Origin of the sequence: Pseudomonas sp. NFACC08-1, assembly GCF_900106735.1 — a bacterium.
Lineage (GTDB): Bacteria > Pseudomonadota > Gammaproteobacteria > Pseudomonadales > Pseudomonadaceae > Aquipseudomonas > Aquipseudomonas fluorescens_Q.
In genome coordinates, this window is record NZ_FNNL01000002.1 from 1 (window position 1) to 57,671 (window position 57,671).

Below are 57,671 nucleotides of genomic sequence, written 5' to 3' on the forward strand. Positions count from 1 at the left end.
CAACACGGCGACCGATACCCTGCGTTTCGGTGCGGGCATCCTCGCCAGCGACATCACTACCCGCAGAATCAATTCTGACTTGGTATTCCTGCACAGCAATGGCACGGATCAGGTCACATTTAAAGGTTGGTTTGATGGGGCAACCTCCAGCGCAGGAGTCGTTACTTACAACATAATTGAACGTGTGGAATTCGCCGATGGCACGTTCTGGACATGGGCGGATATGGTTGCCACGGGCCTGACTCAGGTCGGTACAGCAACTGGCGAAACCCTGTTCGGCTGGTCTGGCAATGACATCATTCACGGTGGAGGCGGTGCCGACTCTCTGTCAGGGGGGGCGGGGGCTAACCAGCTTTACGGCGATGCTGGGGATGACACACTCATGGTCGCGACCGGCTCGAAGGGTAATACGCTGGTCGGCGGCACCGGTAATGACACCGTGACCGGTGGCTACTTTGCGGACACCTATGTATTCAATCTAGGGGACGGTAAAGATGTCATTACCGACTACGACGCTGGCAATCTGGCGGTCGATACCCTGCGTTTTGGTTCGGGCATCCTCGCCAGTGACATCACTGCCCGCAGGGTCAACTCTGATTTGGTGTTTCTACACAACAACGGCACGGACCAGGTGACGGTTAAGAGCTGGTTCGATGGGGCAACTTCCGGCGCTAGTGCTTTGATTAACAACATCATTGAGCGGGTGGAGTTCGCCGATGGTACGTTCTGGACGTGGGCGGGTATGGCCGCTACAGGGTTGAATCAAGTCGGTACGGCGGCTACCGAAACTCTGACAGGCTGGTCTGGCAACGACATCATCCATGGTGGGGATGGCAACGATACCCTGTCAGGGGGTGAGGGGGCTAACCAGCTCTACGGCGATGGCGGCGATGACACAGTCATTGTGGCTACCGGCGCGAAAGGGAACACGCTGGTCGGCGGCACCGGTAATGACACCTTGACCGGTAGCTATTTCACTGACACCTACGTGTTCAACCTGGGGGACGGTAAAGACGTCATTACGGATTATGACGCCGGCAATCAGGGAACCGATACTTTACGTTTCGGTGCAGGCATCCTCGCCAGTGATATTCAGGTCCACAAATCCGGCGCTGATGTAGTGTTCATGCATCGCAACGGCATCGATCAGATAACAATTAAGGGGTGGTTCGATGGCACAACTTCCGGGGCGGGTGTAGCGATTAATAGTATCCTCGAACGCGTGGAGTTTGCGGATGGTACGTTCTGGATTTCAAAGGACATCGCCGCAGCAGGGCTAAGTCAAGTCGGTACCGAAGGGACTGAAACCCTAGTTGGTTGGTCTGGCAATGACATCATCCACGGTAGAGGCGGCAACGACACTCTCTTAGGAGGTGCAGGGGCAAACCAGCTCTACGGTGATGCTGGTGATGACACCATCACGGTTGCTGCCGCCTCGAAGGGAAACACCTTAGTCGGCGGTACCGGTAATGACACTTTGACCGGTGGTAACTACGCCGACAGCTATGTGTTCAACCGGGGGGACGGTAAAGACGTCGTTACAGACTACGACGGCGGCTATGTCGCGACTGATGCTCTTGAATTCGGAGCAGATATAAGCCCTCAAGACTTGTGGTTCAGGCGTAGCGGTTCCGATCTGGAAATCAGTGTCGTTGGGGCGACTGAGAAATTGACGGTCAGCAATTGGTACCAATCCAGTGCGTACCATATTGAAGCTTTCAAAACGGCTGATGGGAAGGGGCTATTGGATAGTCAGGTACAAAACTTGGTCGACAAAATGTCCTCTTTTGGAGTACCGGCAGGAGCTGAAACCAGCCTCAGTACAGACCAACGAACTCAACTAGATGCAGTGTTGGCTGCGAACTGGAAATAGCGTAATCCGGAGCGCTCGTGTAACCGTGTTCAACGGTTGCATTAGAAAGGTGTCCCATCCTGAACAGATGTGTTTGGTAGGGGGCACCAAAGCTCTAGATGCCCTAGGCTTTGGGGAAACATCGGTTTTATAGGCCTTCAGAGAGAGTCAAACCATTCAAAAGAAGCTTCGGCCTCTTTTTTTGTCCCCTGCATTCGTTGATCTGGCTCTTGCCTTAGGGAGCCTTTCGTCGCTCGGTGTTTATCAATGAGGACTCCAATCAGCCAGAGCCAACGCGCTGTATGCGATACTGGCTCTGTAGTGGCACGGTTTGGTGCCTGGATTAGGATCGGTACAAGGGCTTAACTCGCATGGCATGGATGAAGACAGCATCTGCTTCGCGGTGCTGGTATCGCGGGAAGAATCAATGACCCAGGGCGCTTTTCTTAGTTTTCGCTTGGCGAAATGGTTGGGCTCCACCTGTGCATCGTTGGATCTTGCATCCAACGGGTTGATTGCCGTCGACTGGACAGGGCAGGCGTCGAAGGTCTTGGTGACCCACATGTCTAAGCCTCCTCGTCTCGATAGGTGGTTGGGTGTCTCTTGTTTAACGCTGACGGTGCCATCTGGCCAATTAAGAGCCATCGGATGGGGTGTTCGGCGCCCCTATGACATCTGGCGCGCAGCGTTGCGTGAGTGGTATGGCGAGCGTGTATTAGCCATCGCCCAAATCCTAAATGCCTTCTATAAAAATCTCCAGACTCGTGGTTATTGCCGTCGCTCGCAATGGACCTTCCTGCATGCTCGTTTGGTCCAGCTAGCAAAGCAATGGCCAGCGCTACCTGCCAGGGGCTTGGGTGTTCTGTCGGGACCCGAACGCAAGATCCTGACCCGGGCCTGGTCGTGGGTTCATGACGGTGAGAAATGCTTACGGCGTTGGCGTAAGCACTATGTGAGGACCAGTCTCGCCAAGCATACTGATCTGTTCGACACGATCGAGTCCATGCCCCTGACGCTTAATCAGCGTCTGGCCTGCATTGTGGATGAGGACAACAATCTGGTACTGGCCGGGGCCGGTACTGGCAAGACCAGTACAACGATGGGACGCGTCGCCTTCTTGGTGCGCAGCGGGCAAGCGCGGCCTGAGGACATCTTGTTGCTGGCCTATGGCAGAGATGCTGCCAAGGAGATGCGTGAGCGGCTGGAGGCGCGTGTTGGCATAAAGGGTATCAAGGCCTCGACCTTCCACTCTCTTGGTCAAGACCTGCTGGGTCAACCGTCTCTGAGTCCAATGGCTGACGATGAAGCTGCTCGTAAACGGTTCGTCCAATTGGCTTTTGAAGACTTTCAGTCAGAGCCGGGCTATCGCAAGCGACTTTTGCAGTACTTCGAGAACTACTTGTTCCCGATCAAGAATCCCTTCGAGTTTGCTTCTCTGGGTGAGTACTTCGCCTACCTGGCAACGCATGAGGTCAGATCGCTTAAAGGGGAATTGGTCAAAAGCATGGCTGAGTGTCGCATTGCCAATTTCCTGTTCAAGATGGGTGTGGAATACCAATACGAGCCGCGCTATAAAGTGTCCACTCGAACGGCTGAGCGCCGGGACTACCATCCGGATTTTTATCTACCGACGTTTGATGTTTACATTGAGCATTTCGGCACGGACCGCCACGGCAACACGGCGCCCTATGTTGACCGCAAGGCCTATCATCAAGATATGGTCTGGAAACGCGACCTACATAAGCAACACCAGACTCGTTTGATCGAAACGTTCCATTTCGAGCAGCAGGAGGGTCAATTACTTCCTTTGCTGGAAAAGCGCTTGCAGTCTGCTGGGGTAACCTTCAATCCTCTGCCTGATGAGGCGATGCTGGAGACGCTTCGTGAGTTCGGTGTCGTCACTGAGTTCGCCGAGCTGCTGGAAAAGCTCCTTACTTGTTACAAGGCTGCGGATCTGGCCAGGATTGATCTGGAGGCTCGTATCAATGCAGCACCGTCTCCTGATCAGATGCGGGCAGCGCTCGAGCTGCTGATGCCGATCTACGGTCGTTATCAGGGTGATCTAGAGGGTAAGGGGCAGATCGATTATGACGACATGATTGTGAAGGCGGTGCACCTGGCGGAGCAGGGCGACTTCAAGGCTCCGTGGCGCTTTGTGCTGGTAGATGAGTACCAGGACATCTCTGAGCCGCGGGCGCGCTTGGTCAAAGCGCTCCGACGTTCACAACCCGATGGTTCGCTGTTTTGTGTGGGGGATGATTGGCAGTCGATTTATCGATTCGCCGGCAGTGATATTCGTTTGACCTCACAGTTTGAGGCGTTCTTTGGTGCGACCGCTATCAGTGCACTGGATAAGACCTTTCGCTTTAACGATCGAATCAATGCGGTGGCCAGTCGGTTTGTGATGCGCAATCCGGTGCAACTGAAAAAGAACATTCACACCCATACGTTGGAGGAATCGCCAGCGGTTTCGCTGCTTAGGACTGAGTTGGAAGACGATGAGGCTTTGCCCCATGTCTTGGCACGTATTGCCGTGCGGGCCAAGCCGGGGTCGGTTGTGTACATCTTGGCTCGGTTCAACTTTCTGCTGCCCGATCCGGCGGGGCTCAAGCAGCTCAATGGCAATCATCCGAATTTGACGATCAAGACCTACAGCATCCATACCTCCAAAGGGCAGGAGGCTGACTATATTGTGGTGCTCGGCAATAAAACCGGTAAGTTTGGAATGCCTCCTCAGAAAACAAGCCATCCACTGTTGGAAGCACTCTTGCCCCCACGTGAAGCGTTCGTTCATGCTGAGGAGCGACGTCTGTTTTATGTGGCGCTGACGAGAGCCAAACGGCGCGTTTACCTGGTGGTGGGGAAGGGGAAGGCTTCTAGCTTCATCAAGGAGTTGCTTGATGATCAGTACGACGTAGAGATCAATGAGTTTGGGGAGCCGGGGGAGGTGGCTGCTCAAGCGCCGGCTTGCCCTGCTTGTCAGGAAGGGGAGTTGACACTACGCACGAGGAAGAACGGTCTTGAGTCGTTTTTCTTTTGTTCGCTTTCCCCGCGCTGCGGACATACCGAAACGGCCTGTCCTGATTGTCAGTCTCAGATGCACAAAGAAGGACGTTACCTGATCTGCAACGAGAACTGTGGCGGCTGGGTTGCGTTGTGTCCGTTGACTGGGGGCCGAATGGTGCCACGGGGGGCTGGTAAGAAATTTTGGGGGTGTTCTGATTATCGTCGGGATGACGCAGACTCCTGCTCTCATACCGAGACGAGGATTTCGCTGCCAGTAGGTTGCAAGGCTCGGATATTGGCTCATTAGTCTCGCTGGTTTGGGGTCACAAAGGAGTTTTTCATGTTCGAAGATCTGCGCGAACAACTCAAGCCAACGTCCACGATGCGTGTGTACGACGCTGTGTCTGAGGCGGGCATTGATGTTAATGATTGGCACAACGTTTCTTCCAGTAGAACACCTGCTCAAAATCCAAAATACTGCTATCGCTGGGCGTTTGAAGGTGGTGGTCGGGTGTTGTTGTGTCTATGGCATAGCGACCTCAGTTTCCTAGAGGATGGGGTGGAGTACCATGGCAATGCTAGGGACGAGCAACGGGTTAACGAAGAACGTTCGAATGACCAGCGAGATCCCTCGCTCAAGCAACGATTCAAGAAGTGGGCTACTAGCGCCTATCAAATGGACGAAATCGTCAAAATTGCCCACCGCGAGAGCCGGTTGGTACGCGTTGCTTTGGTAGCCAGTAGGAACCTCGCCTTGCAGGACGATGAGCGTGCGGCAGCGGACTTTCGGTTGCTTGATGCGCAGCCTTGGCAACTGATGCGTTATGACATGCAAACTGGGGCTTTTCTGCTGCGGCGTGGATTAGGTTCCTTGCACGTCAATGGCCAAAGTGGCGTCGGAACCGGGCTCGGAGATTCTGGGACCTTAGCTCAACCGTTACCTGCTATCACCGCTGAGTCCTACGGCGTGGGAGTGGTGGATCAGTTCGTTGGGAACGAGCAGCCTGAACGCTGTGCCATATCCACGTTTGCTTGGCAGCGCAGCGCGCAAGTACGTCAGATTGTGTTGGCTCGGTCCAAGGGAGTCTGTGAGTTTTGCGGGCATCGTGGTTTTTTGAAAGGTAACGGAGATATCTATCTTGAAACTCATCATGTTGTCTCGCTTAGCGAAGGCGGAGGAGACACTCCTGATAATGTTATTGCTCTCTGTCCGGACCATCATCGGGAAGCGCATTATGGTGCAAACAGCAATGTGCTTCGGGCGCTTTTTCAACAAATTCTTGCGGCAGAGCCATTGTTAAATGGCTAGTGTTTTAATGACTGAGATATCAACGTAATTAGATTGACTGGCTCGTAGAAAAAACTCGTTGTGCACTTCAATGTTGTTTTCAGGATTTTTGAGGTTGGTGCGGACTTTTGGATTGCGTGACTGATTCAGTCTTGTCTGGTGCGAATGATTTAAGAACTAAAATCTAATTGGTTTTGCTAGGAGCGTTAATTGAAACCATTAAAAAGTGTATTTCTAACGGTCAATTCAGAGGTTCGTGAGTTCTCGTCGAAAGAAGAGGTTTTTAAATATTTTGACTCCGAAGAGCTTGATTGGAAGTGGTTGGCTGAGTTGCCCTCACTCTATCGAGATGCTGGCGTTGAAATTTTCTCAGGTTTCTTCAAGAATGCGCTAGACATTGCGCGAAAAAACTTGCTGGAGGGAAGTAAAAAAGTATATTTAGGCTCTTCTGGAGTATATGTGGAATCTAGTGGCAGCGAGGGGATTTTGATACGAAGGTTTCGGGAGCAATATGGGGATGTTGCTGCTGCGCTGGCATTGATATATCTTAATGAAAGCACTCGCAAAGCAATAGGTAACAGCCCAATAATAAAAAAATTCGTAGATAATCCTAGTTTGGCATTCGAGCGCGCTGCGGCCATACAGATAGGTTTGTCGTTGCAAGACTTTATTGCTATGGCATGGGACGCGAGATCATCGAATCTAAGGAATCAGCTTGAACGGTTTTCTGAGCATACCGCCTTGGCGCGCAACGCTGTAAATGGCTATGCAGCTGACTTAACAGAGGAAATCATTGCTTCCAAAACGAAGGTCGATTCGCTTGGGCGAGCGCTGGGTAAGTCTTATATACGTCGAAGGAAAATATACTCTCAGTACGCCGCTAAAGCGCGCCAAGAAGCTAAAGCAAGCGTTCTAGAAGCCAAGGCGGCGCTGGAGTCGGCGAAAGCGGCCTATCATGATCAAGTGGACTTGGATGCCTCAGTTCAATATTGGACGGCTCGAAGAAAAACACACTCTTTTTTCAAGTTCACATGGTTCCTTGCGATAATATTAAGTATGTCAGTGACATTTTTATCGATGTTGGCTTATTACGGGTATGGAGGTGCTGCAGGATTATCTCATTTACTACGTGAGCAGGGCCCCGCAGAGGCTGCTGTGCAATTGGCTGCTGCATCAGAGTCCGCTCCAAAAGTTTTGCTTGGTAGAAGCTCATCCGAATTGTCGGCGGCGGTCGCCGATTTGGCAGGTGCGGCTCTACTCATAACTTTGCTCGGTGTGCTAATAAAAATTACTCTTCGTCAGTTTAATACTCACTCTCATCTTTCTTTAGAGGCGGCTGAGCGAATAACGTTTACAAAAACCTATTTGGCTTTGTTGAATGAGGGCAAGCTTAAGTCTGATGAGGATAGAAAGTTGATATTGGAAAGTTTGTTCAGGTCTACGCAGTCAGGATCTGTTGCCGAGATTCCATTCTCGAGTCCCATTGAGCTAATCTTGAAAACATTAGGGGAGAAGAAAGTGGCTTAGTGTGGTCAGGGGAAGTATTTAGGGGAGGACGAAATGAATTACAGCCAAGGTTTCCAAGGGGGCGATTTTTGAGCCCTAATTGAGGCAGTTTTGTTGAGTGTATGCCAGCTTAGATCTCGTGCCCTAGTCGCCTCAATCCATTTCTAGAACGTACGACTGTGGTCACAGAGCCTTATCGCATAGCGTTCCTCATCGTCATACGACGTGGTGCCACACTGTATGCACTGTGGAGGTTTCAAGGGAGTGCGAGCCCCCTGACTATAAAAGGCCAGTTAGGTTTACCGTCCGTTTATAAAAGTACTGCGAAGCGAGCCCTTTAAATCTACCGAATGGCAATGTTCAGGGTTACGGTAGATAGGGTAGGGGCAGATAACCTAAATAGCCCGGCAGGGGGATTTCCATGAGCGTCGTTTTAGACCAATCGGGCGTTTCCACTTTGGTCGGCACGCCCAAAGAGGTACGGGCCCGCCTGAGCCGCTCGCATGCGGATCGAGTGCTGGTCGTGTCTTTCGATCACATCAAACCCAACGTTTTTGAAGCATTGGCTGAGAATTTCGCAAATGTGGCGTTCTCAATGTACGAGGTTTTGCAGGAGCGCCAAGACTTGAATTCCCTGGAACGATTGGCCGAAGTCTTTGTTTCGCGTAAGCCGCCTTCGCCCCGTTTGCTCAAGGAGGCGGCGATGCTGGTCCAAGCTCGCAAGGCGGTCTTGGGGAGTGGCGACTGGCTAACTGCAGCCGACATCGCACAAGTGGCGCAGTTAAGTACCCGAAACCCCAGCGCCCAGCCCAACAAGTGGAAAAAGCAAGGTCAGATCTTCGCTATCAATCATGGTGGGGTCGACTATTTCCCCGGCTACGGTCTGGACCCGGATGCAAACTACCGGCCGTTGAAGGCGCTGGCCAAAGTCATTGAGGTTTTCGAGGGGCACAAGGACAGCTGGGGTATGGCTTACTGGTTCCGTTCAGACAACAGCTTTTTGGGTGGCAAAAAGCCCCAAGACCTATTGGCATCGGCGCCTGACCGAGTGATAGGTGCTGCACAAGATGAGAACCGAGGAATCGCCCATGGATAAGCGCGATGCCTTGGGATGTAGAACTGGCTAATCGGCATCCTTTTTCTTGAGTCGAGCTAAGCCCTGTTTGATGAAACCGGCATTTTCCTCGATGGTTTGCAAAGCCCCGCGGATGTTGTCTCCGACCTCCTTTGAACCCTGCTTTTCGATATGAAGTGTTAGCTCCATTACAGCTGCCTCCAGCGCGACTTGGTTTCGGTAGATTCTTTCCAGTACATCCGTCAGCGAATATTTCCCAGACATTTGCTTTCGCTTCCTCTGAAAATTTCAAGCGTAGCATTCAGAGACAGAGACATGAGAGCGCCACTAATAGCGGGTCCGCAGCTTCCCTGGGCCGAGTTTTTGACGAGGGTGGGCATCAATCACGAAGAACAGCCCTGGATCTAACGATGATTTTTGAGTGATGCCCTTAATAACTCTCGCCGGACGGGAGGGTTTGACTGGCATAGGGCTATCACCTACGATGCCTCGGCATTTTTATGCCAGGGAGATACGGCTGTGTCGGATTCCAAGGTTGGTGGTTTTTTCAAGGCCGTGGTGATGTGGCTGTTCTTCGTTTTATTCCTAGTCATAGGGCTGGCGGCGATGTTTACCAGCTTTCTGTCGGGGCTGATCATGCTCCTAGCCGCTTGCATCTTCGTCCCGCAGATCAATAGGGCAATCAAAGAAAAAGTAAACATTATTGTGACCCCAGGCGCGCGTGCCGTGGTCGCTCTCGTTTGCTTCGGCCTATTTTTCTATTCCAGCAACGAAGCTCTGGACACCTCTCGCATCCAGCGTCAGGCCCAGGAAGCCTTGGTTAATCAGCAGAAGGCCGAACAGGCCCAAAAAGAAAAGTACGAGTACGTTGCTGCGAACCAAGACGCAATCTTGGCAGAGATGAACGCGATGATCGCAAAGAAAGACTACTCCGGGGCCACTGCCCTAGGCGGTAAGTACAGCAATGCAGGCAGCTTCGAAATTGACCAGGCTCTTTCGAAGGTGTCTGCCCAGAAGGCAGACGCTGACAAGCAGCAACGCAAAGCGACTCTCCTCACGTCTCTGAGCAACATCAAGCAAGATGATTATAAAGGCCTAGCCTCTACGTACTCACAGCTTGCTTCTATTGACCAGACATACCGAGCCAATGCTGACAAATTCTCCAAGCTCGCTGAACAGCATGCCCAGGAGCAGAAGGCCCGTGAGCAAGCTGCTTCTGATAAGGCACGCCGGCAAAGCTTGGGCCTTACTTGGAACTACGCAGACGGTGAAGACAAGATGTCCGGCAAGCCTGTGCGCCAGGCCTACGTGTCATCCATCAACACTGTTGATTTCAAATTTCCATACGGTGGGGTCCAGCGGGCAACGCTCACTATCCGTAAGCACCCACGGTGGGGTACTTCGGCGTATGTGGCCATTGAAAAGGGACAGTTCGTCTGCGGGTACGATGACTGCGATGTCCGAGTGAGATTCTCTAACGGCAACGCCCAGCGCATGTCAGCAAGTGAGCCCGACGACCACAGCTCCAACCTGCTTTTCATCAGCAATGCTGCATCGTTCATTGCCCGAGCTCGGAGGTCCGACAAAGTCTTCGTCGAGGCCGACTTTTACCAAGAGGGCAGCAGGGTCTTTGAGTTCGACGTCTCAGACCTAGAGTGGAAATGATTCGAATCCCAGTAGCATGGAAGGTTTTAGATGGAGGCCGCAGGAGTTCCCCTCGGACACAGCTAATCCTCCTGTGAATCTTTTCCATCAATCTACTCGACGATGTTTGACTGAAGCCCGGTAAGCGTCATCGTCAATGCAACACGCCTTCCTTCCCATCGCCTTTTGCGTCAGGGCAACCCATTCTGACCTCCGCCTGTCAGATCGTTCCTATACACATTGACCCAAAAACTTGTACAAGATTAACTGTATATTCGTACAGGTTTTTCGGAAGTCGTGCGTCATGAGCTTTTCAATTCTCGGTCCTATCGCCGTGGGTGGCTTGAAGCTGCCCTTGTGTTCGTTTCGTGTACCAGCCGGGTTTCCATCCCCTGCGGCGGATCACATCGAAGCGCATATCTCATTGGATGAGGTTCTGAATATCCGTGCCCCACATGTGTACCTGGTCTCGATTGCGGGGGAGAGCATGCAAGGTGCTGGAATCTTTGAAGGAGATCTGGCGGTAGTGGACCGGGCGTTGGAGCCGGTGCATGGCCATATCGTCGTGGCGCTGTTGAACAACGAGCCCGTCTGTAAACGACTGTGCATTCGCGGCAAGGAGGTGATTCTCCATTCGGAGAACCCAAAGTACCCACCGAGGTACGTGCTTGAGGGCGATGAGCTGCTTATCTGGGGCGTTGTCACATGCAGTGTGCGCAGCCATGTCTAAAGTCCAGCCGGTTTTCGCCCTGATTGATTGCAACAGCTTCTACGCCAGTTGCGAACGGGTGTTCCGTCCGGACCTGGCCCGGGTGCCGATCGTAGTGTTAAGCAACAACGACGGTTGTGTGATCGCTCGCAGCTATGACGCCAAGCCCTACGTGAAGATGGGCGCGCCGTACTTTCAGATCAAGGACACGCTGCGTCAGCATGGGATTGTCCCGTTCTCTTCAAACTACGCGCTCTACGGCGATATGAGTGAGCGTGTGATGACGCTCATTGAATCGATGGTGCCCGCGGTTGAGGTTTACAGCATTGATGAGGCTTTTGCGGACCTGACGGGCATTGAGGGGCTGGATGCTCTCGGCCGTAAGATCCGCAGCCATGTGCTGCGCTGCACCGGCATTCCGGTTGGGGTTGGCATTGCTCGTACCAAGACCTTGGCAAAGCTGGCTAATCACACGGCCAAGCGTTTGCAGGGGCAGACGGGTGGGGTGGTCGATATCTGCGATCCGTTCAAGCGCGACTGGGTGCTGCGTAATACCGATGTGTCTGAAGTGTGGGGTGTGGGCCGCAAGATGAAGCTGCACCTGGAGGAGATGGGCATCAAGACGGCAATGGATTTAGCCAAAGCTGATCCATGGACGTTGCGTAAGAAATTCAGTGTGGTGATCGAGAAGACGGCTCGTGAGCTGGCGGGGACGCCGTGTCTGGAACTGGATGAGCCGGATCCGCCCAAGCAGGAAATCTGCTGTAGTCGGATGTTCGGCAAGCGTCTCACCGAGCTGGCGCCTATCAAGGAGGCGGTAGCCACCTACATGATGCGGGCTTCGGAAAAGCTCAGGGCGCAGAAGTCGCTTTGCAAGAAGGTTCGGGTCAGCATCCGTACCGGCATGTTCAACCCGGAGGAGGCGAAGTATGCCAACGGGGTGCTGGTTGAGCTGCTGTATCCGACTGACGACGTGCGTCTTTTGACGAAAGCGGCAGTGGAGGCGCTGGATCGGGTTTTTCGGCCTGGCTTCAAATACAGTAAAGCTGAGGTGTTGCTGATGAATCTCTGCCAGGCGGGGGAGTACACCGATGATCTGTTTGCCACGTCGCAGCCTGCTGACGCGACGAAGTTGATGGCTGTGTTGGACCAGATCAATGGGCGATGGGGCAGGGGGACGCTGCGCTCTGCGAGCGTGCCTGACGACCCTGATTGGGGGATGCGGCGGGAGATGATGAGTCAGAGCTATACCACCAAGTTGGATCAGCTATGGCGGGTTCATTGCCATTAAATCGGTCTGGGAGGGGACCGCTTTGGTCCAGTTTATAGCCTGATTACAGTCGGCAGTCGGCCAATAGCAGACATTGCGTCGGTAATTGCCTTGCGCTTCAGCCAAGGCTGGTCTTTAGTGATGGCTAATGGCCTTTTTCCGGTGCCGCTAGGCCTTACTCGACTACATTGTGGTTACCTACCAAAAGGAGTTGATGGGAATGAGCAAGCTGCACTATCCAATTTTTCTCTCTTTTCTTGCTGCACTCAGTACAGGATGCACAAGTAATATATCCAGCAAGCACGCAACCGCGGTTGCCAAAGTCAACATCGAGCCTGGATATCAATACCGCCTTCCTAAAACATCATTTGATGTTACCGCTGATTTTGAAGCCACTGGTTGCACCATAGATCCGTCTAACAACACGCTCTCAATCTTATATGCGGCGAAGGTCAAAATAGAAAAAATCGAGTCTGGGGATCCAGACGCATCGTATATATTGGACTACGAGGCACTAGATGCACTAACGAAGCTTACAAGAATGGAGCTCGCAACAACACCAACGGGACTGCTCACTAGCGCCGGGGCGAAAGCTACCGACTTATCTGGCCCGCTTATAGTGGATAGTGTCAAAACAGTAGCAAGTGTTGCAACAGCCATAGCCCTTCCACAGGCGCAAGTAACGAGTTTGGTAAGCAGTACTATTAGCGCACTCAACACCAAACAGGTCAGGGCATTTAACCTAAATATAGCCAATATGGAAGATTTCCAAGCTTTCTTAAATAAAGAAGGATTCTCCAAAATACAGCAGCAGCAAATTGATAAAGCGAAGCAAGTTGATCCTTGCACTCCCATGAAAGAGAAGCTCGCGGAAATTGAAAGCATAAAAGGCGAGCTACATCAAGCTAAGGCAGATGCTGGCAAGATAGAAAAATTAAGACAAGAAATTTTAGCTCAAAAATCAGATGCGGCATGGCTGAAGTCTGAAATAGAGTTCCATAATAAATATAAGAACACTGATCAACAAAAATACTACAATGATAAGCTGAAAGACGTGGATTCAGAAATCTCTAAAAATAATGCAAGCTTGGCTTCTATTCAGAAATCCGCCAGCAGGCTGCCAGCGTTACAGTCGAAGCTAGACTCGGAGTATTCAAAGCTGCGATTCACAAAAAAGTCTAACATCCAGCCAGGGGCGGATAAGCTGATAGCAAAAACAATTAGCGTAGATCAAAGTTCTATTGGCGCCTTGATAAACTTTGGAGTGACTGGAAGTAAGACGCTGAGCTGTCCTGCCGGCAGTGGTTTCCAGTGCATAAGAAATTATCCAGAAGTTCAAGTTAAACTTGAGAATCTTTCGTTCACTGAGTACAACGTGGGCGGAAAGGGTAGAGAGGTGTCTGGGAAAGATGGGCGTAATGGTGTTTTTTATAGAATTCCAGGTGAAGCTAGACTAATTATATGTGAGGGGCTGTGCAGTAGTGCAAATTCAAGGAGTGAGTTGACCAACCAAATAGTTTCAGTATCTCAGTATGGGACTGTTGGAAATATCACTTTGAGAAATGGGATGTTTGCCGACAATCAAATAGATCTAGTATTTCATGAGAATGGAACACCTAAAACATTGGCCTTTGACTCGAAAGCCAGATCCGAGGCTGCTCGTCAGGCCGCGGTCCAAAGCGCTGAGACAGTCCTGAAGTATGTCGATGACAGAAATGCCGGCATAAGAAAAAGTAACAAAGGAGCTCAGGAAGACAGCCTGGCTCAAGTCAGGTATGAGAAGGACTTAGCTACCGAACGGGAAGCGATTACCCAGATCCTAAACGACTCACCAGCCAACTCTATTGATGCAAAAATAAAGTCCTATGAGAAACAAATCGAGCTTCTGCGCGTTCAGCGTCGACTTGAAGAAGAGCGAAAACTTCTAGATCGTGCAACTGAAACTGGTCAATGAGTAGGCTTAGCACGGAGCGCAACACAACAATTAGGGTGCGCGGTAGAGACGCTGGTTACCCTCCGAGAAACAATTGGGGACAGACCACGATATTGATGCTCCTGCATCAACAGCTACTGGCCTGTTCATCCCTGTTGCGAGCGTCTGCTTTCCCAGATTTTTGCTCTCTACCTTCGTCTTTAAACCTAGGCGAGCTCAGAGATCTCGCAGCATCAACCGCTGCTCCTTGCCCCAGGCCTGAAAAAATTCCTGCACCTGCCATCCACGCTTGGAGTAGTAGTCGCTGCGATCATGGGTGTGCAGGTACAGCCGTGTGGTGCCGTTGGCCTTTGCGGCGGCGCAGATGCCTTCTATTAGCTGTTCCGCCAAGCCTCTCTTCCTTGCCTGCGGGGCGATAAAGACGCAGGCGAGCCAGGGACCCAACTCCGGGCGCTCGGGCAGGTCGTTGGCTGCGAGTGCAGCACCACCAAGTAGCTGGTCATTCTCTAGTGCGATCAGGCATTGCCAACCACCGTTGCCCTGGCCCTCCGCGAATTCGGCCAAGGGCTGCTCGATAAACTCGTATGCGAACTGCTGATGCAGCCACTGCGCCAGGGTGTCGCTGTGTTGCATATGGTCGCGCAGCCAGACCAGGCGGGGCATGTGGGGATCTTCCTTGTTTTTTGATCAGTACGCGCATGTAGCCGTAAGGAGGGAATAGGGTCAAGCGCAACGGTGAAAAGTGGAGAGACTATTTCTCCTCCGGAATGACCGCTCCTGGCCGACTGCTGCCCTTACCCTAAGGCCGCTATCGGCCGATAGCAGTTATCCTGGGGTAAAGGTGACAAACTTAATTTCTCGCAAAGTAACTATTAACTGCCCCCCCCTTTAGGCACCGTATTAGTGTCTAAGTATCACACCATGCACATGTAAGTTTTTGCAGTCCCCGCCGGCGCGCCTGAATCATAAACGTCCACTTGGTAGCTACATCCAACAGTACTCAATGCCTTTCCGGCTCCGACTTCGTATACGGTTGCCCCTGAAGAGTCGGCGTGGATCACGTAGCCTCCCCTTTTTGCAGCAACCGCCGCAGGATTCACTTCAATACTGGCAGATATCAATACATGGAAATCCAAGCCACCGCCTGAAAACATAAGCGCAGGTTTGCAAGCATGCTCAGCGCATATTTCCAACCCCAGCCTCAAACCTTCCTTGAGCGGAATTGGCGCGCTGGTTCCCGGAACGAAAATAAGGTCGGTCCAATCGGACTGATTATCCGGTTCTTCCAGACCATAGAGCCCGATGTTTTCAAAGCGTTTATGCTGGGTTACGACCTGATCCCCCATACAAACAAATGCAGTGTTGCGCGCCATATGCCGTTCTGGAGAAGGGTCCTCTAAGGTCCATTGGTCAATGGCATTGAACACCTGATTTCGGTACTTCTGGTACTGCCGCTGTGCTGATTGCGGAGCAAACCTCAGCCCAAAATCTGTTGGCTCACGGTGCTTTGAGAAATCCCGCGGAGTGGTCTTCTCCTCCTCAGTACCGCGTCTAAACTTACGACCTTCGGGTCTAATCATGGACTTTGCCCACAGCACAGTGCCAGGGATCAAAATCAATTTGCTGTTGGAGCTCGCCAAAGCGGTACTACAGGCTCGGACTATTTCCTTGTCCATCTCATTGATGTAGGGGCGTGGAGCCGATTTAGCGAACAAATACTCGGGCGCAACAAAGAGGTGTAGATCGAAATCTGCAGGAGACAGACCAGCTTGGTTTGGTAAGGATTCAAGCCAACTATGGTATGACGGCCATGTCTTCTCGGCCTGACCAATCATTCCTTCAATACAGGCCATCCGATTTTGAATTTTTACCTGCAGCGTCTGGTCATCAGAAAGCCGACACTGCGTTTCTTTCGTATTGCGCTCCCAAATTGTCACCAAGACGTTTTTCGCCATCACCGATTCCCCCCATACGCCGTTAACGATCGAATGCGCCGCCATACAGGTGTAGTGTCCGTGCGGATATTGCGAGTGGAATGGCGATGCATACGTGCAGAGATCAGCGTAGATCAATACGCTGCCAACTCAAGAAATTCTGCGGGCCTTTTATTGAGTTCTGTTCGTCTGGTAACGATGCTTTGGAGGAGAGTGCAATCTGAACTGTCCATTTCTTTTTGAAGCCCAATCAGCAATGCGCCGCATTAGGTCTTTACTCAACCAACTCGAAAAAGGCGACGTATTTATTTAAAGGCCAGACCGTCCGCTTCTGGCCGATTGCTGCCGTTGGCGACCGACTGCTTTCGGCCCAAAGTGGACGTAGGTAGCTGGGGCTTCCCGGTTTTAATCACCCGGTTCGCCTGGTCTATGTTTTTTCATATTGCGATAGCAAGCTCTTCGACGTTGTCGCTTCCAAACAGGTTGTTTATCGCTTCGAGGGCGGTTCCCGGCATGGTTTGCGTGGCAAGCACTGCGAGCCGAGTCATGGGGCGGGATATAGAGACATAGAAGAGGTTGCGGGCACGATAAAAGCCCTTCGTATTCTTGCTACTCAGCGCTTTTGTCTTAACAAGCTCTAGTAGCTGAGGCCAGTTGTAGTGATTCCAGCCCCCTCCCAGCACGACCAAAACATTCTCAAACTCGGCGCCCTTGACGCTATGCTGTGTGGCAAAGGAGGTCTGTTTCTCAATGAATTTGACCACCTCGATAACCTCTCTGTAAGGTATTTTCCGCAGATTGCTGTACCGCTGAAGTGCGGAGGCATCGTCAGGTATGGCGTCGCCATTTAGGGCTCTGAGCTCTTCCTCGCGCCGGAGCAGACGATCCGGTGGCGATGGGCGTTTCGTTGCTTTTAGGTGGTCGATGACCTGTCCAATCGTGCCATCTGCACGCAGCATCTGGAGGGTATCCATGTCGCGACGCCAACAGGATTTGTCTTCATGCTTGGTGATCGTAGGACCGGAGCCGAACACCCTGAACATATCGCCGAAGCGAGATGCATCATAGGCCGCACACATGGGTTCGACTACTTCTACAAAGAACTTGATCGCCGGGTCTTCCTTCTTTACGAATTGTTCGGTGCGACCGCTAAATACCTCTGCGAGGTTGGGATAACCCTGTTCAGCGGCCAGGACGTTGTGGGTGAGCATCAGTACCTTCGTCTTGCTCAGGTCCCAGCCCTCGGCTTGCAGTCGCTGCATCAAGTCTTCTCGAGTGCGTCGCGCTAGGTCGGGTGGAAGATCCTCTTTGGAGTGCCTGTCATTGGTCCGTTGACCTTTGTAGGCGTTGGTGTGAAAGAACCGTGCCTCGCCCTTCGCCTCGGGTTCATGGACGGCCTGCTTCAGTTCAGGGCGCAGTTTGTTCAGCACATCGACAATTGCAGGTACTGATCGAAAGTTGGAGCCTTTGGGAATTTCTTTTATCGGGTACTCTGCGAGCTCGTGTTCACTGCGATAAATGGTCTGCCAGTGGTCCCCAAATAGACCAATGAGCGGACCTGTGGCGGGTCTCAAGAAGTGCTCGGTAATTGCCTCCATAAACTGGGGATGGGTATCTTGATACTCGTCGATGAAGATCACTGGAAACTGTTGGCTCAAGAGACGTCGAAACTTTTCCTTCTGCAGGAGATTGGCCATCATCTCGGGAATGTCGTCGTGGCTCAGCGTGATTCTGTCGGTATCGACGCTAAAGTATCCCAAGTTGTAATCCACAGACTTTGATCCGATTCCTCCGCCTTGTTCGATCTTTTCTTTCCGGTCATCCATTTCACCCACGAGGTCACGCAGCGCTTTTTGAAACTGGTGCAGGAACGCCCAGGAAAATCCGTGGATGGTATTGACCAATATGGCGGGGTGATCCTCAATCTCCTGGGCAATTTCGTTACGGGCAACCTCGGTATAGGTGATGCAAGCTACCTTTTGCCCCGCTTGAACCAAGGCTGGGCCTCGCTCTGTAATCAATCGCTTAAGCGCGGCGACCAGGGAATACGTCTTGCCTGCGCCTGCGCCGGCTTCAAGGCGAAAGCTATAACCAGCATCAAGAGCCTCATCGATCTTTCTTTGGGCCTCTTGTGCAGCAACGAGTGCGGGATTTTCAGTAGGCTCCGTCATACCGCCTCCTCCTTAACTGGTACTTCCACGTTCTTCGCGCGAGCAGGCGGGGCGGAAAGCCATCCTAGGCCTTCCTGGATGTAGCGGGGCACCGTCCATTCCTTTTCGCGAATGGCAAACCGCAAAGCCGTATCCGCTTTCGCGAGCCCCTTGGCGATCTCCCATGCCTCAGATGCCTCGTCCTGTTCCTTAGGCCATTTAAATCGATCGGGGTTTGCTAGGACGAGTGCATCTTCATAGCTGCGGGCACAAATGTTAGTGCCAGGCTTCTCTGCAATCTGATAGGCAATGCGACGGTAACCGCTTTGCTTCTCTTCAGCAGTCTTGGCAACAAGCTCTGCCGGAGTGATCTGCCAGCCATCCTTATCCGCGGTGTCATCGGGACGAAACCAATCCTTGATTGCTGCATTCGATGTCCGCTCGCCTTCAGCCACGGGGCACTTGTCCCAAGTCGTAATATTTTTCCCATGCTTGTTCTGCTTTTCCACCGGCTTGGTTGAATCTAGGTCGGTGACGACCAAGGTCTTGAGCTCGAGGAAGTCGAGGAGTGGATAAAAGATGTGCGCATGTGCTCCGCCGACCTCGACGCAGGTCACATACTGTCTGGCTAGCTTGTGCTTGTCCTCGAGCGACTTATCAACCAATTCGCACAGACGGGGCATCAGTAGCCTCTCCGTTGTCCCCTCAACCATGATGGCCTTGTCCGCAAAGTACAGGTCACACTTGGTTAACGTCATGTACTGATGCAGGAAGTCTTGGTCGTCGGGAGAAATGCTGCTCAAGCCCTTCTTGAAGTCTTTGACCTTGGTCTGACGAGCATTTTCTGGGGCTGGCGACTCATTTAGGAAATACCGCACTGCTTCAAACGAAGCGGTATTTGCCACATGCGGAGAATGCGTCGTGATGACGAACTGAACGTTCCACGCAGCCTCTTCAGGGTAGCTCGTCGACAGTTTTCCAATGGCGGCATTCAGCTGGTTGATAAAAACTTCTTGCATCTGCGGATGCAAGTGAGCTTCAGGCTCTTCGATGAATATTAGGTGAGTTGCTGGACGGGTTGTCTTGGCTCGATAGGCCTTGTGGTAACTCTCGAGCTGCAACAGCATGTAGATCAGGTTGCGAGTGCCGAGGCCATTATAGCCCTCCGGGAGATGTACCCCGTCTGTGCCTGTGTAAACCACCTTTGTGTGGTCCGACAGCAGGGCCTCAACGTTCAATGAGGTCTCGGGTCGAAGCTCGGTATCGTTGAGGCTCGGAAAGCCCAGTACCTCCATGGCTGGCAAAAGCTTTTTCAGCATCTCGTCGAAGTCGCCTTGAACATTGCGCTCGATGTCTTCGACGGATGCCTTCAGCTTCGCCGCCAACTCCTGATCTGCAGCCGCAGCAGTTGGTGCGGAGGCAGTTTTGAATAACGCGCTGAGCAATTTCCCAATGACATCGGCATCGCCATGCTTCGCATGGTCGAGAGTTCTTTGTGCCCGAACGAAATTACACTGCAGCAAAGCCGTTAGCGCGACTGTGCCCTCAAAATCACGGCGATTGGTAGCGTCGGTGGGGTCGATGGCGAACATATGAATGCTGTATGCCTTGGGCACCGTGTCGCGCAATGAGCGGAAGAAGTGTGTTCTTGGTTCGACACCTTCTGGTGCGGAAGGGGTATCGAGCAGTGTATGGAGGGTTGCCAGTGTCGCTCGGTATTCGAGGCGCACAATGGCAGTGGTGGAGTCTAGATCCAAGTCAATGACGAAAGGCGAAAGAGGTCCTAAATTCGGGGCGGTACTGTCGTAGCGGAAGGTGAGCGTAAGAGCATGCGTCGGGAGTGCCGCGAGTACGTCCTCCGGCTTTGTCGCTTGTTCTCTAAGCATCTTTGCAGCGAAGAATCGCTCGCGCTGTGCGGGGGAGAAGTCTTCAAGGCGAAACCTTGCCCCGGTCTCTCCAGTGAAGCGATCAAAAATGTCGGTAAACGATGTCTTTCCGCTGTTGTTGCGTCCCACGATCACTGTGGAATTTTCTTCCAGCATGATCTCAACATCCTGAAGCAGTCGAAATCCCTCGACTCTAACCTTCTCGATTCGCATTCTAGCTCCCCCGATTGGCTTTCCTAAGCGGCGTCTTATTCGCCGGAAATGTATATTTTTGTTCTTACTTGGTGAACGGTATGTGTGGCGCCTTGCTAACAAAACGTTACCGTCAAATACCACTTCTAGCCGAGCCAGCCCTTACTGTCTCACTGTTCCACAAGCCTACGCAGTTCGCATTGCTATAAATCATCCATATTAGCGTGAGGTCAGCGAAGGCTCGTAAGTCGAGTAGTAACTTGGCATGCAACTGACGTCTTTGCAGCAGGTCAGTTGTCCTTTGATGAGCACTGAGGGGGCGCTTTTGGCCGAACGCAGCCTGTGACTAAGGGCAGCTCCTGGCCGACAGCAGACCGTCGCGATGAACTGCACTACGCAACGAACCACTGGGCGACTGTTCAAGATAAAAACTGGTATAAAGTTGCCGCAATTCATCAAGTTAACTGAGCGCCACACCACCTAAATCGGAAGTTCGCGCTCAAGCGGTGGGATGGCGCTTTGAAGACCAGTCTGTACCACATCTAGGCTTTGATCATCGCTTGTCGAGCACCTCGATCAAGCGCTGGAAGCGCTCCAGAAGGTCATCGTAAGTGAGAATCTTGATATCTGACTTTGCGTTATGGATCATCAAGGTGTCTTTCTGCTCCTGCGTCAAATCCTTAGAGCGCCCGATCACCACCATACCTTCTGCGGCATAGTTGCCCGCCAGCCACTGTGGCAGGTTACTCGCGTTGTTATGGATCTCCCTGATCCAGTCCTGCACCTGCTGCGCTGCGTGGGTCACCTTGTGCCGCTGGCTATTGCGCTTGGTGAATATCTGCGCGCTGTGGGGTTCGAGCTCCACCAGCACAACACGCTTGTCCGATTGGCGGTATTGCAGCACCAGGTCTGCACGGTATTTGCCGATGCGAACTTCGCTGTAGACCGCTGCCACATGGGAGTCCAGTACTTGGGTGTGCTGCTTGAGGAAACGGTGCAGGTCTTTTTCACGCGTGCCGACCCGGCCCAATAGCTGGCACAACTCAATGAAGTTGCGCTCAAACCTTGCCGACTGAGAGACCTTTGGCCCCAGCGCTGTTACCTTGCGTTGCAGCAAATGTTGCTTGTCGACGCTGCCCCGGCGCGAGCGATTGTCCCGGCGAGTGACGCCTATGGGCGGTATTAGCTCGCGCCCCCCTACCTCCATTACCTCGGCAAGCGGCTGGTCGAAGGCACCTACAATCACTGCTTTCACCCGCGTCAGACCAAGCGCCCTGCATGCCATATAGACGATATAGTCGTCGTCCATGACCAGCGCGCCGTTCTCTTCGTACAAAAGGATATCGGTGGTTCTAGCATGGGTGATGAACCGGCTAATGTCCTCATCCGGGATACGCAGTGCATAGTCAATGTCCCGAGGCTGCACAATGGCAAGGTCTACCCTGACCCGCGTGCACGCCACCTTACCATGGTAAGCACGGGTGATGAGCTGCACCAGGTACGGGTTGTCGCGGGGGCGGTCCTTGCGGTTATCGACGATCGAATTCAGCGGCAGTACCGGATAAAGGTATTTCTTGTATTGATACAGGCATTGCAGAAGGAAGATTATGTGCGCCACCTGCACGGCGTACTCGCGCTCGAACCGGACCCAGCCTTCTTCCGTGCACATGGAAATGAATGGCTCCGGTCGAGTGCTCGATAGCTGCAGGTTCAATTGCCCCACCTTGCCAGACAACCCTTCGCGCCCAAAAACCGTAATTTCGAACAGAACTCCGCCATCCACCATTTCCGAGCGCCTAAATAGGACGCCACAGGGCCGGCCCTCGAAGGTGGAGGAGACAAAGAACTCGCGATCCAGCTTTAACTTTTCTAGGCGATGAAGATCGCGCAGTACTTCGTCGGGGGTAGGCAACTCCGAATCGGCCACCACCAAATCTTCGTTGATCACGAACATCGCACGGGCTATATCGCCGATTAAGGGATTCTTGCGATAACAGTTACGCACCCAACTGACGATCTCATTGACATCGGGCGTACGATGCTCGCCTTGCACGATTTCACGCAGGGTGCCTTGGCGGACCTGCTGCAGCATGGGTTCGGTACCAGGTGGAAGGTCGTTTTCGCTAAGCGATAGCCTGGTATCCGTTGCCAGCGAACCGTCCATGTAATGTGCTTCCAGCTCTTGCATCCGGGCTTTCCTTAGGTGTTGAACGCAGGGTGCGAACGCCATTAAGGTATCACTTCTGCCACCGCCTGCTACATTGCCGACTATCCTTCGCGCTAGGGTCGTAGTTCGGTGAGAGGATAATTCTGAAAAATAGCCGAACCAGCATACAACAGGGGGCGCATCCTCTTTTGGCCGGTCGCCGTCGTTCATCAACGGCGGCGACCGGCCAGAAGCAGACGCTGGTCTGAGCCTGGTTTAGCAATACAAGCTGCTACCAATACTGCTGAGCCTAGATCGCCAATACGATTAATAACGCTCTGGATTCCACGGGATGTTTTGCAAAAAAGAGCTGCGAGCATCTAACTCATTAAGCTCGCAACGCAATGCAGCAAGACTTATCCAGGCACTGGCTCCTTCCGATACCCCGCCATAGAAACTGCAATGCTCGTGCACATACGTTTTCCATGAGGCATGTTCTTGCTCGAACTGCTGCCGAGTGGCGCGTACGTCATCCGAGCTTTCAGGAGCTTTTGCCAAAGAATCCGCGTACAGATGCTCGACGGCAGCACGCTTTTGAACGGCGAGGTGCTCCATGCATTGCGTGACCTGCAAAATACCGTTGCCGGCGGCATCACATGCCTTTTGCTCAATAGCGGCGCCCCATGCATGGGAAATCGAGACGGTCAGTAACATAAAAAGGCGTGATTTCATTGGGTGAATGCCAAGGTCGTATGGATTGAAATGCTCCAACGACCCGCATTGATCAGGTGTGATCATCTACCGCGCGGAATACAACAGAGACTTAGAAATCGGATCGTGGCGAAAGACAGACATTTTCTAAAGACGAGGACTGAACGCCGTTAGTAAAAAGTTCACAAGACTTCTCGATTGCAGAAGAAACCAGCCCGAGGCAACGTCCGCTTCTGGCCCAGAGCGTGTAAAAACGCTTTGTCAAAAATGAAGTGCGCGCGTCTACGTGAAATCTGAAATTTATCGGCACGTCATCAGATGTGGATTTCGCCCAGATTCGCGATTTCCAGTCCTGTGTTGTGTACCTGTCGCGCTCGAAAATATTTTTACACAGCCTCGGCCGAACGCAGTCGTCTGCGCATCTGCTCCTCGTTGATCTCTGCCTATAAAGGATTGCATAGTCGCCTAAATCCGGTACTGGCCCCAGCTTTGTTAACCCGTCCGGCTAGGTGGGGATGCAAAAAATGTGGCGTTTGTGATCTGCTTAATGCATGACCGTGGATGAACCCGGGCAGGGGCACCTTAGCTCATAATGTCGGAAGCCCGGGGCATGTGTCGGAAAACGGGCAATGATTTTCTAATACATGCTTTGAAAGGCTACAGGAGTGGTTTCGCTGAAAACTGAGCCTTATGCTCACGGGCCATTTTTCAGGAAACGGTCTCAATGCAAGGAATGCAAAACATAAAACTGATCTCACTCCTCATCTTCCCACTGATAGCTGCCTGCACCACCCCTGGACCAACAGACGCTCCTGACACACCCAAGCGGCTCCTGACCCAGCCAACAACCATCGACAACTGCGCAGTCGGCTGCCCATCCGGTGGAAGCGATGTTACGCTCAACCGGCAGGCCTATACGCTAAACAACAACGGCTCTACGAAGTTCGCGAACTGGGTCGCTTACAAAATTACCAAGGAAACCCCAGCCAGCGGGCGTCCGCGAAACTGGAAAACCGACCCAGACGTTCCAGCTGACCAAACACTGAACCCAGTCGATTACAACGGAGCCAGCGTAGCCCTAAAAATAGACAGGGGCCACCAAGCGAACCTTGCTTCCATGGGGGCGGTATCGGATTGGCAAACGCTGAACTATCTCACCAACATCACGCCTCAAAAAATGGACCTGAACCGAGGCGCATGGGCACGCTTGGAGGATCAAGAGCGCAGCCTTAGCAAGGCACCTGATGTTGATGCCGTTTATGTGACCACCGGCCCTCTGTACGAAAGGAACATTGGCTCGCTACCAGGCACAAACAAAGTCCACACGATCCCAAGCGGGTACTGGAAGGTCATCTTCACTGGTAGCACGCCCGAAAATGGACTGTACGCAGCATTCATCATGGAGCAGAGCACACCGCGCTCCGCCAATTTCTGCGACTTCCGGGTAACGGTGTATGAGATCGAGGAGCGCTCGGGATTAACGTTCTGGAGTGCATTACCTCAGGACATCCAGACAGAGCTGAAAGCGAAGAAAGGGCAGTTGTCTCAGAAAATCGGCTGCAATGCGACAGCAGAGCTATCCAACAGCTAAAGCCGCATAGAAAACCACCTGTCATGAACAGGTGGTTTTCAGTACGTCTAAGGTGATCGAAAGATCAGTGAAGAAATTTCATAGCCGTGAGAATAATGCCAACAGCAGCGGACGTGATGACACCCATGCGGATTGTCAGCCTCACGTCGGCTTTTGCAATCTCAGCCGTTAACCGGTGTTCGAGATTAGCGAGATCACTTTTGGTTGCGAGAAGGGTATGCATGTCAGACTCCATTGCTTCGATCACGGCATGGGCTTTCTGCTCAGGGACGTTGATCGACATCAACGCTTGGTACAGAGCTAGGTCCATTTTCATTAAGGCCTCCAAAAAAATAGGGCCTTGTCCCACGACGGGAAAAGGCCCGTCGTGGGTGAGAAATACTGTGTTTCCGAATCGACCGTTAAGTCGACCTAACCGCACTGCAGGAAACGAAGCGGTCATTGGGAGGGATCCTACGGATAATCTCCGTAGCGCCGTCTGAAAGATCCTGGCGGCTGGGCATGTAGCTGACTTTGTCAGCAAAACGCGTACATAAATTGCTTCCCTGGCGGCCGGCTGTCAACCCAAAAACCGGTTACCGAGTGTTTCCTAAAGTTGGAGTTTTGCGTTTCCTTGGCATCGAATCCAGCAGCTTGAGGTACGGGTTGTTCAGCGCCAGGTCGTTCATGAGTCCTTCGTGCGACTTGAGTAGGTATCCGTACAGTCTTCGGGTTTTGCGGGCACCACTGACTTCACAGATCCAGATGTTCAGGTCGTTGGGTTGCTTCCGATGCAGCTTCAATTCCTCGAACCGCTTTTGAATCCACTCCCAATCCAAAAGTTTTTCTTTCTTGGCAATGCGTGCCAGATGGGGATGTTCTTGGGCATAGCGTAGGAAGACACCTGGGGTCACCAAATAGAGAGTGTCGCTGACTGTATGCACCAAGGCGTTGGCGTCGTTCATGATGATTCGGTGAGATCGCAGCCCATTGGTCAGCCACTCCATGAAATGGGCGCCGGACAGCTCAACGGATTTGCTGTCCCGGAGAGACGCATCAGATGGCGAATAGTCAGCCTCTTCAAATGGCGGGGCGAAACTCTCGGGTATTGCCGGAGGCCCACCAAAAAGGTCCATGAATGAATCGAGTGAATTCGGTGCTGATGAATCCATCGCGATTGAGTTTGATGGTGGGGAAGGGGGCATGTGCGACCCAGCCGACGATTCCCTGGCTGAGGGAGGAGCTTGATGGTGGGTAGAAGCGTCGTCGGAGAGTGTTGTGGGGCTCTCTAGCGGTATGACCGCCACCGAGCCTGTGAATACGTCTGGACGCTCTTCACGGTCCCAGATCATGGCTGGGGACAGCTTTAGGAACGTAAAACTATGGGACCATCCTGTTTCGCTGGTGACGGTCGCTTTCCAGATGGCTTTGCCATTGGTGTTGGGGAGGGCAATGCCGTGCTCCTGGAGCACATTGAAAATGGCGATGTTTTGCTCCGGAATCCCATCAACACCTTGCGAAAGCAGATGAGCGCGTAGTTTGTCTGAGACGGTTTTACTGACCAGCCAGAGGGCTTCTTGAGTAAGCCAGCCATCTGAAGCTTGAGGCTGATTGAGCTTGAGTTCTTCGCTTAGCAAATAGCGCAGACCTTCCAACAACTTACGTTGCAGAGCATGTTTGGGGGCTGCCATGGCCTTGGTAGGGTCACCGCCGAGTGCTTGAGCAACTGAGGCCTGGTCCGCTTTTGAGATCAGGATACCGAGCTCGCCCGCATGTTCGTTTTGTCCTGCACAGTTGAACATCAAAGCTGTCCATAGCTCAGGGAAGGTGCTGAGCCAATCCATTATTTCGCTGTTCAGAATCTTATGGATGAGCACTCCGCCTACAATGCCGTGGAGTCGGTATTGGCGGTTTTTTTTATAGAGCGCACGGTAGGGGGCTGAGAGTGGACCCTGCCAGGGGTGCCAGATACGGCCGTCACCATACTCGACATGCACGTCTACAGCGACCTTGCCCAGGTCATGGCCCAGGGCCGCGTATACGAGGGCGGCAGTCCAGGCCTCAGCCTGGATGATTTGTACTTCAGGCTGAGCACCAGAGGGAAGCAGGTAAGATTGCCTTAGCTTCAACGCGTAGATAACGACTTCAAGCCCATGATCAAGCATGCCGCCGGGGTATGCGTGATGATGACTTTCAGAGGCGGGAAGGAGCTGAACCAGTTCGGCGTAGCGGCTGATCGGGTCGAGGTAGATCTCGTTGAATTGTGGGCGGGAGACGGCGGTGTGCTGCCATATTAGCCTCAGCAGTTTTTCCCGGCGCGGTGTGGCCAAGAGAGACTTTGCTGACTGAGGACGTGTCAGTCCTGCAGGTGCCGTTGGCTCGGTTGGATCGATGTGTTTTGGAGCGGGTCGTGACTTGCGATGAAACAGCGAGAGCATGATTGATCCTTTCGACTGGGTTTGCAGGAAGGCCTTTTCTGCTTTTCGGGTAGGGCCTTTCCCCTTCTGCTCCATTCCCTTGGTTTACCCCTTTTTCCCATTTACCTTTTGAGGGAACGGTAGGCTATGGAGCTGCCATTTGATCCCTTTGCACAGCAGGGGGCACCACGGGCAAAGGAGATGTTGATGAGCGAGCAGGAGCAATCTTCGGGCGCAGAAAAATTCGGCAATTACCTCGGACGATGCTGGAAGGGGTACTCGCGGATTCTGGATAGGTTCTCGCGTTGCCTACAACGCGCGGGCGTCCCCTTTGTTCTGTGTCGGATGATTGGGGTGAGTTTGCAGGCCGTTGTCTTGGTTGCTCTGCTGTGCGTTGCATTTTGGATAACCATAATTGGCATGTTTGTTTTATTAGGAGCTAGCGGCCTATTCAGCCCTCGCGGCACAGACGATTTGAATGCCGATTGGAAGAATGGACCATCAGGCTTCGGCATTTATGATCAATCTGGCGTGCGAATAGATCCTCATGATCCAGATGATGTGTCGTAGTTATGATTTGATTTTGTTCCAAGCGATGTTTGCACCTTTTGCACCTTGTGATTTCGCATCTGAAGAGCCCTGGGCAAGACCTTGAACCAACCCGCCTGCGCGAATACCTATCCACGAAAGTGCAGTTATCCAAAATGTCGGCAACATTATGAACAACGCTCCCATCACATAATTCAGCAGCATGTCTCCGAAGGAGTTGTTCGCGCCTAGGAGTACGTTGAAATTGCTGTGGGGTGAGTTCCAGCCGTAGAGGGCGTCGAGGATTGTGCTGTCGAGCCAGCGTGCGAGCTGGAACCAGAAGTCGACGAAGAATAGGGCGAATTGCACGCAGCTGATGGTGAGCAGTGCTTTGAGCTCGTAGGTGCCGATGACCAGGATCAGTGGGATGCTGATGGTCAGCGCCATCTTCAGAAAGGACAGCACCATGGGCAGGGCTTGGCGTACGACATCCATCGCGGGGAAGTACGCCGTTGCACCTACGGTCAGGCCCAGATCTGAGGCTAAGCGTGCGGTCAGGTTGGAGGCACTCATGTCGATCTGACCTGCGTAGCTGGAGTAGACCTGGCCCTGGTTCAGTGTCTGCTGACGTGGTGACGCCACGGATCGAACAACGGCGTCCTCGGCTTGGGCCATGCTGAGGAAGCGTGCCCACTGGGTAAGTCGAAACAGTAGATTGGGATCGACCTGCCGCAGCAGCCTGCCCCGTAGTCCGTGACCGACATCTGACCACCACTGCTTGCAACTCGGATAGCCGCCACCGCCCGGAACCTGCAAGAGGCCTGCATCACGTGCGCTGTTGTAGGGCCAGCGGCTGCGAGGTGTTTTCGAGCGGTACGCGTCGTAGTAACCGTGGGTCTCGAGCAGGTATTTTGAGCCAATCCAGTTGATGTCATCCATCAACGCTTCGCTCAACGTAGGCCGGTTCATGAACAGCTTGGCCCGGGCTGGGCCGTAGCAGTCTTGGCTAAAGTCAGCCACTTCCTGAGCCAGGAGAGGGTCGTCGATGCGCGCTGCATCGATGTCGATGCGTATCTGTCGCAGATCCGTCCCACAAGGAATAGCCGCAGTGGCTCCCCCCGTCAGTGCTTTGGACAACGAGTGCATGAAGAACCACCACACAGGTACCTTCGCACTTTGGTTGTTGAGCGTGGTGAACGTGTTAGACCAGCGCGTGTCCTGAGGTGTAGCGATGCTGACCTGGCATTGTGTAGACCGTGTGTCATCAAACTCGATGGTGTTCAAGTCCACATCAATGAACGGCACGCCCGCGAACATGATCACGACGATGGCGACCCAAACCCGATTTTCGATACGCAGCGAGGAGAGCACCCCTTTGTTGCCTTCGTCAGCACCTTCACTACGGGCCCTGAGCCACTCCTGAACGATGATCGCCAGGAAAGGCAGGGTGAAGACTCCGCTGGCGACCAGCATCTCCCATATCCCGTTGTTGACGATCCATCCGACCAGGGTGAGGTAATACTCCAGATAATCGTTCGTGTAGAGCGTCATGGGCGTGTCCAAGGCCGGCTTTCGTCGGTGACGGCTAACAGCTCAAGCAGGGCGAGGACTCCAATGGCGGCGACCTCGGCGCACAGCAGGCGTCGATGCTGTTCGGCTGTGAGCCCGCGACGGGTCAGGCGCCGACGCATTCGGTACCACGCCACCGCAGTTGCGCCGTATAGGGTCAGCCGCCAGATCAGCAGAGCTGTTTTGTTCCTGTCCAGCCAGGAGTACCAACCGTTCAAATCGTTGGCCGCTTCCAGGGTTAGCAATCCGACGACGATGAATGCCAGGCCAAGGATGACGCCCCATAGAACCAGGTGACCGATTACAAGCCGTGTCTTTGATGGACGCATCATCGAGATTGCCCCTCCGGTACCGTCTGCTGGATCAGATCCAGGCGGTTGCGGACGGGGTCCCCCTGATAAACACCGCGAGAGGCAGCGGCGCGTTCACTCTGACGCTGGATCAGCATCATGGGTGAGTTGCTCGCCAGGGTGCGACGCAGCTCGAGTTCGGTTTTGAGGTTGTTGATTTCCTGAGTCAGGGATTCGCTTTCGGTGTTGATAGCTTGCTGAGCCAGTTGGTTGGCCGCCACGTTGGGCTCTTTGCGTCCGGTGAATAAGGTTCGTTGCAGCAGCAGAGCTTTTTCCAGGACGCTGGAGAGGGCTATTTCTGAGGCAAGACGTTTTGCCAGCAAGTCTTGATCAGGTTCATCGCGCAGTGCTTCGATGACGCCGCGGGTGATGGGCAATGATTGGCTGCCCGCTGCCATGAGGTGTTCGGCGGAGGTGGGCTTGCTGCCTTTGATCAAGGCCTCAAGGACTTGCAGCTTGGCTTCGTATTCCTCCTGGATGAGTGGAGTGAGGCCTACGCCAGGTTTGGTTTGAGTTTTGGTGCAGTTGTCGCAAGTCTGGTGTTCTCGTTCCCCCAGGACACGGGTTGCCCAGGCTTCGGCCTCCTGGGGTGACGACCAGGTCTGGCAGCTTAGGCGGTTGCCGCAGCTGTTTTTGGGGATAGGGGTACGGTTGCCGGCGTCACGGCCATTAAGCAAATTGAAACCGGCGCGGGTGACGTCGGAGACGACTTTGATGGGCGGCTGTCGTCTGCCTCCAGCCGACTGACCTCCAATCCAGGGGACGCCGTTGTTGCCTCGATTTGCCTCGGCCTGCTCAACCGCCGCAACGGCGTCGTGGTTTTTGACGGTATGACTCAGCGCCATCCCTTCGGCCAACTGCCCCCAACCGAGCTGGCCACCGGCGATATCGGCCATCCGTTCAGCGACAGCTCGGCACGTCGATTTGGATCGGTCAAAGTCCAGCCGTGCTTGGAGAATGCCGTTGGTGAGCAGATTGTAGAGACCGGGGTCAGCACGCTGGATGATCAAGGCAGGGAGAGAGGCGACTGCGCTGGTAGCGTTCTGGATGATGTTGCCCATAATGGATTTGAAGCCGCGTGTGGCACCGTTGAGTTGGTTCTGCAGCGTGGTGTCCAGGCTCATGTCGCCACAGATCAGGTTGGTGTCCCAGCCGGCCCCTACCGAAATGCTGTCCATGGACGCCGATCCCCCCATGGACACCGCGCGTCCGCCGCCAACGCTGTAGAGCACATCGTCTCCAATCGAACCGCTGTGATTGATGCCTTCTTTGTTGATCTGGGTTTGAGCGGCGTATGCGCTGTGGGCCGTGAGAAGCAGGGTAGTGATGACAATACTGGTGACGGAACGAGGTGAGACTGGAACGCGAAAGTGGGCTGTTTTCATTCGCTTGCTCCCGCGAAATCGGTACTGCCCAGGAAGATCTGCCCCTTGCGTTCGCAGCAGCTGTAAGGCCGCCAGAGGGCCCAGGCGTAGTCGCCACGAGGTGATTGAACATGCGCAGCGTTGTTAGGAAAGACAACGCAGGTTGGGGATTGGCTGGGCATCAGCTCTTGCCATTTCCCGGTCCTTGCGTCGCTTTCTTTCAGCGGGCCGGCTGGCCAGTACCCATCCCGCTTGGAGCCCAGAAGCGGCTGGTATACATGTGCCTGGCCTCGACGGGTGACGATGTCTCCCGCGCGTTGAGCGACAACAGCAGCGCTTTTGTGGTCGTCGACACCATGCAAAAAACCTCCGCGAGGATAGACCGCTCCCCACAGGTTCCCGGCAGCGCGACTGCCGATCTCTCTCATGCCCGGCGTGACAGACTCAGGAAAGACCAGCTCCGGAATGTTGTAACGCCAGGCAACGCTGTCCAAGGTGCTCAAGAAGTAAGGCATCAACAGCTGCCCAGCACCTGGGCAGGAGTATCCAGACTGACCCGCAAACTGGCTGAAGGTCGCTCCGCCAGGATGACCGATGACATCGGCATTCTTGAATTTGGCGAGGTCATTTTCATGGCTGATGCCTGCACTACCATCGCCGCCGCCCTGGGCAGAGGCATTGGCTGAGCTCATGGCTCGGACCTCCGTCCAAGGGTTCTCGCCAGTGATGCTGTAGCTCGACACCACTGCGTCAGGGACATAGTGGTGAATCTTCGAAGAGGTTTTCACGCTGCATCCGAATTTGGTACAGAAGAGCCAGTAACAAATGCCTACCACGCGATAGGCAATGCAATCTGGCGACAGGCTGGACGCAGTGATGGTTGCGGTATTCAAAGCGTGTGCGGAGAGCGGAATTCCGGCGGCCAGGGGGATGGCAATCAAACGGAAAATTTTTGAGCGGTGGTAGGGCATGGATTGATCCTGTGCAGGGTTATCTGCGCAGTGAATCAGCGCTCGGAAACCCATACCCGTGAAAATCGGATTCAGCCGCATCCCGTATAGGTGTTAACCCAGAAAAAAAGCGCCCTGAAAGGGCGCTTCGACTAAAAGGGAACTGACAGATTCGGGCTGTCCGATGATTCAGATCAGACCAGCTTCTGCGAAAGAGTAGGGTTCACCTTCTCCGATGATGAAATGATCCAGAAGACGGACATTGAGTCTTGGCAGCAGGTCGCTTAGCACCTTAGTGACTTCGTGATCGCTTTGGCTCGGCTTCGTTTCGCCGGAGGGATGATTATGGGCAACGATAATGGCTGCACAGTTGTGTTCCAGAGCACGTTGCAGGATCCGTCTCGGATACACACTCACCGAATCAATCGTGCCGTAGAACAGCGTTTCGTAGGCTATTACTCGATGAGCCGCGTCTAAAAATAATGCTGAAAACACTTCTTCGGTTTCCCCTGCAATCTGGAGCTGTAGGTATCGGCGAACATCATGCGGTCTTTCGAGGTAAGGACCGCGCTTGAACATGCGCTGCTCGAGGATGGAGATCGCATTTTCGACCAGCAGGTCATCATGATTAGAGGGCTCATTCTCTTGAATGGAGGGCTTGGCCGGTGGAAAAACTGTTGTCATGGGAGGCTCCGTTGACGAAAAGAGGCTCCCGTCCCAAAGGGCGGAAACCCCAAGGGACTGTATGAGATAGAAGACCGAGCTGACTCGGAAGGGAGAAAGGTGCATCCACCACCGCTTGAGCGGAGATTCGCTAAAAAGGATGCTCAGCGAATGATTTTGGTCTGCGCAGTGACGCTGCGCCGTAGCCTTAAGGACCAGAGCTACCTGGGCAGTTGCTAAGGGTGTCAGAGGTGACACGTCGTTGCCGGATCATTGTTATGAGAATGAAGGTCGCTGTCCCGATTTAAACCGTCCTGACAGCTCCCCACTTTTTCATTCGTACTTCAACGTCGTCTCCCAGCTCGATCACGCATGTGGCGTGGGCCTGTATTAAGCGGAGGAATGCTCATCTGGGTGTCTGGCATGCGGTCAGCTAGCCTGTCGCTTCATTCTCAAGCTTTCCTTGGCCACTGCTGAGTGGAGTGCTTCCGTCAAAAGATCCGCAAGTCGTAGAGCCACGTCCTGCTCCAATCTTCTGATTGTCCCCGTTCTAGGGGTGGCGCAACTGATAGTTTTTTCAGCGATACGGAGCGAGGAGATCACGCCCCATAGGTACCCCTCCAAGAATTGATTATCAAAGAGGACACGGCTTTCAGGCGCTTCCTGATAGTCCCAGTCAACTCTGAAAAACTTCCCGTCTTTAGACACTTCGATTTTCGGCAACGATGACTCTGAAAGATACGCTTTTACTCGGCTCATTGACTGACCTCTTGAAGGCTTGGGGGCATGAGATTTCACACAGTATGGAGAATGGCCGCCACGATGATGGTGTTAACCATCGCTATGAAATTGTAACGGTTGAATTCCTCGAGCCCGGTCTATGTTTTCTGCCATTCGAATGGCGGCATCGAGCTCGCTTATTCCATGTTCCTGCATGAGCTTGAACCTCGCTGCTTTCTCCTCAGGTTCGGTCATGGCCATCGCTAGATACAGGCTAGGTGGCACGGCCCGAAAGAGCGCCTCCATCGACTTGGAGAGCACGACGCCTTCGCAGTATTTTCCAGCCTCTTTGCGGGCTGACATCATCATCGATTTTTGGGCAGGGCTGAGCTCGCGGAAGCGCGCGATCTTCTCGACTTCGTCAGGTGGCATGCTCAGGCAAATCCACCACTCGATCATGTTCAGCATTGGCTCTGCGGCTTTGGGTAAGTCGTCAAGATTTTGTGTGGCCAGCCAGAACCAGGCACCCAGTTTTCGCCACATCTTGGTGATCTTTACGACGTAGGGCGAGAGCAGGGGATTCTTGGTGATGATGTGTCCTTCGTCCGTGACGTTGATAATGGGCCGTCCCTGGAATTGGTCCCGTTCAGCGATGTTGTTCACTGTGTTGAGCAACGAAAGGTAAGCAATTGAGAGTTGAGCGTTGTAACCCTCACGAGCGAAGGTGGCCAGGTCGACAATGGTGATGTCCGCCTCTGGCCAAGGAGTACCGGGGCGGTTGAATAATTCGCCATCCAGCCCCTGACAGAACAGATCCATGGCCTCAGCCATCTCGAGTAGTCGTGTTCGCCGCGACTCAGGCAAGCCATTGTCTCGGCCACGTTCACGCAATGCATCGCGCACGTCCTGAGTCAGCACGGATCGATGCTCATCGGCGCAACGTTGTGCCGCGTCGAGAATGCTCTGACGAATCAGACTACGGTCTGCCCGGGTCAGACGAGCCTCTTCTTTGTCTTCGCCCCCGGTGATCATCAGACGCGCCGTGATCTCCAATTCTCCAAGGACGTCTCGCTGCTCATCGCCCTCCTGAGGAGCGACTGTCGCCTCTAGCCGCTCAGCATCCAATGTTTCGATTTCCTCAGGCGTTTCAATCAAACGGCGAGCGTCTGCAAACGGCGCCAGGCTCACGCCGGCCCCGGGCGAGAGCTTCACATGATGCACCGTCAGGCCCAGGCGCTTGGCGAACTCAGCAAACAGCCCAAAGGAGTTGCCGGCCTCTACGATGAACAACCGTGGTCGATAAATGGCAGTGATCTGGTTGAGAATATTGTTGAGCGTCGCTGACTTGCCGGAACCGGTAGGCCCAAACAAAAACAGATGGGCATTCATTTGCCGATCAAGGCGGTTCAGCGGATCGAAGGAGAGGGTACCGCCGCCGCGATTGAAGAATGTGATGCCTGGGTGCCCCGTCCCTTGGCTGCGGCCCCACACTGGGGCCAGGTTCGCCGCGTGCTGTGCGAACATCAGTTGGCTGTACCACTGCCGTTTGTCCTTGGCCGGGTCGAAGACACACGGCAGCCAACGTAGGTAGCTATTGAGGGGGGCTACTTCGTCGTCCTCTCGTACTGGCTGCAATCCGGCATTGAGCATCACATTGGCCAACTGCAAGCCGCGGGCATCCAGTTCCGCAATGTCTTTGCCACGTAGGAAAAACGCGAGGGATCCGCGATACAGTTTGTGAGCGCTTCCGATAATTGATCGAGCCTGCTGGACATCTTGGCGGGTTTGCTCCGAGGCCAGTGTGTCACCCACGGATTTCTTGCTGAGGTGGTTGAGGTGAGCTTCCAGTACATCCTGAGGTGTGGCCACCAGGGTCAGACACATCATGGTGTCTTCTGGCATCTGGTCGAAGTAACTGTTGATGGCGTCACCCTTGCGCGTTTCACCCGTCAAATGGCCTGTGTGGGGTACTGAGCGCATACGGTCCATCAACATGACCCGATGCGGCATGCCGTTGAAGAACCAGGTGCCGTGGGCTGCATCAGAGTGAGGTTGACTGAAGAACAGACGTTGAGAGAAGTCCGTGCCGCTGGCCAATTCGACTTCCCCAGGATCTGTTTCCTCAGGGTAGGCGGTTAACTGATAGAACCTGTCCCGATCACTTGCAGCACCCCCCAAAAGCGTGGGACTGGGGTTGAACCAGCGCAGTAGCCAGTCGTAAATATCCTTTGCCTCAAGGCGTTGCGTCTTGAGTCCGGCACTGCTCAAGCCGGCCGTCAGCCTATCGCAAACATTGCTCAAGGCTTGTTCTGCGGAGTGCCCCTTTCTGGATGTCGCGACGGAGGCCCGTCGGTAAACAACCATTCGTACCCGCCGATTCTGTCCCTTCCAGCGCAGACGAGTGAGCGTGGTGTCCTCAAAGAGTCCCCCAGGCTTGGCTATCGCCTTGAGGTGGTGGGCAAAGAACCGTAAATAGAAATCACTGAAGGCGCTGTCTCGTGCCCGTGGTCGAAGATACTGACCCAGCGTATTCAGGTAAGCGTCCCAGTTGGTTTCGTCCTGGGCGTAGAGCTGCACTACCCATGGGTTGCTATCCAGTTCGTCGAAGCAGTCCTGCAACACGTTTTCAAGTGTATCCCTGGCCTGCAACAGCCAAGCAGTTTCCCGGCCTTCGGTACCCAGTGGCATCAGCTCGAAGAAGGCCGCAACTGAAACGCCATCCTCCAGCAGCATGCACTTGGATTGGGGCAGGAATTCAACCCATGGCAGCCGCTCTACAAAGGACGGCGCCACGTCGTAAAACCGGGTGTCGTCTGCTTCAGTCACGGGTTTGTTGTGCCAGCCACCGGGCCCAGCGATACCTCGCTTAGCGAGTTTCGCAATGTGCCGGCTCCAGGCATCCTGTTCCGTAGGCTCCGACGTTGGCTCATGACATTTGCGCGGAGAGAAAAACCAGGCCATCAGTAGTCCTCCAGACGTTCACCAGGCAGGGCGTATTGCACACGTTGGTGCAGTGGAAAAACGGTGCTGTACCCAGGCACCGGTACGGCTTCTGTTCCAGCCCGGTGAGGAAAGACGTACATCACCAGGTCCGGATTGGGTAACCGATGGAACTGACGCTGGATTTCGTTTTGTGCGGTCCGTGTATAGGGAGCCGAAAAGGAGGGCACCAAAGGTTCTGTCAGTGGACGTCTCAAGGCCTGCCGCGCCTCGAGCAATCGTTGACTCGATTGCCCATTACGCGAGCCGGTTGTTTGCCGATTCCAGACTTCTAGCATGGTGCTGCCGTCATGGCTGAGCAGGTCCTGAGTATTGGTTGCGCATCCAGTCAGCGCGATGACGGCCAACGCAGCCGCCATTGCTTTAATCCAGGTCCGTGGTGTCATGGCGACCTCCGAGGGTGTGATCGACTTTGCGTCCTTGAGGTTCGTAGTCGAGAGTAAGTGGTTGTTCGATATGGACGGCGATCTGTGCGCCAGGCTCCACGTACACGGCGGCGAAGGCTTGTCCGTAGAGTTTGTTGACCCATTGCGAGATGTCCTGCACGCCGCTGGCCAGTAATCGGTTCATGGCTTCACCGCCGGAGATGCCTACGGTCCCCATCGCACCGCCGCCATTGCCGGCATAGAGCGTCGTGCTGTCTGACTTGATTAAAGAGGCTGCGCCAACCCCGGCGGCGGTGATCAAGGCCTGTGAGCCCAGATACTGCTGAGCGTTGCTTCGCCGTTTGCCCGGTACACACGGAATGCCATGTTGATCACTGATCCAGCCGAGGCCTTCTTGCCCATGACTTGAGTCGCTCCTGGACTGCCCTGCAGACTCCTCACGACTGTCACCCGGTAGGGTTCGGATGGTGCCGTCCTGGAATACGAAGGTGATGGAGCGGATCTGACCTCTGACACAAGACAGTGTCCAATCACCCGACGCGGTACCACTGACGACCGCACCTGCGATCTCAGGGAGATCAATGCCATTGGCCGTCAGGTTGTCGGCCCCAATCAGTACCTTGAACGGGTAGGGGTCATTAACGGTGCCGTCGATGGGGATTCTTCCAATGAGCGCTGTCATTGCCACGGACCCCATCAGCGTGGCATTGGATGGAACGGTATAGGTGGGCCTCACCTTCCGGCCACCAAGGTCTCCGATAGCACGTGTGGCGAAATTGTTTTCTATATCGCCCAGAGGATTCTGTGCAGGACCGAAACGTGTCGGGAAGCTGAAACCCGGTTCGTTGGAAGTGTTCGCAGATTCTTTTGGTATTGCATCATCGGGCTCAATCCAGCGCGTACCGTTCTTGAATGCCGCGCCGTCTCCATCCTGCAAGCCCAGTCCCAGCGGCAAGTCCGCCGGATTATCCGGCCGCTGCAAGGTGCTCAGCTGCCGTTGAAGATCTTGTAGAAGCCATTGAGTCTCAACGTTGCCGTCATCGGCGGTGTTTTTTTCCTCCTGGATTCGTTGTCGTTCATTCTCCAGAGCGAGTTGAATGCGTTGCTCGATGACATCTGCGAAGTGGTCCAACGATTCGGGTGCACCCGTGCGAAGCTCGTTTTCGCTTATGGTTCTTTTCAGCTCCGCCCGAAGCTGCCTGACCTGAGCGACCAGTGTGGCCACCGTATCGCTTGGCGTGTCGCCCTCCAGCCCCAGTGCCTTCATTTCTTCGGCGGTGAGCTGGCTTTCTAATTCTGGCGGTTCGGCTGGGGAGGGCTTATTGGAGAACACTTTCACAAGGATCAGCACGACAAGCAGTACCATCGGAACCATTAACCATTTGAGCAGCCCGTTACTTTTCATTTGGCCTCTCCTTCGGCGGTGCTCCACGTGCTTGAGACAGATTCACGGCGGCATCGATCGGGCTAATCGTGGGAATCAACGCAGCCGCAATGTCATGCCCACGAGTGGTGAGGTACAGCACCGTGGTGTCTGAGGATGTGCCCCTAGGGCCAAGGAACTGATGTTGGAAGGTGGCCGTCGCGAAATCACCCAAAAGGTATCGAGGATCCAGATCAACCTGAGCTTGGGTTTGATTGCTGAGCCGGATAGCCGTAACCCAGTAATCATCCAACCGCCACGCAGCGAGCGTTTTGGTACTGATTGATAGGCTGGGCATCAATAGGTCGAGCGCGAGATCGGCCGGCAGGTTAACGGGTCTGATGCCGGGTAGAGGTTCTACAGTTCTAAGCGGTGCGTATAGGTTTTGGGCTGCATACCGAGTCAGTACGACTGGTACCGGTGTTTGTTGTACAGGTTCATGGACAGAGGCTGTCGGTTCGGAATGACCATCTTTCGTGTGTGCTTGGTTTATGGGGGATTCGACGATCTTTATCGCTTCCAACGGCGCCTGACCCGCTTGAGCTACCTCAGCAGCGATATCCAGGAGAATCAGCTCACCCGTTGCCGCGTCTTGTAGCTGCAAACGTGTCGGCTCGATCGGTTCGTTGGCCCGCAGGTACACGGTTCCTCCAGCACTTTGGACTCGTAAGCGATCTCCCAGCCCGGCCGGCATACCGATCCGTACGTTACGTTCAACAAACAGCACGCGCTCTTGGCCAACAACCAGCGGAACTGTCAAAGGCAGTCGCTCCCAGCGCATTAGCTCCACTGCTTGGCATTTGAAGAGGGGAAGAATCAGCGTCAGCCCTAGCACAACGGACGTTGCGAATGGATTCATGGGGCATCTCCCAACGGACGGTCCAGGGTTCGTGTAGCCGGTGTCGAGGACGTGGGCAGTGTTATGCGTTGAGGCGTGCCTTCGTAGCAGTCCAGGGCCAGTCCGAAGGGGTTGAGCTCCGGGTCGATATCCATACGTACGACCTTGATGGGATAGCGAACGAGTGCGCGCTTAACCTGCTCGGTGCCGTGGTATTCATCGGCATTGATGTCCAAGGTAACCAGCCAGTCATTGTCTGAAACTACTTTGACTCGGGTTTCCGGGTCGTCCCCGTAGCCGCGTCCAGGAATTTCATACACCCCGCGCATACGCTTTCTGAGCTCACCTAATCGACGGCGCTGGTCATAGTCCTGTTGGAAGAACGATCGGCACGCGGGAGTCAGATAGGCCGCCAGTGATTGCAGGTTACGGCTGTAGTCGTCTTCACCGTCGTTGGGCCAGCGGTTGAGCTGCTGGAAGATGTAGAAGGTGAATGCATAGACAGATTCGGGAGGGATCTCCCACCACTTACGAGTGCTGCCAGAGCGCAGGTCGGGGGGAACATGGATGGTTAAATCTCGTGGGGCATTCCACCATCCGGCGCCTAACCCGACGACAACGAGAAATAACCCACCGGTGCAGAGCCTCAGCGTCCTGACATGAGATTGCAGGTGCAGGACCTCATTTTTAAACCGGCTCATGCGTCACCTCGACGCGTTACCCAGAAGCCGGAGTAGGTGATGAGTCCATGGCTACCCAATTGGCGGCTCACCTGAGGGTACTTTGTGGCGAGCCTCCATTGGAGATGTCGATAGAGCCAAGTCTCCGGTCGACCGCGCTTCTGTCGACGTAATAGCCCTCCGCCGAAGAAGAGTCCGGCTGCAATCGACAGTACGATCATGGTGGGGACCATGGCGATGCTGCTGGTCAGGCAGACTAGCGGTACGCCCAGAATCAGGCCAATTGCCGCTGATAATCCGGTGCAGATCCAGAGTTCATCTGCGGTCAATCCTCGAACGACAACAGGTTGTCGATTCAGGCGGTGGGGCAGGAAGGTAATGGTGGCCTTAGGCGCACTCTGTAGAGACTCCATGGTGCGTCGTCCTCACAAAATCCCGGTGGCTTTGGTCAGCAGCCAAATGCCGACCACCAGCATGACTGCACCCACCGCGATGCTCAGGCCGAACTGACCCCAGGTAGATCGTCCTGTATGAATTTCGGAGTAACGGGTGTAAGCGTGATAGCAGACACCGATGAACATGGACGCAACCACTAGTAGCGCCACGAGCATCACGATGTCGTAACCATAGTTTTGCATCGTATCCATGATGCCTTTGCCCGCACCGCGGGATGGGTCCTCCATCGTCGGTAACTTGCCTTTGGCCAAAGCCAAGGAGGGCAGTGCGCTGGTCAAAAGGGCTGGTACGACAGTGAATCTTTTGGAGCACGAGATATAAAAATTCATGGAGGATTCCATTGGCTTACGAAAGGAGGAGGTAGGTCAGGGCCAGGTACATCGCCATGAAGCGGATCACCACGCCGAGGAACTGGCGCTGGTTCAGCCGTTGCTCAGCCCAGCCGGAATAGGCGGTTCGTATAGCCCAGGTGCCCCAGAGCAACAGCACCGCAAAGACGGTTGAAGTCAGAACCAGGGCGGTGATTGAAGGTGAGAAACCACCGTTTGCTTGAAAAGCAGCGATTTGGGCGGTGCTCATTGATGAGGCACCGTTTCATCGAAATAACTGCCGTACAACGCCCCGGCGTCGCGAGGGGAGGCCCGCTTGGGAGACAGGTAGTCTTTGATTCCCGTACTGACACGATGGATATCCATGCGTAAACGGACATAGTCAAAGTGGTAGCGAGCGGTCTCGGGGGCTTTGATGAAATCATCGGCAGCGACGAGCCGCTCGATAGCCGTCAGCTCGCGAAGGACGGTGGCTAGGCGGGTATGTTCATCAACGATCTCATTGGCTGTTGCAGTGACTGCTCCCACGAGTGTGAAGAGCAGGCCGGTAGCCTTTGTGAGTGTTGGAGGTGAGGGAGTGATCATGGTTGAGCTCGTTCAGTCAGACGGCTCGATAGTGCTAGGGGGGACGTACTGATGCTGCGATCAATATGTCATGGGAGAACCCCCTATTGATCGCCGATATATCACTAGCAACGGTCAGAGATATTTCTTGAATCTACTGGCTGCTAGGGAAAGAGTGATTGCCAGAAAAATCGCACCAGGTAACAGAATCCAGGCAGCATTCAAGCTCACAGGCAGCGCCAGGTAAATGACCCAGGGCCATGTCAGCAACGGCATCACACAGGCCTTGGCTCGATGGTAGACGTAGCCTGACTCACGACCTGCACCGAAACGACGGATGTCACGTTGTACGAGTCCATCCACCAAGCCGATGAAGGCCGCCATAAACAACAGCGGCACTGAGAGAAACAGCACCATCAGCCGAACGACGAACACCAGGACGCAAAATGCCGCAGCGATCAGGTTGTTTTCCAAGTGTATGTACAGCAGCGCAATGTAGTAGTGAGGTTGGTGAAGCGCCTCAGCGTGGGCTCGGGTCGCGCTCTCCGATGTTTCTTTCAGAGACCTAATGATTCCGGTCTTGATCAGCACACCTTCATACACCAACTGGACAATTGCATTGGCGCTGCCACCTGGTTCTTGCACCAATGCGCTGCGTTTGAAGTCATTGGACAACTGGGCCAGCTCATATTCAAACATCTGTCTTGAATGTCGCCAGCCATCTTCAGGCCAGAAGGCATAAATACCGATACACTCGATCACGATGTTCAGCAACAGCGCCCCGAACAACACAGCGACAAACCGGAAAGGCAGTGTAATCAAACCGACCACAAATCCCTGTTGCTGCCGCTGCTGACGTTGCGCTGTCGATGACGGTTCGCTCATTCTTCGGTCTGCTCGGACGGTGCAGACTCTTCGAGTAGATCCTTTGGCAGTGGGGCATCTTGATAGAGCAAGGCTGCCAAATTCAACCAATCATCCGCCGCGACGTAACGTTTACGCATGTAGCTGGCCATCATTTGGAGGTCCCTGGGCATCACTTCATCGGGATCTGGTGCGGGGAGTGGCATGCGAATCTTCCAAAGCTGACCGCCTTCAATCAATCCGAAGGCTTGCCCTTTGGGCAGGGCGACCACATGGGCAGGCTCAATCATGGGTACTGAGGTGGCGGTGACTCGATCCTGAGTATTGGAAGTGAAGGCAGTGTTGCCATGCGGGTCTGAGCTGTCGGTAGCAGCGCTCATCACCGAGGCCGTATACACCTCCACCTTGGGCAACTGGTTGGTGAGTAACTCGGCTGTGGCCGTTTCACGAACGCGCAACATGAACAGATTATTGAAGTTGCCGATGACCTGGCCCGCCTTGGCCCGGTTTCCGATTCGTGCCTCGATATCACTGAGCGTCTGGGTGTAGGCCGTGACCTGAATCCCGGCACCACCACCTTTGTTAATCATCGGGATGAATTCGTCTCCCATCAGCTCGTTGAATTCATCGGCATGGAGGTTGATGGGGATTTTCTTATCTGCCACTGCTTTATCCAACCCAAAGTCCACCCCGAACTTGTAGATGTGACCGGCCACAGACACCAGGTCCGAAAACATGGAGTTACCCACGGCAGAGGCCACCTCGGCATCCGAAAGTGCATCGAGGCCAACGTAAACGACAGCACGTTTGCGCATGACTTCCATCCAGTCAAAGATCGGTCGCGAGTCATTCAGATTGGTGTAGTCGGGAGCCAATAGATGGGCGATCTCACCCGTGGTGAGTTTTTCCAGCAGAGGCAGTAGGGAGGCGACGATCTTGTCGAAATAGGTCCGGTCATAGCGCACGGCTGAACGCAGTCCGTCGAGCACAGGATCATACAGGCGTGCCTGCGCCAGGTATTGCTCAATCGCCACGACCCGTTTCTCACGACCCATCATGTGCCGCGGAGTGTTTTTTTCATTGATCCTGGCTTCCAGTTGCACGATGACGTCCCAAGCCTTGGGAGCTTTTTCGGCAAAGAAGTGAGCCGCATATTCGATGAATAGCGCGTCGATGTTGATCACGTGCCGCTGGATCAGCAAATAATCCGGACGTTGGCCCAGTTCAACCAGGGCACGAGCGATGATGTTGACGAAGCGCCAGGCAAACTCCCTGAAAGCAGCAGAGTTACCTTCACCGGATAGTTGTCCGGCAATTCGGGATGCCACCTCAGTGATACGTCCGAAACGGCCGATGGCGTTGTATCGGGCTGAGATTGTGGGTTGTCCTAGGTGAAAGACATAGAATTCGTCATCGCGACCTGCACGTTGGGTCTCAACGTACATGCGCTTGAGCAGCTCGGCATCACCCTTTGGATCGAAAACGATGCAGACCTCGCCGCGACGAATGTCCTGGCTGATGAATAGCTCGGCAAGTCGAGTTTTTCCAACTCGAGTGGTGCCTAGCACGAGCGTGTGACCGACCCTCTCACCCAAGGGGAGGGAGACATCCAATTCTTGAAGCTCTACAGCATGAAGCCGTGGCATACCCCCCACTGGCGGTAATGGCCTCATCGGGTTCAGTGGATGGTCCCAGCCAGTGAGACGGGGGAGCTGGCTCAACGGGTGAGGGGAGAATTCAAGTCTTGCTTCCAGCCGGCGCGCCCACTTGTACAGAATCGAGGGTTCTACATAACGTCGGAATTCCGGTCGGTAAGTCTGCATCAGTCGGTGGGTATGGCGTTGATCCCAACGAAATCCTTTTCCCACAAACAGGCGCTGATGACTGACTGGGATTTCACGGCTGGTCATCATATAGCGTGGCAATCGCCTCATCTGCCTGCGATAGCGCAAAACGGTGCATGCCTGGTTTAGGCGAATGACGCCTAGAACCGCGAAGGCGCAGGCCGCGGCTGCACCGATAGCAGGCGCTAGGGCTAATGACCACGGCGCTGTGATACATAGGATCGCCCCGGAGCTGCATGCAGCGACGCTATACAACTCCACCGCCGGTCGTAGCAGCGTTTCAATGCCATGGTTGTGCGTCATGGTTATTGCTCGATACTGCTGGCCGTGACTAAAACGGGGTAGTGTTGAAGTTGCAGTCGTTGGGCCAGATCATCGGCGGAGACGGGAGACAGGGTGAGACCTGGCGCTAACTGACGAAGTTGAATGAGTGATGCGTTGGACTCCACATTGACGACCAACCCGGCGGCCTTGAGCTTGGTCAGTTGGGGTAGTCGCTGCCTAAGCCAAGATCGTGAAAGCGCGTCGTCTCCGATCAGGAAGAATGCCGGTAAACCAGAGGCATTCAGGGGCCTGCGTTTAACGGTTCCGGGGGACAAGGTCTTGGAGTGAATCGGCAGTAGGTCGTCTTCGCGAAAGCGGTCCTCTGCGTATTGAGGCATCGATTTGTCCGCCATGCATGGAGTGCAATGGAGTGCTAAAAGAATGCATATCCACCCAATGGTATTTTTCATGGTTGCAGTCTCCTTTTTGAAGCCAATTGGTCCAGGTGTTTGCGGATGCGATCTCGGTAGCGTGTAGCCAACGGTCCGCCTGCCGGACGGTGATAACGACCAGCAGCTAGGAGCCAATCTTCGCCCTGGCGGTGATGGTTACGCAGGATGGTGGCGGCAACCTCCAGATTCCGATGAGGTTGCAGCAACTCACAAGGGTGCCGATAGAAATGGCGTTGGTGACCCAGGTTGATCTGGACCAGACCTGCGTCTATTTGCGAGGGAGGGTGGTGCTTGAGGGCTCGTTGAAGCGTGTCGCAGGCATCAGATTCTCTGGAAAAATAACGGGAGTCCCCCGCGATGTTGAGCGTCCAGGGCCATGGCATTCGTTGGCCTCGCAGCGTGACGCCGCTTTCCTGTAGCGCCACTGCAAACAACAGTTCCGCAGGCACTCCCATTCGCCGCGCAGTTGAACCGTAGGCTGGGGGAGGTTCCAGAGCGGTCACGGCCCCTTCAGCAAAACCCATCCCAAAAAGACTGGCGAGGCTCAGGAGGCGAAGCAGTGGACTGCAAGTACTCACTGTCGCACCCACCTGCCATTGACCTCCTGCATCACAGCCGGCAGTTCTCCGGCATCACCGATCGATACCCAACGTCCTTTGTCATGGTTGATTGAAATGGTTCCGTCTCGAACCTTGATGGGTCTGATCCCGACTTTATGAGCCCACTGACGAATGCCGTTGTCGTCATGTTGGCTATCAATGATGTAAAGATCGAACGCTGTCCCTGAGGCTTGTAGTTGCCTGACCCGATGCTCGCATTCAGCACAGTCAAGGCGCACGAAAACAGATTTTCTTCCGGCGGTCTTGATCAGTAGTGGACTGTGCAACGGAGGAGGGTTGATCAGTACCATCCCCGGAAATCGGTTTTTCCATGCTTGATCATAGGCACGTTGATAGGAGAGTAACTTCTCGACACGTACAGCTTCGGCTTCAACCTGAAGCTGGGCATAGTGCTGCCGTTCAGCATCAGTTCGGGCCTCGATCCCCAAAGCGCTCAATGGGTCCAGGTGAGGGGAGTACGTACCCAGTGGGCCGCGCATCAGTGCAGTGAAACGGTCGAATTCTTCTCGCTCCAACCCCCATTGTTGAGCCAATAACGCGCTTTCAAGAGAAACCGCCGTATCGGTTTGTGGCTTGGACTTGAGCCCAGCGAGGGTACTCGGAGTGAAGTGTTGTGCCTGAACCCCACAACATAGCGACAGGGCCAGCAAGGGCAGTAAATGCAAGTGGAACATAGCCACTCCTATCGAACGTTCAATTTGTGCGTGATGCCGTCGACAGAAAACACTGCCGTCTGCTCGTCGAGGTGCTCAAGCCTCCAGCCGAGATAGGTATCGCCGATCCTCAAAAGTTGGCTTTGATCCAGCGCTTGGACACCTACTGGTGCGACAGACAGAAACTGCACTGCGCCTCGTAGCTCCAGACCCAAGATCTGGAAGCTAGGCTCAGCGCCTTTCTTCGGTTTTTGAATAGAGGGCTTGGCTTGTTTGGGAGTGGGAGTGGGAGTGGGAGTGGGAGTTTGCGTGATTGATTTCTGACTGGATTCGAGCCGCTCCAATCGTTGCAGCAATGGTTGCAAATCCTGCTGCGCCGTATGTGTTGCTAAGGTGTTCTCCAGGTCTACCAGGCGCTTGTTCAGATCAACCTGCAGATCCTCCAGGTCGTTACGATTGGGTACGTGTCTCGCTGTCTGTTGCACTTGCAGGACAGCTTGCTCTAGCCCTAACACCGTACTTTCAAGATGCTCCAGGCGATTAACGTCAGGATGGTCGCTCAGACCCTGGGCCAGCTTCGACAACGACACCTGATGAGAGGCGAGCACGCAGCTCATCAGCGTGAATACAAGCGCAGGCGTCCAGCGTTTAAGGCGACTGTGCAAACGAGGCCCAGGCAGGGTGGCGTATATCATTGTGCGACCTCCAGATTGACTGCCGCTTGTGCTGTAGGGCTGGGTTTGGCAGCCCCGGCAACAGGGATGAAGCAGACCAGGCGAAGCTGATCATCGGTTTGCAGCGCCCAGGCTGGCCCCGCAAGCGTCTGTAACGCGTCGCGAAGTTGAACAGGGCCGAGCTTCAGGTGAGGTGCAGGGAGGGGGAGGGCAAACAGTGCCGCGTTTTCTGGTGTGCGATCACATAGTCGATACCCCGAGCGCAAAAGGACATAGCGCAGCGCATCAGCAACTGAGATGGACCAATTGCCGGGAAGATCGATATCGATCGCTTGAAGCAGAAGGTTTTGTTGTGCAACGTGCGGCGCCAGTTCCACCAGGGTGTATCGACCATATCGTTGAACGGGGATGTAGTGCTCGGAAGAGGGCTGGGGCAGACTCGGCACCGCCTGTTCTAGGGATGTTCGTTCCGTAGACAGGCACGCAGTCAGGGTTAGGTGGCTCAACAGCATGAAGGGCAGCAGACGCATCTGTATCGTGGGCATATTAGGAGTTCCTGGATGGGATATGCGAACGATCTCAAGCAGGTGACTCTGTAGCAGCCATCAATAGGTAATGACCCGTTACCTGTTTCAAGGCCATCAAAGAAAACGGCCTCCGAGGAGGCCGTTGCGAGGATTAACTGAAGTGCTAGAGAGGTCTGGCCGCAGGCCTCAATATTCCTCAGGTAGAAGAATGGTGGTCACGGTACGATCAGCTTCGGTGATAACCCACAATCTCAAGCCAGGTTCAACATCGTAGGCAGACATCAGACGATAACCCGATTGCAGCGCATCTTCATTGAGCTGACGATCTTCATCACAGATATCGCCCCAGTCGCCCAAGATGTGACGGCCGAAGTAATGGAACGGATCTAATCGTTTCGTTTTCATCAGTGCATCAACGCCCGGGGTCATAACCAAAGCGCCGTGCTCGGACCAGGGTTTGGCCGAATCTCCAAATTTGATAACAATCATGGTCTGCTTCCTATTCAAAAAGTGGGGCCATGACACCGCCCTCGGGCGTCATGGCTTACGAGGGAGGGTGGGAGCTTCAAACGTCGACGTTGAATGACGACGTTGAGGAAAAACCAAGACCCGTAGCCGGATCTGAGATCAGAATGCAAAGTCCTCTTCGGGTGATGGAGGGGCTGCATTCACTGGTTGAGTTGTAGCTTCGGATTTCAGGCCGTCTTGATTCGAAGGTTCGCGCTTATGCACCAAAACACCGTCGATCTTGATCCAGTTCAACAAGAGCAATCGGGCCTTGAAGCTCACACCCAACTGTCCCTGGTTAATGCCTTTGGAGTAAGTGAACGTGTCCACCCAGGGGTCTCCCAGACGAAAACCAACCAGGACCTTACGGTCCAACTCAACGGCTCTGGCACAGCGCCGAACCAGTACCTGAGCATCTTCGCCTGTGACACGAACGTCGAAACGCCGATACTCAGCGCAGTCCGTCGGACCATTGAGCGCTGCGATGTCGCAAGCTAGGAATGATTCACCTTTCTTGAGCTTCACTTCACGAATGCGATTGAGGTAACCCAGTCCAGTGATGTGAAGGTCAAAATAGGTCGTTTCATCAAACGTAGGATTCATGACATGCCTCCAGGCTAGGAATAACGATGGAGGCGCCTCTCCCGAAGGGGCAGTCGCCCCCAATGGGTGATTGGTTTGAAAAGTGGGGAAAACTGCCAGGCCCCAGTGAATAAAGAGGCTGATTACCAGCCGTGGTAATGAAGGATCAGCGAAGCAATAATGCCTCGCTGTAGAGGGTCTAAAAGGCCCAGGTCAGCCAAGCCTTTAACCCCTGCCTGCTTGAGCAACTCACAACCTTTTTGGGTGTCGTGGAAGCTCACCATTGCAGCTATTAATATCCGTTCCTGATTGCTCAGGACTTCGAAGTTTTTATCGATCAATCGCATGATGGGACGCAGATCCCATCGGCAATTGGCCTTGTTGAAGCCAGCTTTAGAACCGTCACCAAAATAGGTGAAACCGGCTAAGGCAACGCCTTTTTTCCAAGCGGCGAAGAAAGCGGCTGCTGTATTGCCGACATCAGCAAGTTGTGCGGCTGGCTTAGGCTGGGACAGGGACGACAGTTGAGTAGCGGGAGCGTTTTTCATCGCTAATGACTCCTTGGATCTGATTTAAATGAAAGGTGTGGGTAACCCTCACGGCGAAAGACAGGCATCAACGCCTTCGAAGGCGCACGTCCACGGAAACGATGCCGGGCGGACTGGGCGGGGCCGGCGTGAAACATTTCACGACGCAGCTTTGAAGACCCTAGCTGCCTGGGCATGCGCTGATCAGTGATCAGACTTGCGTGGTCAAGAATGGTTTTTCTTAGCCGGCCTGTCAGTGATCAATACCTCGCTGAAAGACTCCGGATTTCTAAGCACGTCGAGCAAACGTTTACCGAGCCAAGTCAGGCAGGGGACGGCCATTGAGTTGCCTATGACCTTGTAACGGGGGCCGTCAGCAGCCATCAGCATCCAGCCATTGTCGGTGACTTCCCACATGTCCAGAGGCCGACGGTGGCTGATGCGCCTTATGGCGTAATGACGCCTGGGAATGCGTGTGTAGTTATCGGGTAGTCCCTGCAAGCGCTCACACTCAATGGGAAGCAGGCGCCTGGCCGTAGGACGCGCGTGGCAGCTGTTGCATGCGATAACGTTTTGGTGCAGCAGATGGGGAATTGAGGTATCACAGACGGGGCCGTGTGCTGTGCCACACACCACAATCGCAACGTCGTGATTGCAGGTCAGTGTAGGGCAGCATTCCAACGCCGCCTCAGCCCCGCCTTGGCCGTTGGCCATGCCATAAGCGTTGCTGAACGCGACGGCGCGTAAGGGGGCACTTAAGGTTGCAAGGCCTGCGCCAGCAGGGGTGGCAGCCTGCGTTTGTAGCGTGCGGTGCGGCGCAGTATCCCGGCGCGGGCCTTGGCGCTCAAAAAGTACCGCGGCGGGATCGAATCCCACACGAGCACTTGCGACAAGGAACACACGACGGCGTCGTTGGGCCAGGCCGAAATATTGGGCATCCAGGACGCGCCACGCGACTGTTCTTTGGGGACCAAACACAACACCTGAGTGCGACCAAGTCTTCCTTGGGGGGACGAGTTCATGTTCTTCGCCAGCCAGTGCTGCGAGAAAACATCCGAAGGCGTTACCCCTATCGTTGAGCACGCCGAGAACGTTTTCCCAGACGATGATGGCTTCAGGTTCCTTTCGTTGTATTCGGACTTGATCGATTGCATTGGCAAGCTCCACAAATGTAAGAGTCAGAGCACCTCGAGCATCTGCGAGGCCCGCGCGAAAACCCGCCACACTGAATGCCTGGCACGGCGTGCCGCCAATCAGAATGGCAGGAGCAGCAATGGTTCTGTCGAGTGCCCGGCGAGCCAGTCGCTTCATGTCACCGAGATTAGGTACGGCTGGGTAATGATGGGCCAGCACCGCACAAGGGAACGGTGCTATTTCGGAAAACCAAGCCGGGGTGAGACCTAAAGGCTTCCAGGCGACGGTCACCGCTTCAATCCCGCTGCAAACACTGGCGTATTGCAGTGGCGGAGAGGTTTGAATCATGGGGGTATGTCCTTTGCAGGCGCGCCTTTCTGTGCCCGAGCGGTGTCGGACACGGCGCAAAGTGGGAGAAAGGACAAAGGCGCCGAAGGCGTGACCTTCGGCTTGAACAGAGAGGCCACCCGTGGGGCTGTTCCGGGCTTGGCGGTCGTCAGGCCAGGCGCCTTCACAAGCATCGCACCCGACCCGTTTCGTGGCGTGGGTCGGTATCATCAGGCACACATCCGCGTACAAAAGGAGCTCGTTGTTTGACCGGCGGGGTCCGGTACCGACTATGTCCACCCTAAAGGGTCTCCTGATCGCCCCGGGGAAGGCGATCAGGGGACCCTTCAGCACGGCACTGTCCTACTGAACCATCATGCTGCAGGCACAGCTCAGACGATGTGTTCCTCCGTGCCACCGGCTATTGCTCGGCTTGGCGCGCTCGCTGTTTCAGAAGGAGAAGCGAGCTTGGGCAAGGTCGTTCAAGCGTTTCCAGGTTTTGAACGACGCGGCTTTCGGTGGCGTGGGGGCACCCTCCCTTGCGAGGCGATGGGTAAAGCCCCCCGACATTCTGGATACCGAGTACAGGACCAAAACCTGTTGTGCTTGCCGTCACGTTGACGCATCGGCGCCCCACACAAAGGGCAACTCGGGCCGCCAGGGCTATGGAGCGCCAAGGTCGTCGTACGGTAATGCTCGACCAACTGGCTGATCCAGGCGGTTTGTTTTGCTAGGAAATCCTCCAGCGTCAGTTGGCCGGCCTCGATCATGTCGAACGCCTGCTCCCAGATGGCGGTGGTGGCCGGGTCCGCTATGGCGGGAGGTACCGAATCGATCAAGGTGAAGGCTGCCTCAGAAGCCCGTACAGATCGCCCTTTGATGTACAGATACCCTCGGCTCAGCAAACCGCTGATGATATTGGCCCGTGTGGCTTCTGTACCGATGCCTGTCGTCTCCTTGAGAACCTGCTTCAGCCTTGGGTCTGTCACCAGTTTGGCCACGCCTTTCATGGCCTTGATCAGCTCTCCCTGGGTATAAGCTTTGGGGGGCTGAGTCTTGAGGGACTTTAGCTCCACGTCCACCACGTTGCAGCAAACACCCGAATGCAGGTCTGGTAGCGCTTGGCTGCGTGGCGACGCTTCGTCGTCGTTGGGGGGGCATTCGCTACCCAATACTTGGTGCCAACCTGATTCCACGACGTGTTTGCCATGGGCTTTCAATGCATGGTTGCCACAGGTGAGCTTCACGGCGGTGCGGTCGTACTCATGAGGGGGCAGAAACTGCGCCAGATAACGGGCACGAATCAACTCATAGACCGCGCATTCGCGTTCGCTTAAGGCCAACCGATCAAACGGTTCCAGTGTCGGGATAATGCCGTGATGCGCGCTGACATGGCTATCGTTCCAAGCCCGGGAGCGCAACGTGGGATCGACGGATTGCACCAAAGGGCCCACGCCAGGATCGCTCTTTATCAGTGCAGCGAAGACCGCTTCTGCCTCGTGCAACATGCTTTCGGGAAGGTAGCCTGAGTCTGTGCGCGGATAGGTCGTCGCTTTGTGGGTCTCATAAAGCGATTGAGCAATGTCCAATGTTTCCTGCACGCCGTAGCCCAAGCGTCTTGAGCAAACTTCTTGCAAGGTGCTCAAGTCGAAGGGGAGCGGCGGAGCCTCTCGAGTTCGTTGCGTCTCAACCTCCAATACCTGTGCAATCCCTGTCGCTCTGAGGCTCTGCTGCGACTGCAAAGCGATGGCTTGCCTGATGCAGCGGCCAGCTTCGTCAGTGGCACTGTCGGGTACCACCCACTGCGCTGTAAACGCTTGCCCCAGTACTTCAAGCTTCACCTGGATAACCCAGTAAGGCGTTGGTACAAATCGTTCGATCTCGCGATCCCGATCAACCACTAAGCGTAAGGTCGGCGTTTGCACACGTCCCACCGACAACACTCCGTTGAGCCCTGCCTGTCGGCCCAGGAGGGTAAACAGTCGGCTCATGTTCATGCCGATCAGCCAATCCGCTCGTGAGCGGGCAAGGGCAGAATGGTAGAGGGACTGAGTTTCTTCTGCCTGTCGTAGCTGACTCAGGGCTTTGCGGATGGAGGCTTCGTTAAGTGCTGACAGCCACAGTCGCTGGATAGAACCGCGGTACTGACACAGCTCAAGCACCTCGCGAGCAATCATCTCGCCTTCGCGATCCGCATCAGTGGCGATCACCAATTCAGATGTTTGGGCCAGTAGCTGTTTGACGATTTTGTACTGAGCCGCCGTGTTCGCTTTGACGTGGACACGCCACGAGCTCGGAATGATGGGCAGATGGTCCAGCGACCACTGTTTGAAGCGTTCATCATAAGCTTCAGGTGGTGCCGCTTCGACCAAGTGTCCGATGCACCAGGTCACACTGATACCCACGCCTTTGAAGCAGCCGCTGCCACGTTGTCGGGCGCCAAGTACCCTGGCAATGTCTTTGCCCTGGGAAGGTTTTTCACACAGAAAGAGTCGCATGTCATGCCCAGCAAAGCAGTTGAGAGGGCAGGAAGATGCATGAGAGGAGACGGTGCGCGCGACTCTCAAACCGATTCTGCATCAGAGCGTATTGATGATCAGTCGGCAGAGGCAACCATGAGCCAGGCTTGGGAGCAGGGGGGCTTTGCACCAGCGAATTCGTCATGTGCCGCTGGCTGGAACAGGATGGACGTCAGTGGACACTCACAACGCAGTAGGGCTTGAGAGCGTTTTGGGGCAATAGAGCGACTGACGACTGGGCCAGCCGCTCTCCCGCTTCTTAGGATCAATGCGGGTGGTCGTCACCATCAGTAGCGGCGGCAGATGATTTACCACCCAGTGTGACCCGTTCGACCCGGTAGGGCAGGATGCCCACACGCCGCGCTTCGATTTTGAACGTCACTCGTGCGTTCTCATCCGCATCGGCCCATTCCTCCTTGACCGAGCGTCCTTCGACCATCACCCGCATGCCTTTTTGATACAGCGTGCTCCAGTGCTCTGCTTCACGGTGCCAGATTTCAACCGGCGCCCAGAAGCCGCCTCGATCTTCATAGCCGTCTTTGACAGGGACAGGGTTGTCGAAATAAACGTTGAGCCTCAGCAGACGCCTGGGCTCGTCATTGCGGTTGTTGAATTCCCGAAATTCGGGCGCCGATCCGATATTACCTTCACCGAAAAAATGAGTGCTCATGAGGGGCTCGCTTATACAAGGGCGCGTTGTTTAACGCAGTGTTGATAGACCGCTTCGGCATGCGCCATCTTGATGGCGCAGTCATTGGCTTGGCGGGCCAGGACGTGGGTCATGCTGATTTGCATATTCAGCACGATCCGCTGTTGCTCCAGTGCGTAGAGGTCGTCAATCAGCAGATTGGGGGTGGCCTCGTGTTCAATGCATTGCTGCCACAGGAATACCCCCATGTTGGTTCGGTCGGGGTTGCGCCAGCGCAGAAAGGTCGTCCCAGCCCCCGTGCTGTGGCGGGTCAACTGGGCTGCCAGCAGGTTGAAGGGATAACGCCGAGCTTGGGTCAGGATTCGTGCCTGCGCTAGCTCAATCAGACCGTCACGAAGTGCATTGCAATCGCTGGCCCAGTCCTCCAAACAGCCCTTACCTTTAAAAGGCTGTAAAAGGCCTTTTAGGTAGGCCGCATGCTGCAGTTGCTCGAGCTCTGAATGAACCAAAGGTTTGAAATAGTGCAATGCCATCAGCGCTCGTCCTCTGCTGGCTGCTCCCGAGCGCTGGAGACAGGTTCATGAGGGCTATGCGCTTCACTGTCGATGGCAACATCCAGGGTGTTCTCTTCGTCCCTTTGAGGGGCGCTGATCGTGAGCCGGCGCACCAAGGGCGGGGCAAAGCGCGAGCGACGGGTGCCTTCCAGAATGTCTTGATCAATCTCACCAAAACGTTCTTTGGCCGATATCGCCAAAGAGGTATTGGCCTGATAGTCCTCACGGTTCAAGCCGGATGATTTGTACTGTTGAGCCAGGCTGAACAGGCTTCGCAAAGCGTGCGCCCCTTCGTTAAGCCAGCGTTCTAAGCTGGAGCGATCAATCAATGCGGTGTGATGAGCCAGGATCAGACGTCGCGCCAGGTCGTCATAGTCTGCCAACAGATACACCGCCATGAAGCCAAGTTGGGCGTTGACAAATAGCGGTAGCTTGACCGGCTGCACATTAAGGTTCTCGCCCAAGCTCAAGGCGGAAGGCACTTCTGCGAGCGCCAGGTTCACCTGCTCATTCAAGACGTTGAGGATGTCTTTGGTAGCGTTGAGCTTGTCTTCGATTCTTAACATCCAAGCGTCGGCGTAGGGGTCATCCAATTCCGCGCCACGTTTCATTTTGTTCATGACGGCAATAAAACCGTTGAGGCCGATGATCGTTGCTCGGCCTTGGGAGGCGTCTCGCCCATGCCAGATGCGAGAGGCGTGATGGGTGTGCAAGGTCAATTGCACGCTACTGCGCAATGTACCGAGGTTCAGTTGCAGGTCGTTTGCCATGGGAAGTCACTCAGGGACTGTGGGAGGGTGCCCAGCTTTGCGGCACGGCGGGACGCTGTCATTGAACAAAGCGCAGGCAGTGCGAGCCTGATTGGTGATTGGTGATTGGTGATTGGTGATTGGTGATTGCGGAGGTGGGGGCGACAGCTATCCCCAGGGGATAGCTCGATACCCTGCCGTCATCGTTCCTTCAGCAGGCCCTTGAGCTCGTCCAGATAGGCGTGAGCAACAGCTGGGTCCCGCTCCGTCTTCTGAGTTTGCTTGGGGCTGGGCTTCGTTCCACCCGATTCAGGAGCTTGTTCCTTGGCTGCCCAGACGGTGAATTGACCCTGCAACGCTTTCTGCAAAATGCCAAACAGGTAGCCGGCTGGATTGCGTATGTGGGCCTCTCGACACCGAGCTGCCCATTCATCCAGGACTGCCTGCCGCAATTCGCCTGGCAATCGCTGCAACGCCACTTTGGCACCCGATTGCTGTGCAGGCGTGAGCGATGAAAAGCGGGGAGGGAGATCCAGCTCGAAACCTTCCTGCGAACACTCGCCAGTACGTAGTGTTTTTAACGCTTTTGTACTTAACATACTCGCAGGCTTCGGATGCCGAAGAGAGTGGTCCTGCGGGGCTTTGGACCCTGGTTCGGATACCGAAGACGGGGCGTTTTGTTTCCGAAGAGCCTGAGAGATACGTTCTTCGGTCGGCATATCTGGCGCAACATTGACGGCCTGCGCTTGCTGCAGACGCAAGGCTAAAACCTGTAGATGGCTGGGCAGCAATTGAGTCTGGACGCTGGGGTCATGGCTTATTTCTTCGAGCACCGCCAATCCGACGCGCTGAATACCCTTATTGGCGTGCTTGAGCGTGTGGCTGACCAATACCATGTATTCGGGATCGATCTGCATAGCTTCAAAGGGCGTCAAAGGGCGATCATGCAGGACATACAGGTTACCGAGCATACGTCCGGTACACGCATCTCGCCGTCGACGGGCCAAGCTCAACCACCTCGTCAGACGCAGGAGTGTCAAGGTCTTCGCAACTGACTCATGGGAGGCCAGGGCGCCGCAGGGTACGGAGGCCAGATACTTACGTAACTGGTCATAGGTCGGAAAAGCGGTGACTCCGTCGTCGTTGAGCAGCAGCCGAAAAACTTGCCAGGCATTGCGTTCAAGCGGGGTCAAACGCTCATCGAGAAGCAACGCCCTGGGGACGGTTTCATGGCGGTTGCCACTGAACAGGAAACCGTCCCCATTCCCTTGCGTGCTCTGGGCACACAAACTCTTCAGGGCGCTATCAAGCACGGAGGAGAGAGGTTTGGGGGCCGAGCTTTTCATCATGCTAGACCAACCCTTGATTGATCCAGTCACGCAATGATGCCCAAACCACAGAGGCCGGGTACGAAAGCTCCTCAGCCAGATCAAGCGTCAGGTCCAGTAAAGCTCGGTCATCGTCTACCGAAATTTTTCGTGCCTTGAATTGTGGATGCCAACGCTCCCAGAGCAGTGTGTCCTGTGCTTCGCTGAGCACCTGATGCCGGCCTTTACGCTTGGGCAGTCCCAAAATGTTGCGACGCAGGGCCACTTCCTGATGAGTCAGACCGTAGAACTGACTGACCATCTCCGTACTGGCGCCCAGGTGCAGCATCCGATCAACACTGGCGATTTCTAGCCCCACGTCTTCTGCCTGACCGAGGATTTTCTGCAGTACGCCACGGTTTATCTGGACCGTGCACCAAGGCACACGGGCATTGAGCAGGACACTGATCAGCCCGGGCTCCTTTAGGGCGGCCAAATCCTCATCAGCAAATCCCATGGTCTTGCAGCGTCTGAGTTGGCCGTTGCGCAGATCATGCAGCGCCTGGGCTATAACGGCTTGGTTGATCGGATGGGGTGTCGTCATGAGTCCTCCTTGGTGTGCATGTTCTGGTCGGTGCCAAATTCTGATTTGAGGTCAATCAAGCGTCGGGCTAAACGAATCAAGCGAAACAATTTGATCAGATTGGCGTCGCTCAATCGGTATGCTTGGGCATCCCGATGTGCGCTTCCCAATAAAAGAGGGCCGATTTGCATCGGGACGCTTGGTACAGAGGAATTGGTCGTCAATGTCTCGAGCAAGGCGACCAAGGTTAACTGTGAGGGATGCTCGGGTACCGTCTCGAGGCGACAACGAAAGCCGATCCCTTCATCCACTTCGGTGATGAGGTCGGCCTGGGCAACGTCCTGACAAATTTCACGTGCGAATTGGCTGATATGTATCCGCAGGCGTTGTGGCTCATCCAGTGCCGGATCAATGTTCCAGATGTCCGAAATAGGGAAGAGACTCCCTTGTGAAAACGGCAGGACGTCAGATGCCAGAGAGGGTTCATCGCCCGTATGTCTGGCCACCAACGCTTGGATGGATTGCAGGCGATCAGAACCAGATGCATCCGGATGGTCAGGCTCTTTAAGCGCCTGAACAGTTTTCGTTGGAGGGCCAGTCGGGATAGACGGGACGGTTGGGAGGTCCAGACCGGTGTCCGAAGCAGCCGTTTTTGGAGGGCAGGGCGCGTAGCGATGACTCGGAACGTGAGTTAATGCCTGCTCACGTTTTTCGCCTGCCTCAGACGCCAAGGCCAGCGTGTCGTAGTCAACACCCAAGTAATGAGCCATTTGCCCAATGACCTCATCCTGAGCGCGGTCGATAGAAAAATCGGCCGTTGCTCCATCAAATAACATCAGAGCTTCCTGAAAAAGGGATGCAAAATCGATGGTCAGGATTTTTGTTTTTGCATGCTCATCCCAGATCTTGGCACAGGTCCGTCGAAGCACAGCAAGGCGCTCGACTTGATGTCGGCCTAGCCCTCCGTACAGAACGTTGGGAATCGCAGGCAGCAAGTAGTGAATCGCATCTCGCATCCGGCTGATGTGGGATTGGTGAACAGGGTAGCCGTCCGAGGTTAAGCGCCTGGACAGCTCTGACTGGGAAAGCGGCGCTCCGCTCTCAAGCTCGTAAAGCTCCCTGGCTTTCTCAACGCCGAGCGCGCGCTCGATAAATGTCAGACCGCCGCGCATTTCATTCTCAGCTAGGTGGCCTGTCAGGGAAATGATTTCACCGCGCTCGGGCCA

At 54.5% G+C, this 57,671-nt stretch carries 53 protein-coding genes (1 of these 53 running past the window's edge); 11 read left to right on the top strand and 42 right to left on the bottom strand.

Annotated features, from left to right (window positions below):
• The 5 genes from BLU76_RS03840 to BLU76_RS03860 form a co-directional block, all read left to right on the top strand.
• Positions 1-1,873: calcium-binding protein (locus BLU76_RS03840; protein ID WP_305882107.1), on the top strand; the 1,873-nt coding region annotated here is incomplete at its 5' end.
• 355 nt (positions 1,874-2,228) lie between these two features.
• Entirely contained in the window at positions 2,229-5,165 is a 2,937-nt protein-coding gene (locus BLU76_RS03845) for a UvrD-helicase domain-containing protein (RefSeq protein WP_256572628.1), read from the top strand.
• A 33-nt stretch (positions 5,166-5,198) separates the two neighbouring features.
• Positions 5,199-6,167 carry an HNH endonuclease gene (locus BLU76_RS03850; RefSeq protein ID WP_092151105.1) on the top strand — a complete coding sequence of 323 codons (969 nt, stop codon included), beginning with the start codon at positions 5,199-5,201 and terminating at the stop codon, positions 6,165-6,167.
• A 189-nt stretch (positions 6,168-6,356) separates the two neighbouring features.
• Positions 6,357-7,673 carry a DUF6161 domain-containing protein gene (locus tag BLU76_RS03855; protein WP_092151108.1) on the top strand — a complete coding sequence of 439 codons (1,317 nt, stop codon included), beginning with the start codon at positions 6,357-6,359 and terminating at the stop codon, positions 7,671-7,673.
• A gap of 400 nt (positions 7,674-8,073) precedes the next feature.
• Positions 8,074-8,748, top strand: coding sequence for a hypothetical protein (locus BLU76_RS03860; RefSeq protein ID WP_092152612.1), 675 nt, complete (start codon positions 8,074-8,076; stop codon positions 8,746-8,748).
• 27 nt (positions 8,749-8,775) lie between these two features.
• Here BLU76_RS03860 and BLU76_RS03865 read toward each other — a convergent pair whose 3' ends face one another.
• Entirely contained in the window at positions 8,776-8,991 is a 216-nt protein-coding gene (locus BLU76_RS03865; RefSeq protein ID WP_092151114.1) for a hypothetical protein, read from the bottom strand.
• Positions 8,992-9,246: 255 nt separating this feature from the next.
• On the opposite strand from BLU76_RS03865, the gene BLU76_RS03870 reads away from it, so the two are divergent.
• The 4 genes from BLU76_RS03870 to BLU76_RS03885 all read left to right on the top strand — a co-directional run bounded on the left by BLU76_RS03870 (position 9,247) and on the right by BLU76_RS03885 (position 14,304).
• Positions 9,247-10,392, top strand: coding sequence for a hypothetical protein (locus tag BLU76_RS03870; RefSeq protein ID WP_092151117.1), 1,146 nt, complete (start codon positions 9,247-9,249; stop codon positions 10,390-10,392).
• Between the two features lie 283 nt (positions 10,393-10,675).
• Positions 10,676-11,101 (top strand): LexA family protein, encoded by a 426-nt coding sequence (locus BLU76_RS03875; RefSeq protein WP_092151120.1) that lies wholly within the window; start codon positions 10,676-10,678, stop codon positions 11,099-11,101.
• Positions 11,094-12,371 (top strand): translesion error-prone DNA polymerase V subunit UmuC, encoded by a 1,278-nt coding sequence (gene umuC, locus BLU76_RS03880; protein ID WP_092151123.1) that lies wholly within the window; start codon positions 11,094-11,096, stop codon positions 12,369-12,371. The genes BLU76_RS03875 and umuC overlap by 8 nt, the downstream gene beginning before the upstream one ends.
• Positions 12,372-12,570: 199 nt before the next feature.
• Positions 12,571-14,304, top strand: a complete 1,734-nt coding sequence (locus BLU76_RS03885) for a hypothetical protein (RefSeq protein WP_092151126.1) — start codon at positions 12,571-12,573, stop codon at positions 14,302-14,304.
• A gap of 195 nt (positions 14,305-14,499) precedes the next feature.
• Here BLU76_RS03885 and BLU76_RS03890 read toward each other — a convergent pair whose 3' ends face one another.
• From BLU76_RS03890 to BLU76_RS03915, 6 genes are all read right to left on the bottom strand, one after another.
• The gene (locus BLU76_RS03890) at positions 14,500-14,946 is read right to left on the bottom strand and encodes a GNAT family N-acetyltransferase (RefSeq protein ID WP_092151129.1); all 447 of its coding nucleotides are present in this window, start codon (positions 14,944-14,946) and stop codon (positions 14,500-14,502) included.
• A gap of 251 nt (positions 14,947-15,197) precedes the next feature.
• Complete coding sequence (locus tag BLU76_RS03895; RefSeq protein ID WP_092151251.1) at positions 15,198-16,283, bottom strand: hypothetical protein; 1,086 nt, start codon at positions 16,281-16,283, stop codon at positions 15,198-15,200.
• Between the two features lie 371 nt (positions 16,284-16,654).
• Positions 16,655-18,388 (bottom strand): UvrD-helicase domain-containing protein, encoded by a 1,734-nt coding sequence (locus BLU76_RS03900; RefSeq protein ID WP_092148170.1) that lies wholly within the window; start codon positions 18,386-18,388, stop codon positions 16,655-16,657.
• On the bottom strand, positions 18,385-20,466 hold the full coding sequence (locus BLU76_RS03905; protein WP_092148167.1) for an ATP-dependent nuclease: 2,082 nt from the start codon (positions 20,464-20,466) through the stop codon (positions 18,385-18,387). Before BLU76_RS03905 ends, BLU76_RS03900 begins: the two co-directional genes overlap by 4 nt.
• Before the next feature lie 532 nt (positions 20,467-20,998).
• Positions 20,999-22,633 (bottom strand): Shedu anti-phage system protein SduA domain-containing protein, encoded by a 1,635-nt coding sequence (locus BLU76_RS03910; RefSeq protein WP_092148164.1) that lies wholly within the window; start codon positions 22,631-22,633, stop codon positions 20,999-21,001.
• Between the two features lie 285 nt (positions 22,634-22,918).
• Positions 22,919-23,389 carry a lysozyme inhibitor LprI family protein gene (locus tag BLU76_RS03915; protein ID WP_092148161.1) on the bottom strand — a complete coding sequence of 157 codons (471 nt, stop codon included), beginning with the start codon at positions 23,387-23,389 and terminating at the stop codon, positions 22,919-22,921.
• 637 nt (positions 23,390-24,026) lie between these two features.
• Between BLU76_RS03915 and BLU76_RS03920 the strand changes: the two genes are divergently transcribed.
• A complete protein-coding gene (locus tag BLU76_RS03920) occupies positions 24,027-24,893 on the top strand; it encodes a DNA/RNA non-specific endonuclease (RefSeq protein WP_092148158.1) in 867 nt (288 codons plus the stop codon).
• A gap of 64 nt (positions 24,894-24,957) precedes the next feature.
• Here BLU76_RS03920 and BLU76_RS03925 read toward each other — a convergent pair whose 3' ends face one another.
• Both BLU76_RS03925 and mobH read right to left on the bottom strand, forming a co-directional pair.
• Positions 24,958-25,209: a hypothetical protein gene (locus BLU76_RS03925; protein ID WP_063321941.1), complete on the bottom strand. Its 252-nt coding sequence runs from the start codon at positions 25,207-25,209 to the stop codon at positions 24,958-24,960.
• A gap of 259 nt (positions 25,210-25,468) precedes the next feature.
• On the bottom strand, positions 25,469-27,310 hold the full coding sequence (gene mobH, locus BLU76_RS03930; protein WP_092148206.1) for a MobH family relaxase: 1,842 nt from the start codon (positions 27,308-27,310) through the stop codon (positions 25,469-25,471).
• A 126-nt stretch (positions 27,311-27,436) separates the two neighbouring features.
• Here mobH and BLU76_RS03935 point away from each other — a divergent pair, with 126 nt between their 5' ends.
• Positions 27,437-27,859 carry a DUF3742 family protein gene (locus BLU76_RS03935; RefSeq protein WP_092148155.1) on the top strand — a complete coding sequence of 141 codons (423 nt, stop codon included), beginning with the start codon at positions 27,437-27,439 and terminating at the stop codon, positions 27,857-27,859.
• Here the strand turns inward: BLU76_RS03935 and BLU76_RS03940 are convergent, their stop codons facing one another.
• From BLU76_RS03940 to BLU76_RS04105, 33 genes are all read right to left on the bottom strand, one after another.
• The gene (locus BLU76_RS03940; RefSeq protein WP_092148152.1) at positions 27,860-29,368 is read right to left on the bottom strand and encodes a conjugal transfer protein TraG N-terminal domain-containing protein; all 1,509 of its coding nucleotides are present in this window, start codon (positions 29,366-29,368) and stop codon (positions 27,860-27,862) included.
• Positions 29,365-29,718, bottom strand: a complete 354-nt coding sequence (locus BLU76_RS03945; protein ID WP_092148149.1) for a hypothetical protein — start codon at positions 29,716-29,718, stop codon at positions 29,365-29,367. The genes BLU76_RS03940 and BLU76_RS03945 overlap by 4 nt, the downstream gene beginning before the upstream one ends.
• Positions 29,715-31,121: an integrating conjugative element protein gene (locus BLU76_RS03950; RefSeq protein ID WP_092148146.1), complete on the bottom strand. Its 1,407-nt coding sequence runs from the start codon at positions 31,119-31,121 to the stop codon at positions 29,715-29,717. The genes BLU76_RS03945 and BLU76_RS03950 overlap by 4 nt, the downstream gene beginning before the upstream one ends.
• Positions 31,118-32,071: a TIGR03756 family integrating conjugative element protein gene (locus tag BLU76_RS03955; RefSeq protein ID WP_092148143.1), complete on the bottom strand. Its 954-nt coding sequence runs from the start codon at positions 32,069-32,071 to the stop codon at positions 31,118-31,120. Before BLU76_RS03955 ends, BLU76_RS03950 begins: the two co-directional genes overlap by 4 nt.
• Before the next feature lie 168 nt (positions 32,072-32,239).
• Positions 32,240-32,734, bottom strand: a complete 495-nt coding sequence (gene radC / locus BLU76_RS03960; protein ID WP_092148140.1) for a RadC family protein — start codon at positions 32,732-32,734, stop codon at positions 32,240-32,242.
• Between the two features lie 408 nt (positions 32,735-33,142).
• Positions 33,143-33,472: a hypothetical protein gene (locus tag BLU76_RS03965; protein WP_092148137.1), complete on the bottom strand. Its 330-nt coding sequence runs from the start codon at positions 33,470-33,472 to the stop codon at positions 33,143-33,145.
• 72 nt (positions 33,473-33,544) lie between these two features.
• Complete coding sequence (locus BLU76_RS03970) at positions 33,545-36,394, bottom strand: conjugative transfer ATPase (RefSeq protein ID WP_092148133.1); 2,850 nt, start codon at positions 36,392-36,394, stop codon at positions 33,545-33,547.
• Entirely contained in the window at positions 36,394-36,819 is a 426-nt protein-coding gene (locus tag BLU76_RS03975; protein ID WP_092148130.1) for a TIGR03751 family conjugal transfer lipoprotein, read from the bottom strand. Before BLU76_RS03975 ends, BLU76_RS03970 begins: the two co-directional genes overlap by 1 nt.
• On the bottom strand, positions 36,797-38,224 hold the full coding sequence (locus BLU76_RS03980) for a TIGR03752 family integrating conjugative element protein (RefSeq protein ID WP_092148127.1): 1,428 nt from the start codon (positions 38,222-38,224) through the stop codon (positions 36,797-36,799). The genes BLU76_RS03975 and BLU76_RS03980 overlap by 23 nt, the downstream gene beginning before the upstream one ends.
• On the bottom strand, positions 38,214-39,101 hold the full coding sequence (locus BLU76_RS03985; protein ID WP_092148124.1) for a TIGR03749 family integrating conjugative element protein: 888 nt from the start codon (positions 39,099-39,101) through the stop codon (positions 38,214-38,216). Before BLU76_RS03985 ends, BLU76_RS03980 begins: the two co-directional genes overlap by 11 nt.
• Positions 39,098-39,781, bottom strand: a complete 684-nt coding sequence (locus tag BLU76_RS03990; RefSeq protein ID WP_092148121.1) for a PFL_4703 family integrating conjugative element protein — start codon at positions 39,779-39,781, stop codon at positions 39,098-39,100. Before BLU76_RS03990 ends, BLU76_RS03985 begins: the two co-directional genes overlap by 4 nt.
• Positions 39,778-40,173: a TIGR03750 family conjugal transfer protein gene (locus BLU76_RS03995; RefSeq protein ID WP_092148118.1), complete on the bottom strand. Its 396-nt coding sequence runs from the start codon at positions 40,171-40,173 to the stop codon at positions 39,778-39,780. The genes BLU76_RS03990 and BLU76_RS03995 overlap by 4 nt, the downstream gene beginning before the upstream one ends.
• 12 nt (positions 40,174-40,185) lie before the next feature.
• Positions 40,186-40,545: a TIGR03745 family integrating conjugative element membrane protein gene (locus BLU76_RS04000; RefSeq protein ID WP_170867271.1), complete on the bottom strand. Its 360-nt coding sequence runs from the start codon at positions 40,543-40,545 to the stop codon at positions 40,186-40,188.
• A 16-nt stretch (positions 40,546-40,561) separates the two neighbouring features.
• Positions 40,562-40,795, bottom strand: a complete 234-nt coding sequence (locus tag BLU76_RS04005; protein WP_063321928.1) for a TIGR03758 family integrating conjugative element protein — start codon at positions 40,793-40,795, stop codon at positions 40,562-40,564.
• A complete protein-coding gene (locus BLU76_RS04010) occupies positions 40,792-41,130 on the bottom strand; it encodes an integrative conjugative element protein, RAQPRD family (protein ID WP_092148112.1) in 339 nt (112 codons plus the stop codon). Before BLU76_RS04010 ends, BLU76_RS04005 begins: the two co-directional genes overlap by 4 nt.
• Before the next feature lie 114 nt (positions 41,131-41,244).
• A complete protein-coding gene (locus tag BLU76_RS04015; RefSeq protein ID WP_092148109.1) occupies positions 41,245-41,994 on the bottom strand; it encodes a TIGR03747 family integrating conjugative element membrane protein in 750 nt (249 codons plus the stop codon).
• The gene (gene traD, locus BLU76_RS04020; RefSeq protein WP_092148106.1) at positions 41,991-44,120 is read right to left on the bottom strand and encodes a type IV conjugative transfer system coupling protein TraD; all 2,130 of its coding nucleotides are present in this window, start codon (positions 44,118-44,120) and stop codon (positions 41,991-41,993) included. The genes BLU76_RS04015 and traD overlap by 4 nt, the downstream gene beginning before the upstream one ends.
• A gap of 2 nt (positions 44,121-44,122) precedes the next feature.
• Positions 44,123-44,494 carry an integrating conjugative element protein gene (locus BLU76_RS04025; protein ID WP_256326576.1) on the bottom strand — a complete coding sequence of 124 codons (372 nt, stop codon included), beginning with the start codon at positions 44,492-44,494 and terminating at the stop codon, positions 44,123-44,125.
• A 53-nt stretch (positions 44,495-44,547) separates the two neighbouring features.
• A complete protein-coding gene (locus BLU76_RS04030; protein ID WP_092148203.1) occupies positions 44,548-45,057 on the bottom strand; it encodes a transglycosylase SLT domain-containing protein in 510 nt (169 codons plus the stop codon).
• Positions 45,058-45,107: 50 nt separating this feature from the next.
• Complete coding sequence (locus BLU76_RS04035) at positions 45,108-45,818, bottom strand: TIGR03759 family integrating conjugative element protein (protein WP_371856972.1); 711 nt, start codon at positions 45,816-45,818, stop codon at positions 45,108-45,110.
• Between the two features lie 17 nt (positions 45,819-45,835).
• Complete coding sequence (locus BLU76_RS04040) at positions 45,836-46,501, bottom strand: hypothetical protein (RefSeq protein WP_092221595.1); 666 nt, start codon at positions 46,499-46,501, stop codon at positions 45,836-45,838.
• Positions 46,498-47,025, bottom strand: a complete 528-nt coding sequence (locus BLU76_RS04045; protein WP_092148095.1) for a PFGI-1 class ICE element type IV pilus protein PilL2 — start codon at positions 47,023-47,025, stop codon at positions 46,498-46,500. Before BLU76_RS04045 ends, BLU76_RS04040 begins: the two co-directional genes overlap by 4 nt.
• Before the next feature lie 168 nt (positions 47,026-47,193).
• The gene (locus tag BLU76_RS04050) at positions 47,194-47,496 is read right to left on the bottom strand and encodes a hypothetical protein (RefSeq protein WP_092148092.1); all 303 of its coding nucleotides are present in this window, start codon (positions 47,494-47,496) and stop codon (positions 47,194-47,196) included.
• A 138-nt stretch (positions 47,497-47,634) separates the two neighbouring features.
• Positions 47,635-48,117: an STY4534 family ICE replication protein gene (locus tag BLU76_RS04055; protein WP_092148089.1), complete on the bottom strand. Its 483-nt coding sequence runs from the start codon at positions 48,115-48,117 to the stop codon at positions 47,635-47,637.
• 122 nt (positions 48,118-48,239) lie between these two features.
• Positions 48,240-48,644 carry a hypothetical protein gene (locus BLU76_RS04060; RefSeq protein ID WP_092148086.1) on the bottom strand — a complete coding sequence of 135 codons (405 nt, stop codon included), beginning with the start codon at positions 48,642-48,644 and terminating at the stop codon, positions 48,240-48,242.
• 204 nt (positions 48,645-48,848) lie between these two features.
• A complete protein-coding gene (locus BLU76_RS04065) occupies positions 48,849-50,105 on the bottom strand; it encodes a DNA cytosine methyltransferase (RefSeq protein WP_092148083.1) in 1,257 nt (418 codons plus the stop codon).
• Between the two features lie 461 nt (positions 50,106-50,566).
• The gene (locus BLU76_RS04075) at positions 50,567-52,582 is read right to left on the bottom strand and encodes a DNA topoisomerase III (RefSeq protein WP_092148077.1); all 2,016 of its coding nucleotides are present in this window, start codon (positions 52,580-52,582) and stop codon (positions 50,567-50,569) included.
• A gap of 286 nt (positions 52,583-52,868) precedes the next feature.
• Positions 52,869-53,273 (bottom strand): single-stranded DNA-binding protein, encoded by a 405-nt coding sequence (locus tag BLU76_RS04080; RefSeq protein ID WP_063321915.1) that lies wholly within the window; start codon positions 53,271-53,273, stop codon positions 52,869-52,871.
• A gap of 11 nt (positions 53,274-53,284) precedes the next feature.
• Positions 53,285-53,785, bottom strand: coding sequence for a DUF3158 family protein (locus BLU76_RS04085; RefSeq protein WP_092148074.1), 501 nt, complete (start codon positions 53,783-53,785; stop codon positions 53,285-53,287).
• Positions 53,785-54,576 (bottom strand): PFL_4669 family integrating conjugative element protein, encoded by a 792-nt coding sequence (locus BLU76_RS04090; RefSeq protein ID WP_092148072.1) that lies wholly within the window; start codon positions 54,574-54,576, stop codon positions 53,785-53,787. Before BLU76_RS04090 ends, BLU76_RS04085 begins: the two co-directional genes overlap by 1 nt.
• Positions 54,577-54,755: 179 nt before the next feature.
• Positions 54,756-55,901, bottom strand: coding sequence for an STY4528 family pathogenicity island replication protein (locus BLU76_RS04095; RefSeq protein ID WP_092148200.1), 1,146 nt, complete (start codon positions 55,899-55,901; stop codon positions 54,756-54,758).
• A 4-nt stretch (positions 55,902-55,905) separates the two neighbouring features.
• Positions 55,906-56,466, bottom strand: a complete 561-nt coding sequence (locus BLU76_RS04100; protein WP_092148069.1) for a DUF2857 domain-containing protein — start codon at positions 56,464-56,466, stop codon at positions 55,906-55,908.
• Positions 56,463-57,671, bottom strand: the 3' portion of a protein-coding gene (locus tag BLU76_RS04105; protein ID WP_256572629.1) for a ParB family protein. It continues 360 nt past the right edge of the window; 1,209 of the gene's 1,569 nt are visible here — the last part of the coding sequence; the start codon falls outside the window, past its right edge — the gene reads right to left on this strand; the stop codon is at positions 56,463-56,465. The genes BLU76_RS04100 and BLU76_RS04105 overlap by 4 nt, the downstream gene beginning before the upstream one ends.

Excerpts from the sequence above, each read along its gene's own strand:
- BLU76_RS03845 (WP_256572628.1), top strand. The coding sequence starts at position 2,229 with ATGGATGAAGACAGCATCTGCTTCGCGGTGCTGGTATCGCGGGAAGAA.
- BLU76_RS03850 (WP_092151105.1), top strand. The coding sequence starts at position 5,199 with ATGTTCGAAGATCTGCGCGAACAACTCAAGCCAACGTCCACGATGCGT.
- BLU76_RS03860 (WP_092152612.1), top strand. The coding sequence starts at position 8,074 with ATGAGCGTCGTTTTAGACCAATCGGGCGTTTCCACTTTGGTCGGCACG.
- BLU76_RS03865 (WP_092151114.1), bottom strand. The coding sequence starts at position 8,991 with ATGTCTGGGAAATATTCGCTGACGGATGTACTGGAAAGAATCTACCGA.
- BLU76_RS03875 (WP_092151120.1), top strand. The coding sequence starts at position 10,676 with ATGAGCTTTTCAATTCTCGGTCCTATCGCCGTGGGTGGCTTGAAGCTG.
- umuC (WP_092151123.1), top strand. The coding sequence starts at position 11,094 with ATGTCTAAAGTCCAGCCGGTTTTCGCCCTGATTGATTGCAACAGCTTC.
- BLU76_RS03885 (WP_092151126.1), top strand. The coding sequence starts at position 12,571 with ATGAGCAAGCTGCACTATCCAATTTTTCTCTCTTTTCTTGCTGCACTC.
- BLU76_RS03890 (WP_092151129.1), bottom strand. The coding sequence starts at position 14,946 with ATGCCCCGCCTGGTCTGGCTGCGCGACCATATGCAACACAGCGACACC.
- BLU76_RS03895 (WP_092151251.1), bottom strand. The coding sequence starts at position 16,283 with ATGGCGGCGCATTCGATCGTTAACGGCGTATGGGGGGAATCGGTGATG.
- BLU76_RS03900 (WP_092148170.1), bottom strand. The coding sequence starts at position 18,388 with ATGACGGAGCCTACTGAAAATCCCGCACTCGTTGCTGCACAAGAGGCC.
- BLU76_RS03905 (WP_092148167.1), bottom strand. The coding sequence starts at position 20,466 with ATGCGAATCGAGAAGGTTAGAGTCGAGGGATTTCGACTGCTTCAGGAT.
- BLU76_RS03910 (WP_092148164.1), bottom strand. The coding sequence starts at position 22,633 with ATGCAAGAGCTGGAAGCACATTACATGGACGGTTCGCTGGCAACGGAT.
- BLU76_RS03915 (WP_092148161.1), bottom strand. The coding sequence starts at position 23,389 with ATGATCACACCTGATCAATGCGGGTCGTTGGAGCATTTCAATCCATAC.
- BLU76_RS03920 (WP_092148158.1), top strand. The coding sequence starts at position 24,027 with ATGCAAGGAATGCAAAACATAAAACTGATCTCACTCCTCATCTTCCCA.
- BLU76_RS03925 (WP_063321941.1), bottom strand. The coding sequence starts at position 25,209 with ATGAAAATGGACCTAGCTCTGTACCAAGCGTTGATGTCGATCAACGTC.
- mobH (WP_092148206.1), bottom strand. The coding sequence starts at position 27,310 with ATGCTCTCGCTGTTTCATCGCAAGTCACGACCCGCTCCAAAACACATC.
- BLU76_RS03935 (WP_092148155.1), top strand. The coding sequence starts at position 27,437 with ATGGAGCTGCCATTTGATCCCTTTGCACAGCAGGGGGCACCACGGGCA.
- BLU76_RS03940 (WP_092148152.1), bottom strand. The coding sequence starts at position 29,368 with ATGACGCTCTACACGAACGATTATCTGGAGTATTACCTCACCCTGGTC.
- BLU76_RS03945 (WP_092148149.1), bottom strand. The coding sequence starts at position 29,718 with ATGATGCGTCCATCAAAGACACGGCTTGTAATCGGTCACCTGGTTCTA.
- BLU76_RS03950 (WP_092148146.1), bottom strand. The coding sequence starts at position 31,121 with ATGAAAACAGCCCACTTTCGCGTTCCAGTCTCACCTCGTTCCGTCACC.
- BLU76_RS03955 (WP_092148143.1), bottom strand. The coding sequence starts at position 32,071 with ATGCCCTACCACCGCTCAAAAATTTTCCGTTTGATTGCCATCCCCCTG.
- radC (WP_092148140.1), bottom strand. The coding sequence starts at position 32,734 with ATGACAACAGTTTTTCCACCGGCCAAGCCCTCCATTCAAGAGAATGAG.
- BLU76_RS03965 (WP_092148137.1), bottom strand. The coding sequence starts at position 33,472 with ATGAGCCGAGTAAAAGCGTATCTTTCAGAGTCATCGTTGCCGAAAATC.
- BLU76_RS03970 (WP_092148133.1), bottom strand. The coding sequence starts at position 36,394 with ATGGCCTGGTTTTTCTCTCCGCGCAAATGTCATGAGCCAACGTCGGAG.
- BLU76_RS03975 (WP_092148130.1), bottom strand. The coding sequence starts at position 36,819 with ATGACACCACGGACCTGGATTAAAGCAATGGCGGCTGCGTTGGCCGTC.
- BLU76_RS03980 (WP_092148127.1), bottom strand. The coding sequence starts at position 38,224 with ATGAAAAGTAACGGGCTGCTCAAATGGTTAATGGTTCCGATGGTACTG.
- BLU76_RS03985 (WP_092148124.1), bottom strand. The coding sequence starts at position 39,101 with ATGAATCCATTCGCAACGTCCGTTGTGCTAGGGCTGACGCTGATTCTT.
- BLU76_RS03990 (WP_092148121.1), bottom strand. The coding sequence starts at position 39,781 with ATGAGCCGGTTTAAAAATGAGGTCCTGCACCTGCAATCTCATGTCAGG.
- BLU76_RS03995 (WP_092148118.1), bottom strand. The coding sequence starts at position 40,173 with ATGGAGTCTCTACAGAGTGCGCCTAAGGCCACCATTACCTTCCTGCCC.
- BLU76_RS04000 (WP_170867271.1), bottom strand. The coding sequence starts at position 40,545 with ATGAATTTTTATATCTCGTGCTCCAAAAGATTCACTGTCGTACCAGCC.
- BLU76_RS04005 (WP_063321928.1), bottom strand. The coding sequence starts at position 40,795 with ATGAGCACCGCCCAAATCGCTGCTTTTCAAGCAAACGGTGGTTTCTCA.
- BLU76_RS04010 (WP_092148112.1), bottom strand. The coding sequence starts at position 41,130 with ATGATCACTCCCTCACCTCCAACACTCACAAAGGCTACCGGCCTGCTC.
- BLU76_RS04015 (WP_092148109.1), bottom strand. The coding sequence starts at position 41,994 with ATGAGCGAACCGTCATCGACAGCGCAACGTCAGCAGCGGCAGCAACAG.
- traD (WP_092148106.1), bottom strand. The coding sequence starts at position 44,120 with ATGACGCACAACCATGGCATTGAAACGCTGCTACGACCGGCGGTGGAG.
- BLU76_RS04025 (WP_256326576.1), bottom strand. The coding sequence starts at position 44,494 with ATGGCGGACAAATCGATGCCTCAATACGCAGAGGACCGCTTTCGCGAA.
- BLU76_RS04030 (WP_092148203.1), bottom strand. The coding sequence starts at position 45,057 with ATGGGTTTTGCTGAAGGGGCCGTGACCGCTCTGGAACCTCCCCCAGCC.
- BLU76_RS04040 (WP_092221595.1), bottom strand. The coding sequence starts at position 46,501 with ATGATATACGCCACCCTGCCTGGGCCTCGTTTGCACAGTCGCCTTAAA.
- BLU76_RS04045 (WP_092148095.1), bottom strand. The coding sequence starts at position 47,025 with ATGCCCACGATACAGATGCGTCTGCTGCCCTTCATGCTGTTGAGCCAC.
- BLU76_RS04050 (WP_092148092.1), bottom strand. The coding sequence starts at position 47,496 with ATGATTGTTATCAAATTTGGAGATTCGGCCAAACCCTGGTCCGAGCAC.
- BLU76_RS04055 (WP_092148089.1), bottom strand. The coding sequence starts at position 48,117 with ATGAATCCTACGTTTGATGAAACGACCTATTTTGACCTTCACATCACT.
- BLU76_RS04060 (WP_092148086.1), bottom strand. The coding sequence starts at position 48,644 with ATGAAAAACGCTCCCGCTACTCAACTGTCGTCCCTGTCCCAGCCTAAG.
- BLU76_RS04065 (WP_092148083.1), bottom strand. The coding sequence starts at position 50,105 with ATGATTCAAACCTCTCCGCCACTGCAATACGCCAGTGTTTGCAGCGGG.
- BLU76_RS04075 (WP_092148077.1), bottom strand. The coding sequence starts at position 52,582 with ATGCGACTCTTTCTGTGTGAAAAACCTTCCCAGGGCAAAGACATTGCC.
- BLU76_RS04080 (WP_063321915.1), bottom strand. The coding sequence starts at position 53,273 with ATGAGCACTCATTTTTTCGGTGAAGGTAATATCGGATCGGCGCCCGAA.
- BLU76_RS04085 (WP_092148074.1), bottom strand. The coding sequence starts at position 53,785 with ATGGCATTGCACTATTTCAAACCTTTGGTTCATTCAGAGCTCGAGCAA.
- BLU76_RS04090 (WP_092148072.1), bottom strand. The coding sequence starts at position 54,576 with ATGGCAAACGACCTGCAACTGAACCTCGGTACATTGCGCAGTAGCGTG.
- BLU76_RS04095 (WP_092148200.1), bottom strand. The coding sequence starts at position 55,901 with ATGAAAAGCTCGGCCCCCAAACCTCTCTCCTCCGTGCTTGATAGCGCC.
- BLU76_RS04100 (WP_092148069.1), bottom strand. The coding sequence starts at position 56,466 with ATGACGACACCCCATCCGATCAACCAAGCCGTTATAGCCCAGGCGCTG.